The sequence below is a fragment of the Photobacterium lipolyticum genome (genome assembly GCF_003026475.1).
Taxonomy (GTDB): Bacteria; Pseudomonadota; Gammaproteobacteria; order Enterobacterales; family Vibrionaceae; genus Photobacterium; species Photobacterium lipolyticum.
Map to the genome: position 1 here is coordinate 173014 of NZ_PYMC01000008.1, position 57078 is coordinate 230091.

Below are 57078 nucleotides of genomic sequence, written 5' to 3' on the forward strand. Positions count from 1 at the left end.
TCGTTGTACATTAGATGGTATTGTGGATTACACCGAAGCACCGCTGGTTTCCATCGATTTTAATCACGATCCCCATAGCGCGATAGTCGACGGCACGCAAACGCGAGTCAGCAATAAGCACTTAATAAAGTTGCTGGTGTGGTGTGATAACGAATGGGGATTTGCCAACCGTATGTTAGATACCGCGTTGGCTATGCATGCTACTGATGCTGTGCAACATAGTGTTGCCGCGATGCAGTATAGCGAAGCATAACAGCAGTAAAGAATTATTTGGGTCTGGCAGTGACGCCGGGCTGGTAAAGAACTTTAAATTTTATTTTTAACACTGTTGAGAGGACAAACCATGTCTGTAATCAAGATGACTGATCTGGAACTTGCTGGTAAGCGCGTATTTATTCGTGCAGATCTAAACGTACCAGTTAAAGACGGTAAAGTAACATCTGACGCGCGTATTCTAGCGTCTCTTCCAACTATCAAGCTCTGCCTAGAAGCTGGCGCTAAAGTAATGGTTACTTCACACCTTGGTCGTCCAACTGAAGGTGAGTACAACGAAGAGTTCTCTCTAGCTCCAGTAGTTAACTACTTAAATGACGCATTAGATTGTGACGTTAAACTAGCGAAAGATTACCTGGATGGTCTTGAACTAAACGCTGGTGAGCTAGTTGTTCTTGAAAACGTTCGCTTTAACAAAGGCGAGAAGAAGAACGAAGAAGAGCTTTCTAAGAAATATGCAGCACTTTGTGACATCTTCGTAATGGATGCATTCGGTACGGCTCACCGTGCACAAGCATCGACTCACGGTGTTGGCATGTACGCACCGGTAGCATGTGCGGGCCCTCTGCTAGCTGCTGAGCTCGAAGCGCTTGGTAAAGCAATGGACAATCCAGCTCGTCCGCTGGTTGCAATCGTTGGTGGTTCTAAAGTTTCTACTAAACTGACTGTTCTTGAGTCGCTATCTAAAATCGCTGACCAACTGGTTGTTGGTGGTGGTATCGCGAATACTTTCATTGCCGCTGAAGGCCACAATGTTGGTAAATCTCTATACGAAGCAGATTTAGTTGAAACAGCTAAAAAACTAATGAAAGAGTGTGCTATTCCTGTTGCAACTGACGTTGCATGTGCAAAAGCATTCGATGAGAACGCAGAAGCTGAAATTAAGCACGTTTCTGAAGTTCAAGACGACGACATGATTTTTGACCTGGGCCCAGATTCAACAGCTGCTCTTGCTGAAATCATCGGCAATGCAAAAACAATTCTTTGGAATGGCCCTGTTGGCGTATTTGAATTCAAGAACTTTGAAGCGGGTACTGCCGGTATTTCTAAAGCAATCGCAGAATCCGAAGGTTTCTCTGTTGCTGGTGGCGGTGACACATTAGCTGCTATCGACAAGTTCGGCATCAAAGCTGATGTTTCTTACATTTCTACTGGTGGCGGTGCGTTCCTTGAGTTCGTTGAAGGTAAAGTATTACCAGCCGTTGCGATGCTAGAAGAGCGCGCAAAAGCATAATTAAATAAGCTGGGAGCGCGTGCTCCCACCTTTTAATGTTTGTGAATCGGATCAAGTTTTTATAGAATGCTTGACCGGAAGCAAACGTTTGCAAAGTTTCGTTAAATATTTAACTCAGACTACGAAAGTAAATAGGACTATTGTTATGTCTAAGATCTTCGATTTTGTAAAACCTGGCGTAATTTCTGGCGACGACGTTCAGAAAGTTTTTGAAGTAGCAAAAGAAAACAAATTTGCTCTTCCTGCAGTTAACGTTGTTAACACTGACACTATCAACGGTGTTCTAGAAGCAGCAGCTAAAGTTAAAGCGCCTGTAGTTGTTCAGTTCTCTAACGGCGGTGCTGGTTTCTTCGCTGGTAAAGGTCTGAAACTAGAAGGTCAGGGTACACAAATCCTTGGTGCGGTAGCGGGTGCTAAGTACGTTCACGCCGTTGCTGAATCTTACGGTGTTCCAGTGATTCTTCACACTGACCACGCTGCTAAGAAACTTCTTCCTTGGATCGACGGCCTACTAGACGCGGGTGAAGCATTCTTCGCTGAAACTGGTAAGCCTCTATTCTCTTCTCACATGATCGACCTTTCTGAAGAGTCTCTAGAAGAGAACATCGAAATCTCAGGCAAATACCTAGAGCGTATGGCTAAGATGGGTATGACGCTAGAAATCGAACTGGGTTGTACTGGTGGTGAAGAAGACGGCGTTGATAACTCTGATATGGACGCTTCTGAGCTTTACACTTCTCCTGAAGATGTAGCTTACGCATACGAGAAACTAAGCGCGATCAGCCCACGTTTCACTATCGCAGCATCTTTCGGTAACGTACACGGTGTATACCAGGCGGGTAACGTTGTTCTTACTCCAACTATCCTGCGTGACTCTCAAGCATACTGTGCAGAGAAGTTCGGTATCGCACCTAACGCTCTGAACTTCGTATTCCACGGTGGTTCTGGTTCTTCTGAAGCAGAAATCCAAGAGTCAATCGGCTACGGTGTTATCAAAATGAACATCGATACTGATACTCAGTGGGCTTCATGGGATGGTATTCGTCAGTACGAAGCTGCAAACCATGATTACCTACAGGGTCAAATTGGTAACCCAACTGGCGAAGCTGCGCCAAACAAGAAGTACTACGATCCACGCGTATGGTTACGTGCTGGTCAAGAGTCTATGGTTGCTCGTCTTGAGAAAGCATTCTCAGACCTTAACGCAATCGACGTACTGTAATTTAGTACGGACCGATGTAATCCACGCTTAGGCGTTGGACATTGAGATTATTTAAAAGCCCGCATTGCGGGCTTTTTTATTATCCGGATATATAAATTGGTATATATTAACAGGTAGACAAAAAAACCATTCCTATCAATAGCCTTTCAATCTTTAATAAGAATGTCGAGGATGTCGGGGGGGAGTGCTAATTCTTTCGGGATAAATAAAGAGAGAGTAATAATGAGTGAGAGTGTTACAGACAAGGTTGTTGATACCCTTGCCGATAATGAGCTAACGAATGGCGTACTTAATGCCGGTACCTGGGTGGCCGATAATCAGGATCTGTTGATCCAGTATGGTGTTAACCTGATCTCGGCTATTCTGATCCTATTCGTAGGTAATCTTATTGTTAAAGGAATTGCGAATGGCGTGGCGAAAGTGCTGCGCAAAAAGAGCATGGACGAGGCGGTTGTTGAATTTCTGCATTCGCTCGTGCGCTATCTGCTGTTTGTGATTGTCTTAATTGCAGCGCTTGGTCGGTTAGGCGTTCAGACGGCATCTGTCGTTGCGGTTATCGGTGCCGCGGGTTTGGCGATTGGATTAGCACTGCAAGGCTCACTATCTAACTTTGCCGCGGGTGTACTGATTGTCGGGTTCCGTCCGTTCAAATCCGGTGATTACGTTGAAATTGGTGGCGTGGCGGGATCGGTTGAGTCGATTCAAATTTTCTCAACGGTACTGTGCACGCCAGATAACAAAATGGTAGTGGTACCAAATGGTGCGGTCATTAGTAGCCCCATTACGAACTATTCACGCCATGAAACACGCCGAATTGATTTTGTTATCGGGGTCTCTTATGACGCTGATTTGAAGAAAACCAAAGAAGTACTCGCACGTGTTGTTGCCGCTGATTCGCGGGTATTAAAAGATCCCGCACCAACCATTGGTGTTGTGGCTCTGGCGGATTCCTCTGTTAACTTAGTGGTTCGGCCATGGGTTAAAACCGCTGATTACTGGCGTGTATACTTCGATTTGCTACAAGCGATTAAAGAAGAGCTTGATAAAGAAGACATTACAATTCCGTACCCTCAAATGGATGTGCATTTGAATAAGCTGGAAGGCTAATTCCCGCCGGTCAGTCGTCTTTGATGACAATAAAAATGGAGCCCATTGGGCTCCATTTTTATATGGATACATTAGGCAATGTGCGCTTGCAGGTCCGGTGCTGACGGTAGCTGAATCTGCGGGTTTGGCAGTAACGCCAACAGCACATCCAGTTTGTCGCTGGCAAAGGCGAATGTCATGGTTGGCTTGCCGGGGGTGTACATTAATTCGTCAAACGAATAGAGCACAGGGTCAATCAGTAAAGTGATGTGCTCTGGGAGACCGAATGGACAGACCGCACCTGGCTCACAACCGATGGCGGCTACCATTTCATCATTGCTGCAAATCGATACGCGTTTACCTACCAACGATTTCACCAACTTGCTGTCGAGTCGACTGTCGCGATGGGTCAATAACAAGCAATGACCGCCGCCTTTGAGTTTCATGAATAAACTTTTGGTTGGTGCTGCAGTTATACCGAGTTCGGCACTGATGCGTTGATCGGTCTCGAAATCCAGTATGGGTTCATGCTGCCACTGTTGATAGCCGACACCGGCTTTGCTGAACAGGGCAAGATTATTGAGATAAATAGCTTCTAATTGTTCAGGCAACATATTGTGTCCAAGTCCTTTTGCTAAGTGGGCGGCGATGAAGAACATCATAGCGGCAACGGGAAGATCAATACTGCGCTTTACCTTTGGTTTTGACAAGATTGGACCTAATTGGGCTGTTCCGATAGACAAAGGAAGCCATATTGGTACCGATGACAAAAGCGATCCGGTCATTAGCTTCAAACTGGCCGCCAATGGATCCCAGAACGCCAGAGATGCTGGTAAGCCACGCACGGAAGGTGCTACCACAGTAATGCGTGTCATCGGCAGTCTATAATTACTGATAAATAAAACAGTATTCAAAAAATAGTAAGGACGGGATAATTCTGTGAATTCTGTTGTCGAACCCATACACGTTACGCATTATCGAATATTCGCCATCAATAATATTTTCAATAATAAGAGAGTAGGAAAGCCATATGAAGAAACATTTACTAGCGGTGGTATTAGTAGGCGCCAGTTCATTGATCTCTGCGGAAGTAATGGCAGCGGACGTCGCTTTCCCGCATCTGGAAACCACAGGGATGGGGGAAGTCATGGCCCAGCCTGACATGGCAGTGTTCTCGGTTGAAGTCGTCGAAACCCGTCAGACGGCAAAAGAAGCCAAACTTGCTGTGGATAAAGCCGTCACCGCATTTAACGAACGCCTGAAGAGGCAAGGTGTGGAGCGCACAGATATTATGAGCGCGAATATTACGTTACATCCCCAATACCATTATCCAAAAGATAAACAGCCAGAGCTAACGGGCTATCGTGCCAGTCGTCATATAACGGTAACCGTTAAGCTACTAGAGAAGTTGAACGAATATTTAGATGGCGCTTTGGGTGATGGTATCAACCGTATTAATCACATCGAGCTGAAAGTCAGCAATGAGGCGGAATTCATCGAGCAGGCGCGCCAGGCTGCGATTAAAGATGCCCAGGAAAAAGCGGAATCATTAGCGAAGGGGTTTGGTGAGAATATTGAAGGGGTGTGGAAGATCACGTATCACGCCGCTAGCCCACGCCCGGAAATGATGAGGGCAATGGCCATGGACGTCGGCGGAGAAACGGCTGCAACCTATCAAGATGCTCAAATTACGATTCGGGATCGGGTGGAAGTGGTGTTTAAGCTTGAGGAATAGAAGATATTTTGAGTTGCGAGATTCGAGTTTCTAGTTTCGAGTGACGAGGAAAATCAAAAACTTGACTTCAAAAGCTGACTCGAAGAGTCTGCCGGACCATAGGACTAAAACACAAAAAGGAGAGCGAATGCTCTCCTTTCTCTAATCTCTAATCTCTAATCTCTAATCTCGCATCTCGCATCTCAAATCTCGAAACTAGTCTCTCGATTCTGCCGTTTTGATCAATGCAGAATACGGGCACGAATGGTGCCGTCGATTGCTTTTAGCTTACGGAGGGCTTCTTCCGAGCGCTCGGTTTCCACATCGATAACCACATAACCGATCTTGGCACCTGTTTGCAGATACTGGGCGGCAATGTTGATCCCTTCTGCGGCGAAGATCGTGGTGATCTGATTCAGGATCCCTGGGCGATTTTCATGAATGTGCAATAGACGCGAACAGTTGCGGTGCTCGGGCAGTGACACTTCAGGGAAGCCAACCGCTGACAATGTTGAACCATTATCGGAATATTTAACTAACTTACCGGCTACTTCGATCCCGATGTTTTCCTGCGCTTCCTGGGTTGAGCCACCGATATGCGGTGTCAACAACACATTGTCAAATTGCGCCAGTGGTGATTTGAACGGGTCTTGATTGGTTTTAGGCTCTACCGGGAATACGTCAATCGCAGCGCCCGCGAGGTGCTTGCTTTCCAGTGCGCTACATAACGCATCAATTTCAACCACAGTACCACGCGCGGCATTGATGAAAATCGCCCCTGGTTTCATGCGAGCAAATTCATCAGCGCCCATCATATCTTGAGTGTCAGGGGTTTCCGGCACATGCAGGCTGATCACATCACACTTGTTGAGCAGCTCGGTCATTGAGCGAACCTGCGTGGCGTTACCCAGAGAGAGCTTGTTTTCGATATCGTAGAAATAGACTCGCATACCGAGATTTTCAGCCAGAATACCGAGCTGAGTACCGATGTGACCGTAGCCAATGATACCTAAGCGTTTGCCTCGCGCTTCATAAGAATGATCGGCGGACTTCTGCCATTCGCCGCGATGGGCTTTGGCGTTCTTTTCCGGAATACCACGAAGCAGCAGCAGGATTTCTCCCAGTACTAACTCAGCGACACTTCGGGTATTTGAGAAGGGGGCGTTAAAAACCGGAATACCCCGTTTGCTAGCTCCTGCAAGATCAACCTGATTGGTACCGATACAGAAACAACCCACAGCCATCAGCTTATTAGCTGAGTCAAAGACTTCTTCAGTTAGCTGAGTACGCGAGCGAATACCAACAAAATGAGCGTCTTTGATCGCTTCGAGCAGTTCGTCACCGGCAAGCGAACCTTTATGGTATTCAATATTGGTATAACCAGCCTGCTGTAAAACCTCAAGTGTAGAAGGGTGAAGCCCTTCCAATAAGAGAATTTTAATTTTTTCTTTATCCAGTGAAATTTTAGCCATTGGGTTCTCATCCTTTAAAACATGAGTGGCAGGAACTCAGGTTGGGCAACCGGCGATGCTGAACTGAAAAGGAATAATGGTGTAGCGGCTGCGGGTAATATCCTTTTCCTGCGCGCCAGTAGCCTGAGGCTTACACTCAAATGATAGCTACATGCTGTTCATTAAAGTATCAAATAATAACCAGTATGGGTAAGAATATTACAAAAAAGATAATAAAAAACGGCATAAATTATGCCGTTTCGTAATCTAATAACATAAGCAACGGCTATGATTGCTTATTTCTCGAATTTTTTCACACCGTCAGGCGAGCCAACCAGCAGAACATCCGCTCCGCGGTGAGCAAACAGACCGACAGTCACCACACCTGGCAGGGCATTGATTTTATCTTCCATCGCCTTCGCGTCAGTGATTGCCATGTTATGCACGTCAATAATGATATTGCCGTTATCTGTCACAACACCTTCACGGTATACCGGATCGCCACCAAGCTTCACCAGCTCACGGCCGATAAATGAACGTGCCATTGGGATCACTTCAACAGGCAGAGGGAACTGGCCCAGAACGTCTACTTGTTTAGTATTATCAACAATGCAGATGAATTTTTTGGACATTGCAGCAACGATTTTTTCGCGCGTCAGTGCCGCGCCGCCGCCTTTGATCATGTCATATTGACCATTGATTTCGTCGGCACCATCAACATAAATATCGAGGCCGTCAACGTCGTTGGCATCAAAAACCGGAATGCCGATTTGTTCCAGACGTTCAGTAGAAGCGACCGAGCTTGAAACAGCCCCTTTGATCTCTTCTTTACGGGTTTCCAGTGCGTCGATGAAGTGATTAACGGTTGAGCCTGTCCCTACACCGACAATGCTGCCTTTTGTAACGTATTCCAGTGCAGCCCAGCCAGCCGCTTTCTTCATTTCATCTTGTGTCATGCCTTTCTCCTAGTAATGGCTAATACCAAACTGAACAATTTTCTGGTTGGATCAGATAATTGTTCAGTTTGGTATCACGTTGCGCGGAGCGCTGATTATAACTAAGAGTGTGTGGTACGTCAGGGCAAATTTTGACTGAGATCGCTGTTCTCATATTCAGAAATCATAAATCTATTAATAACATATAGTTAGCGGAGATAGTTGTAGCACATTAAAACCAAACGTTTGCGTGGGTGCGTATATGAAGGAAAGACGTCAGTATTCGATCATCACCAGGAAAAATGACAGGAGGGGGTGATGATTTCGGGTAAAGGGACATCCCAGGCTTCGAACGGCAGGTTTTCGACCTGCTGGCAGTCATGAGCCAACCCCAGCGGGCGTGGGCCTTGCTTTTCATGGTGCCAGCGATTGAGCGTACGGTCATAATAACCGCCTCCCATTCCCAGGCGCTGACCGGTACTATCAAAGGCGACCAGCGGGGTGCAGATCAGATCCAGTTCATTCACCGGCTTGACCAAGCGAATATCTAATACCGGCTCTTGGATCTGATATTTGTTCAGCGTCATTCGTGTATCTGGAGTGTAATGCAGAAACAGCAACTGGCCTTTGCTGAAAGGATGCAGGACGGGCAGGTAGACCGATTTACCGTGCCGCCACAGCCAGTCAATGAGTGGCTGAGTATCGATTTCACCGTCATTGGATAAATACAGTGCAATATGATGGGCGTCGATAACACTCGCCACCTGTTGGAATAGTATGAGTAGATCGTGCGCGGCATGCTGTTGTTGCAGAGGGCTAAGGCCGCGGCGACGCAGACGAATGTGTTGGCGAATGTGCTGGCGAGAAGAAGATGGTTGAACAGGTGAACTCATAGGTCATCCAATGACAGAGGTTGTTCGGGTAATTATAGAGCGAGCATCTGGTGGAGGAGTTTCTAGAATCTCAAATTTCGATTCTCGTTACTATAGAGTAGAGGGTATGCCCCAGGGTGCCGTTGCGCATTGTGGCCCTTGAACCAGATGTTCAAGGTGGATCAGCAACATTAACCGCAGGCTTCTCAGTCGGGCTGAGCATGCTCAATAGCTAATAGGCAGCCAATCCTGTTTTTTTGCTTATCGGCTCGGGGACGTTAATACGCTGACGTACACCCCAGGGTCAATTCATTATCAACGCTTTGGTTGATTTTGCAATGCCTTATCCAAAGTTTCTGTTAATTCACTGATTCTATTGGATAAATTTGAAGCACTGCCGTTATGTTCTCTACGCTCTGTGTGCATTTCGTTGCACACGTTTAAGCCGGCAAACATCAGTAGTTGCTCGGTGTTTGTTACCTTTGTGCGCTCAGACAGATCTTTCAAGCGCTGGTCAAAATCTGCCGCTGCTTCTTGCAATGCTTCTTCCTGACCTAATGGACAGTTTACCTTTAAGAACCTGCCTAAAACTTGAATTTCAACTGTCTGAGTACTCATAAATCTTTAATCAGCTCCGTGCCAGAATACTGTCTGCTTAGCATTCTGCTTGCAATGGGAAGATAATATAGAAAAAGCCTTTTCAACATGCAAGCTCACTCATCACGCTTTAGATGGATGAGTCACTGACTAATCAGATATTAACCAGTCTGCTGCAATCTGCTGCAACTGCAAACATAGCCCAAGCTTTCCAGAAAGGGTATTAGCCTGACTTGAGGCTAAGTGGTAGCATAACACAATTAATATTGGCACCAATGAGACGAAGGTGAAACACCCATGAGCGAAGTAAAAATACCCGCATATGACGCTGTTGATGCAGCATTAAAGGATCACGGTTTAGCGGCTTCTCCATCAGAGCTTCACGGCCTGCTGAGCGGCATGATCTGCGGTGGCCTGGCGATAGACGATGAAAGCTGGATCGGTCCGGTAAGCGACTACGCCAACGAGGGTGAACCTTTAACTGATGGTGCGAAAGCGGCAGTACGGGCGGTATTTGATGCAGCCTCAACCGAGCTGGGTGGATTAGCGACAATACTGTTTACCTCAACGGCTGCTGAACTGGCTAATTACGAATTCAACATTTCTTTACTGCTGCCCGCCGAAGAGGCCGAGCTGATGCTGCGTGCCGAAGCATTGAGTGAGTGGGCCACTAATTTTATTTCAGGTTTGGGCTTGATGGGATTGGAAAAAGCCAAGCTGTCTCCGGAAGTGACTGAAGCCGTTTCGGTGCTGGAAGAGATCGCCCAATTAGGCATCGATGAAGATGAAGACATGGCAGAGCAGGAGCAGCTGTTCGATAATGTGGTCGCTTATGTACCTGAGTGCGTGTTGACCTGTCTGGTTGAGTTGAGCCAGCGTCCAGGTGCCGTTGAAGAGCCGAATATCCCTGGTATTGGTCAGGGTGAAAAAACGACGCAGCATTAATTATTAACGCTAAGGGACTGGATGTGAAACAGTATGATGTTGTGATTGCCGGGGGCGCGATGGCCGGCGCGGCATTGGCAATTGCACTGAATAAACTCAGTGGCAATCGTTGCGATAGTGTTAGGGGGTTGCGTATTGCGGTTGTTGAAGCCGTCAAACCTAAACTGGAGCAGCACCCGGGTTACGATGCGCGCAGTATCGCGTTATCTTTAGGCTCTGCCAATCTGCTGGATAAAATTGGGGTCTGGTCGAAACTGGCCAATGTCGCGACCCCGATTTCTCATATCCATGTCTCTGATCGCGGCCATGCGGGTATGGTTCGTATGGATGCGAAAGAGATGGCGGTTGATGCGCTGGGTTATGTGGTTGAACTGGCTGATACCGGCGCGTTGTTTCATCAGCTGCTTAATGAGCAGGATCAGACCGATCTCTATTGCCCGGCAACGATCACTGGTATTTCACGTACTCGGCAGCAAGTCAATCTAACCCTCGAGTCGGGAGAGCAACTGCAAACCCGGCTACTGGTGACGGCTGATGGTGCCTTGTCGGGTTGTTGCAAACTGTTAGGCATACCTCGCACTGAACACGACTTTGAACAAGTGGCCGTGATTGCCAATATAACCACCGCAATAGCGCATCGGGGCCGAGCTTTTGAGCGTTTCACCCCTTATGGCCCGGTTGCTTTGTTACCGATGTCAGAAGGGCGGAGTTCACTGGTGTGGTGCATTAAGCCCGAGCATCAGGCCGTGGTAATGGGCTGGGACGATGCGCGGTTCCTGGCTGAGTTACAGCAGGTTTTTGGCTGGCGTTTAGGCCAGTTAGTTAAAACGGGCCAACGTGCAGCCTATCCGTTATTGCTGCGCCAGTCACAGTCTCTGGTCTCGCACCGTGTCGCCGTGGTGGGTAATGCGGCTCAAACGCTGCATCCGATTGCCGGACAAGGATTTAATTTAGGACTGCGTGATGTCATGTCACTGGCCGAAGAGATCGTGCGTGGTCTCGAGCAGGGCGAAGATGCAGGCAGTGCTGCGATGTTAAGCCGTTACCGCCAGCGTCGCATGCCGGATCGTGAGGCGACAGTCGCAATGACATCAGGGCTGGTGAGCCTCTTTGCCAATGACAGCTTTCCTCTTGTTGCTGGCCGTAATATCGGCCTGATGGCAATGAATATTTTTGATACGTTAAAAGCACCGCTGCTAAGGCGTGCGATGGGACAGGTCGAAAGATAATTAATGGAATTGGTATAATGATGCAGAGTGTTGATGTTGCCATTATTGGTGGGGGAATGGTTGGTTTAACCCTGGCCGCTGCGTTAGCAGACACCGAGTTGCGTGTTGCCGTAATTGAAGGCCAGCTGCCTGCCCCTGAACTTGCTCCATTACCGGATTTACGTGTTTCCGCATTAAGCCGAGCCAGCGAACGTATTCTTCGCCGGACCGGTGCCTGGCCGGGTATTGAAGCCCGTCGTCTGAGCCCTTACAGCAAAATGGAGGTCTGGGAGCAAGATAGCTTTGCCAGCATTCAATTTGATGCCGAACGTTTAGCTCAGCCGAATTTAGGTTACATCGTAGAAAACCGGGTCATTCAGTTGGCGCTGCTGGATCGCGTTAACCAGTTGAGCAATGTGACCCTGCTGGCGCCTGAACGTTGTAAGAACATCGCTTTCGGTGAAAGCGAAGCCTGGCTAAGCATGGAATCGGGCAAAAACCTGACAGCCAAGCTGGTGGTCGGTGCGGACGGCGCTAACTCCTGGGTCCGTCACCAGCTGGATATTCCACTGACTCACTGGGATTACGGTCATAGTGCAATTGTTGCCAATATCCGTTGTGATGAAGCCCATGATCAAACTGCCCGCCAGATCTTCCGTCCGCAAGGGCCGCTGGCCTTCCTGCCCTTAGCTGAAAGCAACTTATGCTCTATTGTCTGGTCTGTGCAACCGGAAGAGGCAGAGCTGTTGTGTGGGTTAAGTGACGAAGAATTTAATAAGTCACTCACTGCTGCTTCTGATCACCGTTTAGGTTTATGTAAAGTCGATGGTGAACGCCAGACGTTCCCACTGAAAATGCGTTATGCCCGCGACTTTGTCCGCGACCGTGTTGCTTTAGTCGGTGATGCCGCGCACACCATTCATCCTTTAGCGGGACAGGGCGTGAACCTCGGTTTGCTCGATGCGGCAAGTCTGGCTCAGGAGCTCAAAGCGTTGTGGCACCATGAACAGGATATCGGCAAGAAAGCCAACTTGCGTCATTATGAGCGCTGGCGAAAAGCGGAAGCCGCTAAAATGATCACCGCAATGCAGGCATTCCGGGATGTATTCGACGGAAGCAACCCGGCTAAAAAGCTGGTGCGGGATCTGGGTATGTTGATTGCGGATAAAGCGCCGGGAGTCAAAGATGAGTTTATGCGCAGGGCTCTGGGTTTATCGGGTGAGTTACCTGAACTAGCTAAGTATTAATACCAATCGGTATTAAACCGTATATTGAAGCCATCTCTATTGAGATGGTTTTTTTTATCTGCCAGATAACAAAGATAAATTGATCACAAAAGGGATTTTTTCACCTACAGTAAATAACAGGAAATCGATGCCGGGTGAGTTACAGCAAAAACTGTAGGCTGTAGTTGTACCAGACTGATTAGTTAGGTGTTCTCTCAGTGCATATCATGGTGAATTGACATGGGGCTGAGGCGTTTGGGTCTTAAATCATCTGCTTGAACCGAACCAGTTATCGAGTGATAAGCAGTCTTTTCATAAGGAAGTTACACAATGAGTTATGTTCCCTCTGAATTGAAATTTACCAATACCCATGAATGGGTTCGCCCTGAAGGGGATGGCGTTTTTACTGTCGGCATTACCGATCATGCTCAGTCAATGTTGGGCGATATGGTGTTTGTTGATGTACCTGATCTGGATACCGGCATTGAGGCGGGTGATGACTGCGCGGTTGCCGAGTCGGTGAAAGCGGCAACTGATGTATATTCGCCGTTAACCGGGGTGGTCATTGCGGTGAATGAAGACTTAGACAGTTCTCCCGAACTGGTAAACAGCGATCCTTACGGTGATGGCTGGTTATTTCAGATAAAAGCTGAAGATGAAGGGGAGTTTGACGATTTACTCGATGCTGAGAGCTATCAGGATCTGGTGGATGATTCGGAGTGATCGCCATCGGGGGGCTTTATCCCGATGAGTATAACCTGTTAATTTTAAAGCCCACAATCTGTGGGCTTAGATAAACAGAGATCCTCAAAAAGAGATTCATGCCGGGCATTAATGCTCTCGGCAGATTTCCTTCAAACGTTTTATCTCTTGGTTAACCTCATTGACGGTTTGATAATGCCGCTGCTGGGCTTGTACTGGCACAAGCAACATTCCTTTGTCGAAATGATAGCCTCCTCGGCCATCAATATAAATTCTTCCACTAAATAAACGACTTACATGCTTAGCGATTAACTTCGGCAAGTAGCGTTTGAACATGCGCATAAAAAGCTCAACCTTGTCTGGTTTTCCTAACGCGAAGTATTATAAAACAATTTGCATGACACTTTTGTGACTTTATCAGCATAATAATAATGTTAAATTCAATTGAGTAGGTTATTTTTAGTGGTAAATATTAGCTTGCAGAATAATACTCTGCGATAGTGGGGCTGGATAAACAGGGCCTTGTCTTGTGGCTTTATTTTAAATACAAATATTTCGCCGGATTTATGGTTGTTTATTATTGTGTTACGCCATTTTATTCATCTATCGCTGCGGTCAGTAGTGTAAAATGACTTCGCTTTTCGGTCTGTTTTTTGTGCAATGTTCGTTTTCTTCTCGCTTATAAATAGCATGATCTTCTGAAATATCATTTCCCAGTTGTTCAATACGTGTCCGGATGAATGTCTGACTTGCTTCCTTGGGGCGGAAAATTGCGAGAATTGATGCCACAGTTTGTGTTGGATCAATAAAAGGTTACTGGCATAGGCCAATAATGCATGGGTTGTTAGCTTATGCCAAAAATGAGGGTGCGATGGCAAGACCTAAAATTCAACGCCGGATTGGTTGTCGTCCGGCATACAGCTGTTTTAAACCTAATGGTGTGCCAATGTCACAGCTGGCGTCGATTGAGCTGGCAGCGGATGAACTGGAGGCAATACGTCTGGTTGACATGAATGGCCTCAGCCAAATAGAAGCGGCCAAGCAACTTGGAGTTTCTCGTCAGACGCTGGGAAATATTGTGTCGCGTGCTCGTCAGAAAGTAGCACAGGCATTGGTCACTGGACAGGCTATCGATTTGCAAGCTGCGCACATGCATGAGACAACTCAAAAAGAAGAAACCGCCCTGTTGAAACCAGCAATAACCGCTTCATCTTCATTAACTCTCCAGCCATGCGCTGAGGCTGAAATAAAGGAACACTGATATGTCTATTGCAATTGCAATTACTCCTCGCTCTGAAGTCGCCGGTCATTTCGGTAAAGCTGCGGCATTTATGGTTTTTGATCCGCAAGGGGAGATGATTGCTCGTATTGAAAATGGAGGCAGCAAAGAACTTGGCTGCAAACATAAGAAAATTATTCAGCGTCAATTAGGTGAATTTGGCGTGAAAGAGGTTGTGCTTGGCAATATCGGCCAGCGCTCGTTGGGGCGTTTATTAAATGCTGGATTTGCCGTGAGTAAAGTACCGTCACGTAGTTCTGTGGAAGCCGTGATCGCAGGGAATGTGGCAAAGGTGGCGCTAACGGCAGCAGAGCAAGGCCGTCCCTGTAAGCGTGAAAAAGGGGACTGCGGGTGCGGTTGTGGCAGTAAGAAAAAAGCAGAACCAGCAAAAATTGGTATGATGATGAATAGAAATCTGTCGATCCAAGGTCTGACTAAGATCGGAGGGTTTAAGTAATGGTATTTGTATTAACTCTGGTTGTTTTCTTATTGGTAATTACTGCAATGGCGATAGGTTGGATTGTGAAAAAGAAAACCATTAGTGGTAGTTGCGGTGGTTTGGCCACCGTCGGTGTTGATAAAGAATGCGATTGTGACGAAGTCTGTGATACCCATAAGCTGTATCAAATACAGGAGCCTGGCGCTAACTCTGTATGATATTCCCCTAACGCGCCTTAGATCTTTTCACCGCATCATTTTTCTCCACGCAATGATGCGACTCGTTGAGTAATGGTCTTGCTGACCACTTGGCGCAGCCACTCAATTTTCGGGTGGCTGCTATTTCGACGCTGCCACAACATATTGATATCAAAGTCCGGGATCTCAACCGGAGCCGGGCACTGGACGAGTTCGTCATTAAATAGCTCCAGTCGTGCCATTAATTGTGAAACGACACAGAGTAAGTTCCGTCCTTTTAGCAGATGGCGTATGGTCAGGAAGTTACTCGCCCCCACCGCTATGTGGCGAGTGAATCCCTGATCGTGCAATTGATTATCGATCTGACTGGCTAATTTACCATCCGGCGTAACTAAGGCATGAGGCGTGATGATATAACGTGCCAGACTAACCGGTGCTCTTAGTCCGGTCGCTTCACTGTCAAACAGGCAGACATGATCCTCAGTATAAAGGTATTGGCTCACTAATTCTTTTGGCAGGTTGCTCATAGAGCCGATCACTATATCAACGTCTTGGCCATTAAATTTATCGTTGTAGTTATTTCTATCTACATTGCAGAAGCTAAGCTGGCACTGGGGGGCTAGCCGGGTGATCGCGTCAAAGAGAGCTGGCGCAAACAGTAGCTCTGCGTAGTCGGTTAAACCAATCCGGAAAGTGCCTGAATAATGCTGAGGCTCGAAACTATCTGGCTGCAAAATCTGAGTCGTCACCAGGTTTAAGATATTTTCGATGGTGGGAGCCAGTTCAGCGGCTTTCTGGGTGGCGATCATCTGATGACCCTGACGTTCAAACAGCGGGTCGTTAATTAGCAGACGTAACCGTGACAGGTTATGGCTCATTGCTGACTGACCAATCGAGAGCTTGGCGGCAGCTTTTGTTACGCTCCGGGTTTCCATCAGGGCTGAAAAAGCCACTAGCAAATTGAGGTCAACGCCACGCCAGTTGATATCTTTCATGTTACTTGGTTCCCACTTCTGCCAACAGGCATATACACTGCTGATAAGTCTGGGGAAAGTCAACAAGACGATTTCTAAAGCATAAAATACATAAAGGCGCGTCTGCGCCTTTATGGTCGGGGGCGGCTTGGCGCCAATTTAGTTCAGTTTACCTTCACCACATTTAGGGCAGTGATCTCCATCGTTAATCTGAGCGATTCTCTGGGACCAGCAGTGCGGACAGGCATGCTTATCTTTCGCGGGATCTAACGTAAAGTGGGCGGCACACTCTTGGCAGCTATGGGTATACAGCTTACCACTCAAGTTCAAAATCATTTTTTGTAGTGCTTCGGCAGCGGCATCGTTAATTTGACCGTTGAGGACGGCATTAATGGTGTGCTTACTAACACCATAGATGTTTTCGAAGGTATGACTCAGGGAGTTGGCGGTAACGCGATTGCCATGCTGATCCATGACATAAGGTTGCGGATGAACGTTGTTGATGTGGTAGTCACATTGATCACAGGAGATCGCTTGTTGGTTGATCATTTGCTGGGGCATGGAGGGTCCTTCTCAATAAATATAATTAATTCATTTATTGAGAGGTTATTCTACATTGATGAAAAACTATTCAAAAGCGACCAATGGTCATTTTATTAAATATGCCACACCATGATGTAACAAAATGAATCATTGGCCGTAAATTGTGGTCAAGCTGACAGAAAAACGGCCCCCAAAGCCGTTGTTAGTGAGGCCGCCGTTAGTGAATAAGATCTGTCAGCGACAAATGTCAGCGAACATTGGATCGCATAACATCAGTAAATCTTCTGTTTCCAATTCGACACCCGCCATGCGGTCGCCACTACTGATGTTGACCTTATGGTGCTTTTTAATCGCATGATCAAAAATGAGCGGCAAGGGGTGTTTTAAACCAACCGGAGCCACCGTGCCGATCACTAAGCCCGTGACTTTTTCGACGTCCGTGGCATCGGCACAGGTCATGCGGCGGCAACCAAACATCGCACGTACTTTGGTTGGATCAACCTGAGCGGGGCCAGGTACACAGGCTAAGACATGAAAACCACTCATGTCTCGCAGCAAAATTGATTTCACCATCTGATCCGGAGCGACGCCGCGCTCTTTCGCCGCGTCTTCAATGGTTTTGGCTGGCTTTGTATGGGGAAGGAGTCGATAGTCGACGCCTTCTTTTTCTAAGAATTTAATAACGGACGTGTTCATGACTTACTCGTCTTCCAACGTGTAAGGCAGATCCTGCTTCGTCCAGATGAATTCTGGTTGTGCTGCAAGACGGAATCGGGTGCCTGAATCCAGATCGTTTGGCAGTACCACGAGGGCGACAGCCAGGTTATCGGCATACTGATAACTCGCAATGAGCGTACCGCCTTTACGCCAGTTTTCACCGATGTTTCGCTCTAATGCATCACCCGCTTGCGGGCACTGCGCCGCTTCACCACTGACGATATACATCGCACGTTTATTGATGCCACGGTATTTAGCGCGAGCGACCGTTTCCTGACCGGTGTAGCAGCCTTTTTTAAAGCTGATGCCATCGACGGCTTGCAAGTTCATTGCCTGCGGAATGAATTCAAGTTCTGTTGCTGCATCTATACGGGGAATAGCATATTGGATGTCGTACAGATCCCACAGCGTGCTATCAGATAACCGCACGTCATTGTAGGCCTCAACAATGGCGTTTACGACTGTTTCTGCTTGCTCTGCGGTGACAGCCAATAACCAACGGTCTTCGTCAATTTTAACAGCGGTACCGGCTTTAATAACACGGACATCACCTTCGCCGGTGAAAAGTTGATCAACGACAGCTTGTGCACTTTCGCCGGTTAAGCCAAGTAATACGTCATCGCTTGCTTCGATATCAACCTTAGAGAAAACAGCGTATTTCTTAAGTTCAGGCAGTTGGCTGGCCATTACGCTTTTGCGTTGTAGGAAACCATAACCGTTATTGTGGTTGAACAAGCGGAAGATTGTGCGCATTTTTCCCTTGGCATCACAATGGGCTCCTAAGGTTGAAGCATCTGCCGGTAATGAAACCACATCACAGGTTACCTGACCTTGCAGATAGGATTTTTTATCATCACCGATCAGGGTGACCAGGCCCCAATCATCCAGATTAACCAAAGCCAGGTCAGGCAGGTTATCTTGTGCTGTCAATGGGATTTTTTTGAAATTCAGTGCGTTAGACCAGGTGCTCATAGGACATTCCATGATTAACTTTGTAACGGCAGCTCAAATCACGGTTTCTTGCTTGCGAGGCAATGAAACGGCAGGGCGTGAGACTGGCCATCACAAATATATGGTGAATAACTTTATGACCACTATGTTAAATCGCTGGCTACCATTTGTCAGCCTGCTGATGTGATTATCGAAAATAATACCTGACTGAAGTAGCGTACTATTTTTGATCATATGTCTCATCTTGGCTGTTTGCTTGTTTTTGCTCATGGTCGAGGGGGGAAGCGGCTGTTAATATTGGTGGCAAATCCTAGAGCGGTATAGGGCAAACATGCTTATCGCCAGGAACGGTCAGACAGATAATTGAGGTTGTATATGTTGAGTGCAGATGAAAAAGCACGCCTTAAATGGGCATGCCGCCGTGGTATGCTTGAGCTAGATGTGCTTATCATGCCTTTTTTTGAAGAGTGTTTTGACGATTTGTCAGAGCAGGAACAACACGATTTAGTCTCATTACTGACATGTGACGATCCTGATTTGTTCACCTGGATGATGGGTCACGGTCGTAGTGAAAACCCAGCGCATGCGGCAATGGTGGACAAAATTGTTGCCCACAACAACAGCAAACTTCGCTGATCTTTTATTACGTCCTTCCAAACTTGCCATTGCCGCACTGAGCCTGTTATATCTTTGTGCGGCAATGTTTCTTCTGCTTGCCGTATTTCGTTCCGCTATTCCTTTCATTGCCGCGGTTATTATTATTGAATGTTTATGGCTGGAATGGCTTCAGCTATGGCAGTACAGTTTTCGGCATCAAGGCCGTATAAGTATCACTGTGTCGGGGCAGGTCACCTGGCAGCGACAATCCTGGCAAATCATCCAAATCAAAGTGATCACGCGTTATTTTATCTTGCTTAAAGTGAAACAGGCAGCGCAGCAGCGTTGGTTGCTGATCTGTCATGATGCCTGTGATGACAAAGACTTCCGTACCCTGAGTTTATTGTGTCGCAATGCTGACTTTCATTAACCTTAAAAATCGTTCAAACAAAACACCCAACAGGTACAATCAGTTGTAATTCTATGATTATTAGTGTTTTATTTTATAGATGGCTCTTTTCTCATTATTATTTAACGCTACCAATTAAAGATAAGTCCTTTCTGGTCGATTAACTATAGTACCTTTACCGTTAGTCAGCGGTAGATGAAATCAGGCGGAATGTATTTGCAATGAAAATAAAACATAAGCTACTGGGATTAACCGTTATATCTGTTACGGCATTACTGTTGATTTTAGGCATGAGCTGGATCGCCAACGAACGCACGATGGCGATCAATCATTCAGCTATTTCTGCCAGCGAGCTGGAAGTGACGTTACTGAATCTGCGTCGGAACGAGAAGGACTTTCTGATGCGGATGGATAGTAAATACCAGCAGGCATTTCAGGCGAATTATGCCCGTTTTCAGGCGCAGCTGACTGATCTCTCCGGTGATTTGGCGGAATTATCCATAACCATACCGAGTTTGCAGACGCTTCCGAGTGCGATAGCGCGTTATCACGATGGCATGATGGCATTGATTGAGGGCTACCAGAAAATAGGGCTTAGCCACAGTGATGGTTTCTACCGTCCATTTTTTGACCGTTCAGAGCAACTGCTAAAGACTGCTGATGAGCATAACTTAGATTCACTGGAAATCTATAGCTTAACGCTGACCGCGAAGTTGTTTACCCTGACTAACGACGTGGATTATCTGAATGAGTACCATGCGGCTTACGATAAAAATGGCCGTCTACTTGAGCGGGATTTTGGTGATGCATTTATTGAATTTCACCGCACCTTTGAACAGATCGTTAAGCTGCAACAACAGATTGGACTGACCCACAAGGATGGGTTGCGTGGTGAAATCCGGACGCAATCCCATCAGGTCGAAAAAGTGTTCGCTGATGTCCAGCTACAGCTGGCTGAGGAAGTTGCGGCGGATCGCAAGCTGACCGGGCAGTTGATTACCGTAGCGGTGGTGATCGTTATCATTGCACTATTGATTTTGTCTTGGTTGATCAGTAGTTCAGTTCAGCGCCGGGTTCAGGGGCTGAGTGATTTGATGGCAACCATTGCCCGCAGCCATGATCTGACGTCGATTGCCGATGAGAGCGGCGACGATGAACTGGCGGAGATGGCACGTAACTTTAACCATCTGTTATCGAGCTTGCGTCAGCTGGTGGGTAATGTTCAGGGGGCGATCACCGAGCTTGGTGTGGCGTCAGAGCAGTTGCAGCGCCGCAGTAAGGAATCCGAGATGGCAATGAGCCAGCAGCAGGCAGAAACCGATTCGGTTGCCACCGCGATCACTGAAATGGGGATGACTATTCGTGAGATTGCATCGAATACTGAAACTGCTGCCGCGAACGCAGATCGCAGCCACCATGGTGCAATGGAAGGCCTCTCTGAGGTAAGTGCCACCAAAGAACGCATTCGCTCGCTGTCTGACGATTTATCACAGACCAGTGATGAGGTTGCCAGCCTGTCGAGTTTGTCTGAAAACATCGGTTCGGTGCTGGATGTTATTAAAGCCATTGCTGAACAGACCAATTTGCTGGCTCTGAATGCCGCTATTGAGGCCGCCCGGGCGGGTGAGCAAGGCCGGGGATTTGCTGTGGTTGCCGATGAGGTACGTTCTCTGGCACTGCGTACGCGCCAGTCAACCGAAGAAATCACGACGATCATTGCCTCTTTGCAGGAGCAAACTGATCAGGTGGTGGTACATATCGGGCGTTGCCGTGAGCAAGGGGAGCTGAGTGTTACTCAGGCAGACAGTGCGGAAGTAAGAATTAACCAGATTATGACTGATATGCAGTTGATCATGGACACCAGTACCCAGATCGCCGCGGCTGTTGAGCAGCAGAGCCTGGTTTCGGATGAAATCGGCCAGAATGTGACGTCGATCCGTGATATTACCAACACCAATTCAGATGTTGCCCATGAAAATGCCCAGGCTGCCAATGCGGTGGCCGATCAGGCGAAATCACTAGATGAGGCCATTGCGGAATATCAGGTTTAATCTGGCGCAGGATCAGTTGGCCTGACAATAAAAAAATCCCAGCGTTAGCTGGGATTTTTTTATTCTAGTTTCGGTATTGCTTAACACGGCTGATCAGGCGTCAGGATGGTCGGGCCTGAATCGGCTTTGGATTCTTGGTAATCCAAGGTGTAATGCAGGCCGCGGCTTTCTTTGCGTGCCATGGCGCAGCGAACGATCAGCTCAGCGACCTGTACCAGGTTTCTCAGCTCCAGCAGGTTATTGGATACTCGGAAGTGGCTGTAGTACTCATCAATTTCCTGTTTGAGCAACTGAATACGGCGCATTGCGCGTTCTAACCGTTTGGTTGAGCGGACAATGCCGACATAGTCCCACATGAACAGGCGCAGTTCATGCCAGTTGTGCTGAATGACGACTTCTTCATCGGAACAGCAAACCTGGCTTTCATCCCAGCCAGGCAGTGAACCGGGCATGCTGATGTGTTCCAGTTTCTTGGTGATGCTTTCTGCGGCAGCCCAGGCATATACCACACATTCGAGCAGAGAGTTAGACGCCATGCGGTTAGCACCGTGTAAGCCGGTATAACTCACTTCGCCTATTGCATACAGGCCATCCAGATCCGTACGCCCTTCAGTATCAACCATGACACCACCACAGGTGTAGTGGGCGGCAGGAACGATAGGGATTGGCTCTTTGGTAATATCAATACTGTAACCTAACAACTTTTCATAAATCGTCGGGAAATGTTTTTTCACAAAATCTTCTGGCTTATGGCTGATATCCAAATACATGCAGTCGGCACCCAGGCGCTTCATTTCATAGTCAATCGCCCGTGCAACGACATCACGCGGAGCCAGTTCGCCACGCTCATCGAAATCAGGCATAAAACGGCTGCCATCAGGGCGGCGTAAATAGGCGCCTTCACCACGAAGTGCTTCAGTCAGCAGGAAGTTACGGGCTTCCGGGTGGAACAAGCAGGTTGGATGAAACTGGTTAAATTCGAGGTTGGCAACGCGGCAGCCTGCACGCCAGGCCATGGCAATGCCATCACCGGATGAGACATCCGGGTTGGAGGTATATTGATAAACTTTTGAAGCGCCACCAGTGGCCAAGACCACAAATTTAGCACGAACGGTTTCAACCACTTCGCGATTTCGGTTCCAGATATATGCGCCCAGCACACGGTTAGGTTGATCGTGGTTACCCATTTTCTGTTGGGTAATTAAATCGAGTGCGTTATGGCGTTCTAATACTTCAATATTAGGGTGATTAAGAACGTTTTCTTGCAGCGAGTTCTGAACGGCCATGCCCGTTGCATCCGCGGCATGTAAAATTCGACGGTGGCTATGGCCGCCTTCACGGGTGAGATGATAACGAGGGCTGGTATCGTCATTGTCGTTTTCTTCACGATCGAAAGGCACGCCGCCATCAATCAGCCACTGTACACAGTGTTTGGCATTTTCGGCAATAAAGCGAACGATAGCTTCATCGCACAAATGGGCACCGGCAATCTGGGTGTCCTGAACGTGAGAATCAATGCTGTCTGATTCGTCAAATACTGCAGCGATACCACCTTGAGCGTAATAGGTAGCGCCTTCACTACGTGGACCTTTGCTTAAGACGATAACTTTACCCAGTGGTGCTAAGCGCAGTGCAAGTGATAAACCGGCAGCACCACTGCCAATAACTAATACATCGCAAAGATGTTCACGGTTTTCGTTCATATCGATTCATATCCCTGTGGCAATCCGCCACATCTTACCAAATTCCATCTGGATTGGTCATTGTGACCATCAAATACCAATTACCATCAATTACGAGAAAACAATCTCAATATAGAGCAAAGAGTCTCATTGTAAAAAAGTCTGAGCTTGATTGAGCACGGATGACAGGCTCTTAATTACCCTGATAATTAATGGAATTGGTATAACGTTCTGCACTTATCGCTGTATAATGCGCCATCGTGATAAAAAAATCGCGCACTATTGTTGAGATTTTATTTCATTTGGTCCGGAACTTTGCCGTTATCCCTGGGTCTTAGATAGTGCTCATGCTCATAAATGTTTCATATTATTGTGATTTGACCGAATATTGTAGATTGTTTTTACAAACTCAGTCTGCATAGAACACTGGTTCGGTGGCGGGGAAGTGGTGTCGAAAGTGACAGCCAACCGAATGCCAGGCCAAAGCAGGTATGAAACAACGAGTGCAAGACAGATATAGGAGTACACGCTCGAATGAGCGAGCAGCAAACAGATCAGGTATTAATAGAACGAGTACAGCGAGGCGATAAGCAAGCGTTTAACCTTCTGGTGATAAAGTACCAGAATAAAGTTTGTAACCTTGTTGCACGTTATGTCAGCAACTCGGGCGATGTGCCTGATGTTGCCCAAGAAGCTTTCATTAAGGCGTATCGAGCCTTGCCGACGTTTCGTGGCGAAAGTGCTTTTTATACATGGCTATACCGTATTGCTGTTAATACTGCGAAGAATTATTTAGTCGCTCAGGGGCGCCGTCCGCCAGCATCCGATGTTGATGCTGAAGATGCGGAATACTATGAAAATGGCAATGCGTTGAAAGAAATTTCGAACCCTGAGAACCAAATGTTGTCTGATGAATTAAAGCGGGTTGTCTTTAGTACCATTGATGCATTACCTGACGATCTTAAAACCGCGATCTCCTTGCGTGAACTGGATGGTTTAAGCTATGAAGATATTGCCGAGGTGATGGGTTGTCCGGTGGGTACAGTAAGATCACGAATATTCCGTGCACGAGAGGCGGTCGAAAAACGTATCCGTCCTCTTATGCAGCGATAATGTTGGGCCAAACGGTGAAAAAAATGGCTGATAAAGAAAAAATTTCGGCGCTGCTAGACGGCGAAGAACTGGATCAGAGCATTATCAATGCGCTGGCCGTTGACAAAGAGAGTGAGCAAGCCTGGCAGAACTTCAACCTGATTGGTGATGTGATGCGTGGTGATGCTCCGCAAGGCAAAGAATGGAATATTGCTGCAAATGTCGCGCTGGCGTTAGAAAATGAACCTGCTTATACAGGGGTCACCGACTTCAGTGCCAAGCCTGAAGTGGTTGCTCCTGTTGTTGATATAAGAACCGTACAGCAAGCCCCTGAGTCTCAGCCTACACCGCGTCAGGCAAAACGCTCGCTACCTGCTTGGTTTACCCAGTTTGGTCAGGTAGCCATTGCGGCATCCGTATCATTAGCGGTTATTGTCGGCGTACAACAATACAATGGCGGTGATGACGGTCTGGTTGCTGAAGCAACCAATACCCAATTACCCGTTCTGCAGACCATCCCGTTTGCAGGCAAAGCTGAGCCTGTCAGCTTAACCCGTGATTCTGTCCGCAGTGGTGCACATAATAATGCATCTAATGAAGCACAACTTATGGAGCAGCGCCGTCGTATTAATGCGATGTTGCAAGACTATGAGCTTCAGCTGCGTTTCAACGCCGAAGATGGCAGTATTGACAGAACCTTGTTAGAAACAAATTCACCTGTGGCGGATTAATGAGAAAAATTCTGGTCGGTGCCGTGACACTGGTCAGCCTGATGATGCCTTTGCAAGCCTTTGCCGAAGAGCCTATAGCTTCAGCAGAGGCTTTGTTGCATCAGATGGATGAGGCTAGTCGAGAGCTCAGTTACGAGTTGTCCTACATTTTAATTAAGAAAAACAGCATTGAACCGTTACGATATCGCCATGCGCTTGAAGATGGTCAGACGTACGCACATTTGATCTACCTCAGCGGACCGCCGCGTGAGGTGATTCAGCGTGGCAATGAGATCAGTTATTTCGAGCCAGGGCTGGATCCTTTTACGATCGATAGCAACAAGATGGTGGCTCCCCTGCCGCCGATTATGCAGTCTGATATTAACGAGTTGTCGGCCAATTATGACTTCATCTCGATGGGGCGCTCTCGCGAGGCGGGCGTTGCCTGTGATGTAGTACGTATCGCCCCTAAAGACGGCGCACGTTATTCTTATCTGTTGTGGATTGATCATCGCAGCCGTTTAGTGATGCGTGCCGATTTGCTCGATCGTGACGGTGAACCGTTAGAGCAGTATCGTGCGGTATCGTATGTCGTGAACCCTAAAGTGGGTGATGTGCTGAAAAGCCTGCGCAGTGTTGATTTACCCGCTGTTGTTCAGTTGCCGCCCCAGCCTCAGGCCGAACTGAGCTGGCAGGTAAACTGGTTACCTCAGGGGTTTGAGTCAGTCTCTCGTAACCGCCATCGCTTAGTCCTGACTCAACGGCCGGTTGAAAGCAAAATGTACAGTGACGGATTATTTAGCTTTTCTATCTATGTTTCAGAAGCAGACAGCTATACTGTACGAGAGCAATTAGTAAGACAAGGGCGACGAACGTTGCATAGCCATTTACAGGGTGAGAAAGAAGTGACCGTTGTCGGCGATATTCCTCCGGCGACGGCGCGTCGGGTCGCAGAGTCGGTTGTTTTTGTCGGTTCAAAAAATGGGGCTAATTCTACGGCTGAAAAGGCTGCACCATGATGAACACGCTGGCAACCGTCGTTGCCGTTGAGCCGGGTCGTATCACCGTCAGTTGCCAGCAACAAACCAGCTGTGGCCATTGTGGGTCCCGGGATAGTTGTGGAACGGGCATCGTGAGTGAAGCGGTGCCGGAACGTGCCCATCAGGTGAAAATCACCACGAAAAAGTCGCTGACGGTTGGACAGGTGGTTGAAATTGGCTTGTCTGAACAGAGTATACTGAATTCTGCCCTGCTGGTTTATGTCGTGCCTTTGCTGTTTTTACTGCTGGGAGCCGCGTTAGGGCAGTGGTGGTTTGTCGAATTAGCAGGTACCAGCGAAGTTGGCGTGGTGCTGACAGCGGGTGTCAGTGCTGGCATTGGCTTGCTGATAGCCCGGTATTATGCCACGCGCTTAGAGGGAAATTCAGCTTACGAACCGAGCTTGATTCGAGTGCTGGGGCAGCCTCTGTCAGTGGATAAGATGATAAATGCCGCATCGAAAGATAGCGAGTAGCCCTGAAATTCGGTAGAATCCGTCAACTTGATCAAAAGATCCCATTCATTTCAATCACGAGCTAGTCACGCCATTCATGAAGCACATTCGTAACTTTTCGATTATTGCACATATCGACCATGGTAAGTCGACCTTATCCGACCGTCTAATTCAAGTCTGTGGTGGCCTTTCCAACCGTGAAATGTCTGCGCAGGTTTTAGATTCCATGGATCTCGAACGCGAACGCGGTATCACTATCAAAGCCCAGAGTGTCACACTCGACTATACGGCGAAAGATGGTGAAACTTATCAGCTTAATTTCATCGATACACCAGGACACGTTGACTTCTCATACGAAGTATCGCGCTCCCTAGCTGCCTGTGAAGGTGCTTTGCTGGTGGTTGATGCAGGTCAGGGCGTTGAAGCTCAGACATTAGCTAACTGTTACACGGCTATGGAGATGGACTTAGAAGTGGTGCCGATTTTGAATAAAATCGACTTGCCAGCTGCTGATCCAGAGCGTGTAGCGGAAGAAATAGAAGACATTGTCGGTATCGATGCGTTAGAAGCAACGCGTTGTTCTGCGAAAACAGGTTTAGGCGTTGAAGATGTTCTGGAAAACATCGTAGCCGCTATTCCCCCCCCACAAGGCGACCCTGACGGTCCGTTACAAGCCTTGATCATTGACTCATGGTTCGATAATTATTTAGGCATTGTCTCTTTGGTTCGAGTTAAAAATGGCTCACTAAAGAAAAATGCAAAAATTAAAATGATGAGTACCGGTCAGGTTTGGAATATTGACCGTCTGGGTATCTTTACACCTAAGCAAGTCGATACGACTGAACTGAATACCGGTGAAGTTGGCTGGGTTGTTTGTGGTATTAAAGACATCCTGGGTGCACCTGTTGGTGATACGATCACCACGGCCAAAGATGGCTGTGAAGAACCATTACCTGGTTTCCAGAAAGTGAAACCTCAGGTTTATGCCGGTCTGTTCCCGGTTTCTTCTGATGACTACGAGAACTTCCGTGATGCACTGGGCAAGTTAAGCCTAAATGATGCGTCTCTGTTCTATGAACCAGAAAGTTCTTCTGCACTTGGTTTTGGTTTCCGTTGTGGTTTCCTTGGCATGTTGCACATGGAAATCATTCAAGAACGCTTAGAGCGTGAATACGATCTTGCGCTTATTACCACTGCACCGACTGTAGTTTATGAAGTTGAAACGACACGCGGCGACATTATTTATGTCGATAGCCCGTCAAAGCTACCGGCAGTAAATGATATTGCCGTCATTGGTGAGCCAATTGCACGTTGTAATATCTTAGTGCCGTCTGAGTACCTGGGTAACGTGATCACGCTGTGTATCGAAAAACGTGGTATGCAGGTGGATATGGTATATCACGGTAACCAAGTTGCTTTGACATACGATATTCCTATGTCAGAAGTGGTACTGGATTTCTTCGACCGTCTGAAATCGACATCGCGTGGTTACGCATCACTGGATTACAACTTCCAGCGTTACGAGCCATCAAACATGGTACGTGTTGATGTAATGATCAATGGCGAACGTGTTGATGCACTGGCGATCATTACGCATAAAGACAATGCAAATGGTCGCGGTCGTGAGTTAGTCGACAAGATGAAGGAATTCATTCCTCGTCAGATGTTTGATATCGCGATTCAAGCGGCGATTGGCGGCATGATTATAGCTCGTGCAACCGTTAAGCAGTTACGTAAAAACGTTATTGCTAAATGTTACGGTGGCGATATCAGCCGTAAGAAGAAACTGCTACAGAAGCAGAAAGAAGGTAAAAAGCGTATGAAGCAGATCGGCAATGTCGAACTGCCTCAGGAAGCGTTCCTTGCTATTTTGCACGTAGGTAAAAAATAAGTAGTAACTTTTATCTCATCACAAGCGAGTTTGATGTCATACGAAGTGCTGATTTAAATTCATTAAATCGGCATTTCTGTTTCACGGACCAACCCGTTTGTGATGAGTTGAGACATTCATAGGGAATAAAATGGCAAATACTTTTTCGTTAATTCTGGTTCTGGCCACGCTACTGACCGGGATCATTTGGGCGTTGGATAAATTTATCTGGGCACCGAAACGTCAATTAAAGATTGATGCGGCAGCAGCTAACGCTGGCGATCAAGTAGATGCTAAAACCCTTGAAGCCATTGCACCGCAACCGAGCTGGGTGGAATCAGCCAGCTCGATGTTTCCGGTGATTGCGCTCATTATGGTATTTCGCTCATTTATTTATGAGCCGTTCCAGATCCCATCCGGCTCTATGATGCCGACGTTACTCGTGGGAGATTTCATCCTGGTTGAAAAATTCGCTTACGGCCTTCGCGATCCGGTATTCCGTCACAAGTTGATTGAAACCGGTGAGCCAGAGCGTGGTGATAGCGTGGTCTTTAAGTACCCGCCTCAACCCAATGTTGACTACATTAAACGTGTTGTTGGTATGCCTGGCGATACGATTCGTTACAGTTCCAGCAAGCAGCTTTGTATTGCCCCGAAAGGTTCTGCAACCTGTACCCCGGTGCCACTGACGAATATGACCGACAGTGAGTTCAGTCAGGGCATGACACGTTTTGTCCAACTAGATGAAAAGCTGGGTGATGTAAATCACCAGATTTTAGTACACCCACTGAAGCGAGACCACACGCTGAAGTACTATCCGCGTCCGGGGATCAGCGAGTGGGTTGTACCTGAAGGCCAGTATTTCATGATGGGTGATAACCGCGATAACAGTTCAGACAGTCGTTTCTGGGGCTTTGTTCCAGAAGAAAATCTGGTCGGAAAGGCGGTCGTGATCTGGATCAGCTTTGAGCTTGAAAGAAGTGCCGAGAGTGTCTTACCATCCTGGATTCCTACTGGTGTGCGTTTTAACCGCATCGGTAGCATAAACTGATCGAGATAAAATGACATCTCCTGCTAATAGACTTCAGCGCATGCTGGGGTATCAATTTAATAATAGTGATTTGATGACGTTAGCACTGACACATCGCAGTGCTAACGGTACTCATAATGAACGTCTGGAGTTTCTGGGCGATTCCATTTTAAGCTTTGTAATTGCAGATGACTTATACCACCGCTTTCCTGAAGTGGATGAGGGGGACATGAGTCGTATGCGTGCCACATTAGTTCGCGGTAAGACCTTGGCTGAGCTGGGGCGTGAATTTGAGCTTGGTGAGTATTTACTGCTTGGCCCGGGTGAGTTAAAAAGCGGTGGCTTTCGTCGTGACTCTATTCTGGCTGATTGCGTTGAAGCGATCATTGGTGCGATCTATTTGGATAGTGACACTGAGCAGGTACGTAAGATTATTCTTGACTGGTATCAGTCTCGTCTTGAAACCATTCAGCCTGGTATTAACCAGAAAGATCCTAAAACACGGCTGCAAGAGTGTTTGCAAGGGCGTCGTTTGCCGCTACCTGCTTATACTGTAGTTAAGGTGCACGGTGAAGCTCATAATCAAGAGTTCACGGTACAATGTGATATTACAGGGTTGGATAAGCCTGTGATTGGTAAAGGCAGCAGCCGGCGCAAGGCAGAGCAGGCAGCAGCAGAACTTGCTCTTAAGCAGTTGGAATCATGACAGATAAGCAACATTGCGGCTTTATAGCCATCGTAGGCCGACCGAACGTTGGTAAATCGACCCTGATCAACCGTCTGGTTGGGCAGAAGTTATCGATTACTTCACGTAAACCACAGACAACCCGTCACCGGATTATGGGTGTTGATACCCGTGATGGTTACCAGGCGGTTTATATTGATACCCCTGGCCTGCACATTGAAGAAAAGCGCACCATTAACCGTTTAATGAACCGTGCGGCCAGCAGCTCGCTGACCGATGTTGAGCTAGTGCTTTTCCTGGTTGATGGCACCATGTGGACTGACGATGATGAGATGGTACTGAACAAGCTTATTAAGAGTGAGCTGCCAACAGTACTGCTGATCAACAAGGTCGACAACGTGAAAGAAAAAGGCGAACTGTTCCCGCATATTGAAGCGCTGTCGAAGAAGATGGACTTTGTTGATGTGGTGCCAATTTCAGCGAAAAGCGGTACCAACGTTGATGCGGTAGAAAAAATTGTTCGCGAGCACCTGCCGGAAGGTGAATACTACTTCCCGGAAGATCATGTGACCGACCGTTCGCAGCGTTTTATGGCATCTGAAATCATCCGTGAAAAGCTGATGCGCTTCCTGGGTGATGAATTACCCTATGCTGTGACCGTTGAGATCGAACGTTTCGATTTTAATCCGCGCACGAATGGTTTTGATATCAACGGCTTGATTCTGGTTGAACGCAAGGGCCAGAAGAAAATGGTGATCGGCAAAAATGGCGAAAAAATGAAAGTCATTGGTCGAGAAGCCCGCATTGATATGGAAGAGCTGTTCGAGCGTAAGGTGTACCTGGAGCTATGGGTTAAAGTGAAATCGGGTTGGGCAGATGACGAACGTGCACTGCGTAGCCTGGGTTACATTGACGATCTGTAAGGAACACCATGGAGGGGCTGCAGCGCTGTTTTGTCCTTCATACTCGCCCGTATAGTGAGACGAGCCTGATCCTTGATGTGTTCAGCGAGGACAATGGCCGTCTGACTATCTTGTCGAAAGGAGCGCGCCGTAAGCGCTCCAACCTCAAAGGCACATTGCAGCCTTTTACCCCCCTGTTTATGAAATGGTCCGGCCGTGGTTCAATGCGAACATTGAATCATGCCGAACCTATCAGTATCGGCCTGCCCATGCGCGGCTATATCCTCTATTCCGCCCTGTATATTAACGAACTCGTGGCTCGGGTTCTCGAGAATGACACGCCTTATCCTGTGCTGTTTCTGGATTATCTGAATGTGCTGCGCGAGCTGGCGCAAGCCGATAATCCAGAACCGGCATTGCGGCGCTTTGAACTGGCACTGCTTCATCATCTGGGGTATGGCATCGATTTTCTTCACTGTGCCGGTAGTGGTCTGCCTGTGGAAGACACCATGACCTATAACTACCGCGAGCAAAAAGGTTTTATTGCATCAATGATCACAGGCCAGCTGACCTTTACCGGTAGCCAGCTTAAAGCGATAGCAGCCCGACATTTTGAAACCCCGGATCAACTCAAGGCAGCAAAACGCTTTACACGGATGGCCCTGAAACCTTATCTTGGCGGGAAACCATTAAAAAGCAGGGAATTATTTATCCCTAGAGGAAGGAGTACCCAAAAATGAAGAACATACTACTCGGCGTGAATATCGATCATATTGCCACTCTACGCAACGCCCGAGGTACTCGATACCCTGATCCTGTTCACGCTGCAGAAGTTGCTGAACGAGCCGGTGCCGATGGTATTACTATTCACCTGCGCGAGGACCGCCGCCATATTACTGACCGTGATGTCCGTATTTTGCGTGAAACGATCCAGACCCGTATGAACCTTGAAATGGCCGTGACTGATGAAATGGTCAGCATTGCATTGGAAACTCAGCCGGAGTTCGTCTGTCTGGTACCTGAAAAACGGGAAGAGCTGACGACGGAAGGTGGTCTGGATGTGGCGGGTCAGCTGGACAAAATTAAAGCAGCAACAGAAAAACTGACGGCGGCAGGCATTAAAGTCTCTTTGTTTATTGATGCTGACCGTGAGCAGATAGATGCGGCAGTTGCTGCTGGTGCGCCTTATATCGAATTGCACACCGGCCATTATGCCGATGCAGAAAGCGAAGAAGAGCAGCAAGCGGAGCTGAAGAAGATTGCAGCGGCCGCAAGCTACGCTGATGATCAGGGGATCAAAGTGAATGCAGGTCACGGCCTGACCTATCACAACGTGAAGCCTGTGGCAGCTCTGCCTGAGATTTATGAGCTGAACATTGGCCACTCCATCATGGGCCGTGCCGTGTTTGATGGTCTGAACAAAGCGGTTGCCGATATGCAAGCTATCATGCTTGAAGCGCGTCGCTAAGCATGGCAATTGTCGGCCTGGGCACAGATATCGCAGACATCGGGCGCGTTGAGAAAGTCTATGCGCGCTCTGGTGATGCCTTTGCTGAGCGAGTCTTGTCGGCACCTGAGCTGGAAATCTTAGCGGGTTTAAAGCTTAAGGGGCGTTATCTGGCAAAACGGTTTGCCGTCAAAGAAGCGGCATCCAAAGCTTTAGGTACCGGCATTGCCTGCGGCGTCTCTTTTCAGGACTTCACGATCAGTAATGATGAGCTGGGTAAGCCCGTATTGAGTCTGTCAGGTAAAGCTGCGGAATTGGCTGAGGCGATGGGCGTTAACCACGTGCATCTGACCATTGCGGACGAGAAGCGTTATGCCGTGGCAACGGTGATATTGGAAAGCTGATCAAAGGCTCTGGGAAAGAGCGGTTCTAGGCCCTGAGGTTCTGTGGATAAGCAGTTTCGAGTTACTAGGTTCGAGTTGCGAGGAAAAGCAAAAGCTTGACTCTCAGTTAGGGCTCATAGAAGCAGCCTTGCAGGACCACAGGACCCTAGACTTTCATCTGACAAACCAATAAAAAGGAGAGCCTCATCGCTCTCCTTTTTTGTACTCAAAATATTCCTAGCCCCTAGTGCCTATACGCCTTTGACGCTTTCACCACGTTGTTCATCTCATCGACCAGCTCGTACAGCTCGGGCTCAATGTCCCCGACGGTTGAGTTGGCTTTAAGCTGCGTCTCTATGGTATGGCAGAGGTTTTTCAGCCGCGGTACGCCACTGTATGCACAGCTGCCATGTAACTTGTGAATAGTCGACCATAAATCGATATCTTTACCGTCCAAGGCTTCATTCACCAGCATTTCCACTTCGGGCATGAAATCGAGCAGCATTTGCAACATGTCTTTTGCCAGATCTTCTTTTCCCGCGGCTTGTGCTAGTGCCAGTTCCCAGTCCCAGCTGATATTTTGGTTTACTGCTACAGTCTGGCCCGGGGAGGAGGCTTCAGTGACGCCAGCGGCAATGCCGCCTTCCGCTTCTGCCGGAATCGCATCATGAGAACTCGTGGTCCACTTAGCCAGTATTTGTTGCAGGATGCGCTCTTCAATCGGCTTGGTGAGGTAATCATCCATCCCTGCATTGATCAACCGTTCACGTTCGCCTGCCATCGCATGGGCGGTAACGGCAATCACCGGCGTCGTGTGGTTCAGCTCCGTTTTGTGGATCTCCTGACAGGCCGTTACACCATCCATTTCCGGCATTTGAATATCCATAAAGATTAAATCAAAGGCTTTCTGATGAGCGTACTCTACGGCCTTTCTTCCCCCCGTTGCGGTAATAACCGTTTCTACCCGTTCACTCAGCAGTGCCGCGATGAGCTTCAGGTTCGCTGGGTTATCATCAACCGCCATCACGGTCAGAGGCTCGATGGTTTGTGCTGGTTCTGGTAGCAGCGGTACATCCTGCTCAACTTGATCATCAGGCGCATTGCTTAGCACTTCAAACAGCTTGCGGTGTGCCAGCGGCTTACCTAAACAAGCCGATACGCCGGCATTGATGAGGCGTTCAGATAATGCCAGCTCTGTGGCTGGCAGACTGACAATCACCTTGTCCGTAATTTGTTCAGCCTTGAATACCCGGTCGAGTAAAGTGGCAATGGGTGGCTGCTGGCCCGGCGTTAGGCACAATAGCGCAAAGTGGTGATGTTCGGCATCTTCCGGCATGCTCGAACGGTAAGTCACTTGCATACCGGCGTTAATTAAGCGTTGCTGAACGACGGAGGCGGCCTGCATGTTCGGTTCAATTAACAGCAGTTTCTTACCAATCAGCGAAGAGGTATTAATCGGCTGAGAAACCGGCAGATCAGTTTTTTGCATTTTTAATGAGAACCAGAAGGTCGAGCCTTGGTGCAATCGACTGGTCAGGCGAATTTCCCCGCCCATCTGGGTCACCAATTTTTGGGTGATCACCAGGCCGAGTCCGGTACCGCCGTAACGGCGCGAAATGCTGGCATCGGCCTGGCTGAATGCCTGGAATAGCTGTGCCTGCTGGCGCTCAGAAATCCCGATCCCCGTATCGCGCACCATAAATTGCAGTTCGACATTTTCATCTTTATCGGTTTTCAGTTCGACCGAGACGTCGATATTGCCGCGTTCGGTAAATTTAACGGCGTTACCTATGAGGTTGGTGATCACTTGCTGAATACGCAGCGGATCACCAATTAGGCCTGCCGGGATCCGGTTATCAATTTTCAGTGTGAGTTCAAGCCCTTTTTCGTGCGCGCTCGGTGCCAGCAGACACATCACCTCATCCAGTGACTCGGTAAAATCAAACGGGATATTTTCCAGCAGCAATTTGCCAGCTTCCAGTTTCGAGAAGTCGAGGATGTCGTTAATGATGGTCAGCAGGTTATTTGCCGATTTTTCGATGGTTAGCAGGTAATCTTGCTGGCTCGAACTGAGGCGGGTTTTCAGCATCTGACGGGTAAAGCCGATAACTCCATTGAGTGGTGTTCGCAGTTCGTGTGACATATTCGCCAGGAATTCGGACTTCACACGCGCGGCTTCCTGGGCACGCTTCTTGGCGATATCCAGCTCAACGTTTTGGATTTCTAGCTGCTCTAGGGTTTCGCGCAGATCGGACGTTGCCTGATCGATGCTCTGCTGCATTTCAATGTGGTATTCAGATAGCGAGATCGCCATGGCATTGATACCATTCTTCAAGGTATCCAGTTCACCAAGCAGTTCACCTTCGATTCGAATATCCAAGTGACCGCGCCGGATCCGATCGACCACACTGACCATGTGTGAGATCGGCCGGGTAACATCCTGCATTAAACGGTAAGCAAACAGTGAGGACAGTGTTAATCCCAGTAGTAGCACCATCAGGGCGGTGAAAACTTCCTGGTACTGCTGGAGGCGCAGGGCACTTAAGTCTAATTCGAGGGCGATATACCCTAATGCCTGGCCTTGGTAATTCGATTGCGAACTACTACCAAATTGACCTTCGGTTACAATAGGGGCGCGCAGGATCAACGCATTATCATTGAGCCGGGTATCGAGCAGCAACGGGATCGGTTGATCATCCGGATACATCAGGATTTCAAAGTTACGATGAAAATTCGAGGTGACAAATAACTGATTGCTGGCATCAAAGACGGCAATGCTGCGGATGATCTGGGAATGCTTACGGTGGGCATAACTGATCAGGCGACGAACCGCTTCCCGATTTTTATCGGTCATGCCATATTCAGTCGAAATTGCCAGCGGTTCAATGATACTGGCACCAGTCGAAATCAGCTGGTGTTCCAGATCCCGGTAGCGGCTCATCGTGAAAAAGGCGCTTAATAATAGGCCTATAATCAATGTCGGTGCTAATGTCAGGGTAAAGACCCTGGCACGAAGTCCATATTTGGTCATGGTTCTCTTAATTACAAGAATGCGATTCTGTGGGAGAATTGTCGTCCACCTGTGGCCTTTAGCTTAATGAAACTAGGGCTACTCGACAATCAACCAATGTCTTTTCAGTGAGTCAAAACACTATGGCACGCTTTTTTAAGCCTCAAAAACGTAAAATAACCGATACCAAGCATAAAGAAATTACAATCAGCCGTTTAGATCACCTTGGCTCTGGTATTGGTCATATTAATGGTAAATCTGTCTTTGTTGACGGTTTATTACCGGGTGAAAAAGCACTGGTTCAGCTTACTGAAGACAAAAAGCAGTACGCTCGTGCCAAGGTCATCAAGCGTCTTACCGATAGTCAGGCGCGTATTAAACCGCATTGCCCGATCTATGACCAGTGTGGTGGGTGCAACTTACAACATTTGTCCCACTCAGGGCAGGTCGAGGCTAAGCAGCTGGCACTAACCGAGCTAATGAGCAAGTTTGCAGCCACTGAGCAGCAGCAAATATTTTCCCAGGTCGCTCCGATTGTTGGCAGTGATCTGCATTACCGCCGCTGCTCCCGATTCAGCATTATGCCGGGGGCGGGAAAATTACAGTTTGGCTTTCGCAAGAAACAAAGCAAAGAGATTGTCGATGTTGAGCAATGTCCGGTGCTGGCGCAATCACTGAATGAACTTGTACCGCCATTACGCTGCCTGTTAAGTCAGTTGAAAGGTCAAAAACACCTCGGCCATGTCGAACTGGTGGAAGCGGATAACGGGCGGGTGGTCTTAATTCGTCATTTAAAACCGTTTTCTGACAAAGACATGACATTAATTCGCCATTTTGCTCAAGAGCATAATGTTATTCTATTCTTAGCGCCGACATCGGATGACATTGAGCTTGTTCACGGTGATGCGCCGTACTATGAACTGGAAGAACTAAAGCTGCATTTTTCACCAAAAGACTTTATTCAGGTTAACCGTGAGGTGAATAAAAAAATGGTCCGGCAAGCCGCCGATTGGCTGGATGTTCAGCCAGGTGATCGTGTACTGGATCTGTTTTGTGGGTTAGGAAACTTTAGTTTACCGCTGGCAAAACGAGCAAAAACACTGGTTGGTGTTGAAGGTATCGAAGAAATGGTTCATCGTGCTACTGAGAATGCGATGTGCAACAAGCAGACTAATGCTGCCTTTTATCAGGCAAACCTGGATGATGATGTCACTAAGCTGCCATGGGCGCGTGAACCCTTCAATAAAATACTATTGGATCCGGCGCGTGCAGGTGCTGCGGGTGTGATGCAGCATGTAGTGAACCTTAAGCCTGAAAGGGTAGTATATGTATCATGTAATCCGGCTACGCTCGCGCGCGATAGCCAGGTATTACTGCAAAAAGGTTATCAGTTGGAACGCTTGGGAATGCTGGATATGTTTCCGCATACCGGACACCTGGAGTCAATGGCCTTGTTTACCAAAAAATAGTGTTTCCTTAACAGAGAAAAACAGGATTGAAAAATGGTCGCAGTTCGCGGTGCGCATTTAAAGGAAAATGATACATTTGAGCTTTCATCTTGGGTCGAGAGTTTGCATCAAGACGCCAAGGTGTCAGGCCGCATTCAAAAAACCTATCAGCGATGTATCGATCTAACGACAGAGGAAGAGTCTGCGCCATTGCTGTTATGGCGTGGCCGCGAAATGGTAGAAATCCTTGTTACCCTGAGTATGGACAGGGATACGCTGATTGCAGCGCTACTGTTCCCGCTGGTGAAAGCGGGTGTTTATGGCCATGAGCAGGTCAAGGAAGATTACAACAGCACGATTTTGCAGATGGTGACGGGGGTCGAGCAAATGGCGGCAATCGGGCAGCTTAATGCGACCACTGACGGTGCGGCGCAATCAGCGCAGGTTGATAACATTCGCCGCATGCTGTTATCGATGGTGGATGATTTCCGCTGCGTGGTTATCAAACTTGCCGAGCGTATCTGTAACCTGCGTGAAGTAAAAGATGAGCCGGATAAAGTGCGTCGTGCGGCTGCACGTGAGTGTGCCAATATCTACGCGCCATTGGCTAACCGTCTGGGTATTGGTCAGCTTAAGTGGGAAATCGAAGATTATGCTTTTCGCTATCAGCATCCTGAAACCTACAAGCAGATTGCCAAACAGCTCTCTGAGCGCCGTATCGATCGCGAGCAATATATCGACTCTTTTGTCTCAGATCTTGCCGAATCAATGCAAGCTTACAACATTAAGGCTGAAGTGCATGGCCGCCCGAAGCACATCTACAGCATCTGGCGAAAAATGCAGAAGAAGAACCTGGCCTTCGATGAGCTGTTTGACGTACGTGCCGTGCGTATTATTGCCGATCAGCTCCAAGACTGTTATGCCGCATTAGGCGTGGTGCACACCAAGTATCGTCATCTGCCGAAAGAATTCGACGACTATGTCGCCAACCCGAAACCCAATGGCTATCAGTCGATTCATACCGTGGTACTGGGGCCTGAAGGAAAAACGATTGAAATTCAGATCCGTACCAAGCAAATGCATGAAGAATCTGAACTCGGGGTCGCTGCGCACTGGAAATATAAAGAAGGTTCGTCTGGCGGAGCAAAATCATCCTACGACGAGAAGATAAACTGGCTACGTAAGTTGCTGGTGTGGCAGGAAGAAATGTCAGATTCCGGCGAAATGCTGGAAGAGTTGCGGAGCCAGGTCTTTGATGACCGCGTTTATGCGTTTACGCCGAAAGGGGACGTGGTTGATTTGCCGCTTGATGCGACGCCGCTCGATTTCGCCTACCACATTCACTCGGAAGTCGGCCACCGCTGCATAGGTGCCAAGGTCGAAGGCCGGATTGTACCTTTCACCTATCACTTGCAAATGGGTGAACAGGTCGAAATTATCACTCAGAAAGAGCCCAACCCGTCTCGTGATTGGTTGAATCCCAACCTTGGTTTTGTTACCTCAAGCCGCGCTCGCGCCAAAGTTCATGCCTGGTTCCGCAAGCAAGATCGTGACAAGAACATGATTGCCGGGCGTGAAATGCTTGAAGTCGAACTGAACAAGGTCGGGGCAACACTCAAAGACGCTGAGGCATACGCCTTAAAACGCTTCAATGCCAAGTCACTCGATGAGTTGTTTGTGGGTGTCGGCAGTGGCGATTTGCGTATTAATCAGGTCATAAACCATATCAATACCATGGTTAATAAGCCAACCGCAGAAGAAGAAGATCAGCAGCTGTTAGACAAACTGACAGAGGCGGGGGCGAAAACCAGCACCAGTGCGAAAAAACCGCAACGTGATGCTGTTGTGGTTGAGGGCGTGGATAACCTGATGACCCACCTGGCTCGCTGTTGCCAGCCGATCCCGGGCGATAAAATCGTTGGTTTTGTTACCCAAGGCCGAGGTATTTCGGTGCACCGTAATGACTGCGAACAGCTGGAAGAACTTCGTCACCATATACCGGAGCGTATTATCCATACCGTATGGGGCGGGGGATTTGTCGGTAACTATAATATCACCGTGCGGGTAACCGCTTCTGAGCGCAATGGTTTGATCAAAGATCTGACCAATACCTTTGCCAATGAAAAAGCCAAAGTGGCCGGAGTGAAGAGCCGGATCGACTATAAGAAACAGATGTCGGTGATGGACTTTGATTTAGAGCTGACCGATCTTGAAGTCTTGAGCAAGGTTCTGAAGCGGATCGAGCAGGTGAAGGATGTCGCCGAGGCCAAACGGTTGTATTAATGAGAATCGAGAACGTAGTATCTAGAGGCGAGTATCTAGAAGCGAGAATCGAGTATCTAGAAATGAGAGTCTAGAACCTAGAACCTAGAACCTCGAGACTAGAAACTCGAATCTTGAATCTTGAACCGGGAAGCCATTGTGCTTCCCGTTTTTTTAACGTTAGAGCAAAAAAGAATAGTAGCTATGAGCAATAAACAGCAAGCACCGATTGAGCAGCTTATTGAGATTATGGCGACATTGCGGGATCCAAACCAAGGGTGCCCGTGGGATCGTAAACAGACCTTTGCCTCGATTGTGCCCCACACCATTGAAGAAGCTTATGAAGTCGCTGATGCGATTGAACAGCAAGACTGGAACGACGTGCGGGAAGAGCTGGGGGATTTACTGTTTCAGATTATTTTTTACAGCCAGATGGGCAAAGAGCAAGGGTTGTTTGATTTTAATGATGTGGTGAATGGCTTGAATGAAAAGCTGACCCGCCGTCATCCGCATGTGTTTGGTGAGACTGATTTTGCTGACGATGCGGCGATCAACGCCAACTGGGAAGCGGAAAAAGCCAAAGAGCGTGATGCAAAAGGCCTGGATAGCAGTCTGCTGGCCAATATTCCGCTGGCACTGCCGGCGCTGAGTCGTGCTGATAAAATTCAGAAGCGTTGCGCAAAGCACGGTTTTGACTGGGATTCTGTGGGACCGGTCGTTGATAAAGTGAAGGAAGAGCTTGATGAAGTGATGGATGAAGTCATTCAGGTGTCAGTTGATCACAGTAAGGTTGAAGAAGAAATGGGGGATTTACTGTTTTCGGTGGTGAACTTGAGCCGTCATTTGCAGGTCAAACCCGAACAGGCGCTGCAGCGAGCCAATAAAAAATTCGAGCGACGTTTTCGCGAAGTTGAAAAAAATGTGCTAGAACAAGGGAGGCACATTGATGAATGTTCTCTGGAAATGCTCGATGCCGAGTGGGATAAAGTCAAAGAAAGAGAGCGATAATGCCGCGAAATGGGTTCAACAGGCAGAAACTTGACGTGTTATCATGGTTTTGATGATGTAATTCAATCGGTTCGCTTTTAAGCGATAAGCTTGTGCAATCGGTATAATTGATTTGAAACAAAAAAAAACGATCAATGCTGTGATAGTTTTCACGTTGTGGCGATAAAACGTGTCTGGTATACTAATTTCCCGTCCAGATAGTTTTTTAAATCCTCTATAACCAATCTTCCAGGTTAAACATGACAACGAATTACATTTTTGTTACGGGCGGGGTCGTATCCTCACTAGGTAAAGGTATTGCTGCAGCATCTCTGGCAGCTATTCTAGAAGCGCGTGGTCTCAAAGTGACCATGATGAAGCTAGACCCTTACATCAACGTTGATCCAGGCACAATGAGCCCGATCCAACACGGCGAAGTATTCGTTACGGAAGACGGTGCAGAGACCGACCTCGATTTAGGTCACTATGAGCGTTTCATCCGCACAAAAATGACCAAGCGTAATAACTTTACGGCTGGTCGTGTGTACGAAGAAGTTCTGCGTAAAGAACGTCGCGGTGACTACCTTGGTGCAACTATTCAGGTAATCCCACACATCACGAACGAGATTAAAGATCGCGTGATTGCTGGCGCTGAAGGCCATGATATCGCTATCGTTGAAGTCGGCGGTACTGTCGGTGATATCGAATCACTGCCATTTATGGAAGCGATCCGTCAGCTAGCCGTGCAGCAAGGTCGTGAACGTACCATGTTTATGCACCTGACACTGGTTCCTTACTTGGCTGCGGCTGGTGAAGTGAAAACTAAGCCGACTCAGCATTCAGTAAAAGAACTGCTTTCTATCGGTATTCAGCCTGATATCTTAATTTGTCGTTCAGACCGTGTCATTCCGGCCAATGAGCGCGCTAAGATCGCACTGTTCTGTAATGTGCCGGAAAAAGCTGTTATCTCGATGAAAGACGTAGATTCAATCTACAAAATCCCTCAGCTAATCAAAGCACAAGGTCTTGATGATCTGGTATGCAAACGCTTCGGTATTACTGCGCCGGAAGCTGATTTGTCTGAATGGGAACAGGTGATTTACGAAGAAGCGAATCCAACTGATGAAGTAACAATCGGTATGGTAGGTAAGTACATCGAACTGCCTGACGCTTACAAATCGGTTAACGAAGCATTGAAACACGCTGGCCTTAAAAACCGTCTGTCTGTGAAAATCAAGTATGTTGATTCACAAGACGTTGAATCTAAAGGCACGGAAGTGCTTGAAGGCCTGGACGCTATTCTGGTTCCTGGCGGCTTCGGCGGTCGTGGTGTTGAAGGTAAGATCCTAACTGCACAATATGCTCGTGAAAACAAAATTCCTTATCTGGGCATTTGCCTGGGTATGCAGGTTGCTCTTATTGAATTCGCACGTAACGTTGCGGGTCTTAAAGATGCACACTCTACTGAATTTAATCCTGAAACTAAGAACCCGGTTGTTGGTCTAATCACCGAGTGGGTTGATGGTGAAGGTCAGGTAGAGAAGCGTACAGAGACATCCGATTTAGGCGGTACCATGCGCCTTGGTTCTCAGCTATGCCACCTGAAAAACGGCTCTAAAGCGCGTGAGCTTTACGGTAATGCTACAATTCATGAGCGTCACCGTCACCGTTATGAAGTCAATAACAACCTGCTTCCTCAATTAGAGAAAGCGGGGCTTAAAATTTCTGGTCTGTCAGCAGATAAGAAATTAGTAGAAATTATCGAGATCCCGAACCATCCGTGGTTCGTGGCTGCTCAGTTCCACCCTGAGTTCACCTCAACACCTCGCGATGGTCATCCTTTATTTGAAGGTTTCGTGAAGGCAGCAGGCCAAAACCTGCGTGGTGAGCTTAAATAAGTAAGGATTACGGATAGCTGTAGTGATGATAGCTACAGCTATTTTTTAGCTTTTAAATTGAAGATAAAGCAAGAGGAAACACAATGTCTAAGATCGTTAAAGTTCTAGGTCGCGAAATCATCGATTCACGTGGTAACCCAACTGTTGAAGCTGAAGTTCACCTGGAAGGCGGTTTCGTAGGTATGGCTGCTGCTCCATCTGGCGCATCAACTGGTTCTCGTGAAGCTCTTGAACTACGTGACGGTGACAAGTCTCGCTTCCTAGGTAAAGGCGTTCTTAAAGCTATCGAAGCTGTGAACGGTCCAATCGCTGAAGCTTTACTTGGTAAAGATGCAAAAGACCAAGCTGCTATTGATCAGATCATGATCGACCTAGACGGTACTGAAAACAAGTCTAAGTTTGGTGCTAACGCAATCCTAGCTGTTTCTCTGGCGAATGCTAAAGCAGCGGCTGCAGCTAAAGGCATGCCTTTATATGAGCACATTGCTGAGCTAAACGGCACAGCTGGCGTATTCTCTATGCCTCTACCAATGATGAACATCATCAACGGTGGCGAGCACGCTGATAACAACGTTGATATCCAAGAGTTCATGATCCAGCCAGTTGGCGCGAAAACTCTTAAAGAAGCACTACGTATCGGTGCTGAAGTATTCCACAACCTTGCTAAAGTACTTAAGGCTAAAGGCCTAAGCACTGCTGTTGGTGATGAAGGTGGTTTCGCTCCTAACCTAGAGTCTAACGCTGCTGCACTAGCTGCAATCAAAGAAGCTGTTGAAGCTGCAGGTTACGAGCTGGGTAAAGACGTTACTCTGGCAATGGACTGTGCAGCATCTGAGTTCTACGACAAAGAAGCTGGCAACTACAACATGAAAGGCGAAGGCAAAATCTTCACTTCTGAAGAATTTAACTTCTACCTACAAGACCTTGCTAACCAATACCCAATCGTATCTATCGAAGACGGTCTTGACGAATCAGATTGGACTGGCTTCAAGCACCAGACTGAACTTCTAGGCGACAAACTTCAAATCGTTGGTGACGATCTATTCGTTACAAACACGAAGATCCTTGCTGAAGGTATCGAGAAAGGCGTAGCTAACTCTATCCTTATCAAGTTCAACCAGATCGGTTCTCTAACTGAAACTCTAGCTGCAATCAAGATGGCTAAAGACGCGGGTTACACGGCTGTTATCTCTCACCGTTCAGGCGAGACTGAAGATGCAACTATCGCTGATCTAGCGGTAGGTACTGCTGCAGGCCAAATCAAAACTGGTTCTATGAGCCGTTCTGACCGTGTTGCTAAGTACAACCAGCTAATTCGTATCGAAGAAGCTCTAGGCGCGAAAGCACCTTTCAACGGTCTTAAAGAAGTTAAAGGTCAAGCTTAATTATTAAGCAATGACTTTGGGTGAATAACCCTTATTCTTCTGAAGCCGCCTCTTTTGAGGCGGTTTTTTTATGTCTGAAGAACTTTTTATATCTCAATAACGCAGACTAAAAGCCTAGTGCTAGTCACCAACTATGGTTTGTGGGATTATTACGAGTTAGATATTTTTAAAGAATATCCATTCCCCTGATTAGTTGCCCTTATGAGGGTGAGAGTAACGAGAGGAATGAATATTTACCCTAATACCAGTCGGTATAATACGGTGGGTATAATGTATTTAACGCGAAAGTGGGGATCTGCATGCGTTTGTTAACCGTGCTGCTGCTGGCTGTTTTATGTTGGCTACAATATGATTTCTGGCTCGGTAAAAATGGCCTGATGGATTATTTAGCAGTAGAAGGCAATGTAAAAATACAACAGAAAGCGAATGCTGAACTCGTACAGCGTAACCAGCAGATGTATGCTGAAATCCATGATCTTCACCGTGGTCAGGAAGCGGTAGAAGAGCGTGCCAGAAATGGACTTGGTATGATTAAGCCGAGTGAAACTTTTTTTCGTATTGTGGGTGAAAGCAGCCCAAATTTTTAACTTTTAACGAAACCTTGCCATGACCCAACAATTCACTGCCGTCGTACCTGCTGCCGGGGTCGGTAGCCGTATGGCAGCCGACCGGCCTAAGCAATATTTAGCCATTGCAGGTAAAACGATTCTAGAACATACCGTTGATCGCCTGTTCAGCCATCCGGCGATTGAACGAATAATTATTGCGATCAGTAAAGGTGATCCCTACTTTGCTTCGTTGCCGCTCGCCAGCGATCCTCGGATTCAGGTTGTTGAGGGAGGCACAGAGCGGGCTGACTCGGTGTGTGCCGGTCTTGCTGCCATTAGCGATGAGAACAGCTGGGTGCTGGTGCATGATGCTGCAAGGCCATGTGTACGGTTAGCGGATCTGGAGCGGCTGGTGACGGCTGCGCTGCAAAGTGAAGATGGTGCGATTCTGGCTGCGCCTGTACGCGATACCATGAAGCGCGGCTGCCGGTTGCACGCTAATAAACAGCAAAGTAATTATCGGCATAACAGCGGCCTGCAAGGTATTACTGAAACTGTCGATCGTGACAACCTCTGGCATGCACTCACCCCGCAGATGTTTAGAGTGAAGCAATTACGGGAGTCATTGCAACAAGCACTCAAAGAAGGTGCTGTTATTACCGACGAAGCGTCGGCTCTGGAATATTGTGGGTATACCCCACTGCTGGTAAAAGGGCGGGCCGATAACCTGAAAGTAACCCAGCCTGAAGATTTAGCCCTTGCCGGCTTTTATTTGGAACAACTGATTAAGGAACAGCCCTGATGCGAATTGGACACGGCTTTGATGTGCATAAGTTTGGCGGCGAAGGCCCGGTGATCATGGGTGGTGTCGCCATCCCTTATGAGCAGGGCCTAATTGCCCATTCTGATGGTGACGTTGCTCTTCATGCTGTGTGTGATGCTCTGCTGGGTGCCATTGGTGCCGGGGATATTGGTCGCCATTTTCCTGATACCGATGCCGAGTGGAAAGGGGCTGATAGCCGTTTCTTACTGCGTGACGTTTACAGTAAAGTAAAAGAAAAAGGCTATCGGCTGGGTAATCTGGATGTCACCATCATTGCCCAGGCACCGAAAATGGCACCTTACATTGTTGCGATGTGCCAGGCAATTGCCGACGATCTGGAAACAGAAATTGAGAATATTAATGTTAAGGCGACAACCTCTGAACGTCTCGGTTTTACGGGACGTAAAGAAGGAATTGCTTGTGAAGCTGTGGTCTTAATTCAAAAGGTATAACGATGTCTAATGTCATGGACAATTTTTGTTGGTTATATGAAAAACCAACTTGTCAGGGGCGGATCAAAGCTCAGCCTGAACACTTTGTAGTCAAAGAAAATTTAGGCTTTGATTTTGCCGGGCAAGGCGAACACTTTATGGTGAAGATCCGTAAGACGGGTGAAAACACTAAGTATGTGGTCAATGAACTGGCGAAAGCGTGTGGTGTCAAATCTCGTGATGTGAGCTGGGCTGGCCTCAAAGATCGTCATGCGGTGACGGAGCAGTGGCTAAGTGTTCATCTGCCCGGTAAGCCAGATCCTGATTTAACTCAGTTTGTGGCAGAGCATCCGGGGATTGAAGTATTGGAAACCACCCGCCACGATAAAAAATTGCGTCCGGGCGACTTAATCGGTAACTGGTTCCAGTTACGTTTGCTTGAGCTGGATAAGCCGGATGAACTAACCGCTAAATTAGAGCAGGTTAAGTGCCATGGCGTGCCAAACTATTATGGTGAGCAGCGATTTGGTCATAATGGTAATAATGTGGTGAAGGCGCGTAGCTGGGGTAATAACGAATTCCGAGTTCGTGACAAGAGCAAGCGCAGCTTTTACTTATCAGCGGCACGTTCTTGGTTATTCAACATGGTACTGTCCGCGCGTATTGAGCAGGGCAACGTTCACTCGCTGATGCTGGGTGACAGTTTGCAAAATACAGGTGAAGACAATGGTTTCCTGGCTGAAACGCTTAGCCCTGAACTACAAACGAGCATTGATGAAGGACGCGTAAATATTACGGCACCATTAGTGGGTGATAATGCCTTACCTACCCAGGCCGATGCAGAAGCATTTGAACTGGCGGTGATTGAACAAGAGCCATTGCTGCTTAAACTGATCCGTGATAACCGTATGCGTCATGAGCGTCGTCCGTTGTTGTTAAAACCACAAGAGATGGAATGGCAGTTTGATGGTGATGATCTCGTGCTGGATTTCTCCCTGCCTGCAGGTTGTTTTGCAACCTCTGTGGTACGAGAGCTAATAATTGAGCGAGAGGATGACGACCATGCGAATTTTAATCAGTAATGATGACGGTATTTTTGCTGAAGGCATTAATACGCTTGCCTGTGTATTGAGTGAGCTGGGTGACGTTACCGTGGTCGCACCGGATCGAAATCGTTCCGGTGCTTCAAACTCTTTAACACTCGATAACCCACTACGTATCCGCAAAGAAGGACCTGGCCGGGTCTCTGTCGAAGGTACACCGACCGATTGTGTCCACTTTGCTCTGAATGAGTGGCTGGAGCACCGCCCGGATATCGTGGTTGCCGGCATTAACCACGGTGCTAATCTGGGTGATGATGTATTGTATTCGGGTACAGTCGCAGCGGCGACCGAGGGGCATTTCCTCGGTGTACCGGCAATCGCCGTATCGCTGGTGGGTACCGTATACTTTGACACCGCAGCGCAGGTGGTCAAAGAGGTGGTCCGCAATTTGGTTGATAAACCATTGCTAAAAAATCAGATCCTTAATATTAATGTTCCGGATGTTCCTTTAGCTGAGATAACCGGTTGGCAAGTCACGCGATTGGGGGCTCGTCATCGTGCGGAGCAGATGGTCAGAGATGAGGATCCACGCGGCAAACCCCTTTACTGGCTTGGTCCTCCGGGAGCAGGGCAGGATGCAGGTCCCGGTACGGATTTTCATGCCATCGAGCAAAAATCGGTGTCTATCACCCCGCTGCAAGTTGATTTAACTGCTCATGATGCCATTGAAGGTGTTGAGCAATGGATGAAAGAAGTGGAGATAAAATAAGGATGCGCTATGTGGAAGAACGTCACCGCTTGGTGGCTTTGTTGCGACGGCAGGGGATCCAAAATGAGCAAGTGCTGAATGCAATTGCAGCGGTTCCGAGAGAGCTGTTCGTTGATGAGGCATTTTCCCATAAAGCTTACGAAAATAATGCCTTACCCATTGGTTGCGGGCAGACGATCTCACAGCCTTATATCGTGGCTATAATGACGGAGTTATTGGATCTCGGCCCAAACTCCAGTGTACTGGAAATTGGCACCGGCTCGGGATACCAGACGGCTGTCCTGGCGCACCTGGTTAATCATGTTTACTCCGTGGAGCGAATAAAAGCGCTGCAATGGCAGGCAAAGCGTCGCTTTAAACTGCTGGATCTTCACAATATTTCGACTAAGCATGGGGATGGGTGGCTGGGATGGCATAACAAAGGGCCTTTTGATGCCATTATTGTTACCGCAGCCGCAGAAACCATTCCTGCTAAATTACTTGAGCAGCTGACTGATGGTGGCCGGTTAGTTATTCCGGTTGGTGATGATTTTCAGGTACTGAAACAGATCACCCGTACCGGTGATACGTTCTCTTGTCTGGATATTGAAGCCGTTCGATTTGTCCCTCTGGTGGCTGGGGACTTAGCGTAAAGTAATGGAAGCGCGTGTGAGCAAAAACAGATGGCCCCCATTGTCAATAGCAGCCGCTTGTCTGTTGCTATTGTCTGCCTGCAGCAGTCACACGCCTGCACCGGTTTCGAGTATCGAAAAAGATTATTCACAACTCGATCGCGGTAGTTTTCGCGGCAGTTACTATGAAGTTAAAAAAGGCGATACCCTCTATTTTATTTCCTATGTAACGGGCCGGGAAGTGAAGGAGATCATTGCCCAGAATAAGATGTCATTCCCTTATACCATCTTTCCCGGGCAAAAACTTCAGCTATGGAAACCTAAGTATGTGGCACCGGAGTATGGTCATGCCGGCATGGTTGCTGTTGTTAAACCCCCAGTAAAAACAACTAATAGCGCTTCCAAGGTAAAACCAAAACCAAAGCCGAAGAGCAAGGCTCCTGTGAAGATGGCAAATTCTGAGCAAAAAACAACCAATAAAAATGTTGATCAGGATCGCACAAAGGAGTACTCTCAAAGCACAAAAGCTAACAAAGCTGTTACAAATAACGCGAACAATACCAACAAGGTGGCCCAGTGGGCGTGGCCAAGCCAAGGTCCGATTATCGCAACCTTTTCCAGCTCTGATAATGGTAATAAAGGTATCGATATTTCAGGCCGGCGTGGACAGTCTGTGAATGCGTCAGCCGGAGGCAAAGTCGTATATGCCGGCAATGCACTCCGGGGGTATGGCAACCTTGTGATCATTAAGCATAGTGATGATTACCTTAGTGCTTATGCGCACAATGATAAGGTATTAGTTAAAGAGCAACAGACAGTAAAAGCCGGGCAGAAGATTGCTTCGATGGGAAGCTCGGGAGCTAGCAGTGTCCGTCTGCACTTTGAAATTCGTTATAAAGGCAAATCCGTGGATCCTCTGAGGTATTTGCCGAAAAAGTAAAAATGACATAATGAAGTTGTATGTCTTGCTTAGTATTGCTAACTCGCCATCTGGGAGGCGCTATGAGTAAAAGCAACACAGCCACTAATATCGAAACTTTTAATTTTGATGAAGATATAGATTCAGACACCCCTGCTGTGGTTATAAAATCTGAGTCGGAAGAAGATGTTAGTAACGAAGATGTCGATGTTTCAAGATATGGGACTACACAAAAAGCACTTGATGCGACGCAGCTATATCTCGGAGAGATTGGCTTTTCTCCCCTATTGACGGCTGAAGAAGAAGTGCTGTATGCCCGCAGGGCATTACGAGGTGATGAAGTTGCACGTAAACGCATGATTGAAAGCAATTTGCGTCTGGTGGTCAAAATTTCCCGTCGTTACAGTAATCGTGGTCTGGCTTTGCTGGATTTAGTTGAAGAAGGAAATCTGGGGCTGATCCGAGCCGTAGAAAAATTCGATCCAGAACGAGGTTTCCGATTCTCAACCTATGCAACCTGGTGGATCCGCCAAACCATTGAACGCGCGATCATGAACCAGACTCGCACCATCCGTTTACCTATTCATGTTGTCAAAGAACTCAATGTGTACCTCCGAACTGCCCGTGAACTGGCGCAAAAACTGGATCATGAGCCGACAGCCGAAGATATTGCTTTTCAGCTGGAGAAACCGGTTGATGATGTGAACCGAATGCTGCGTTTGAATGAGCGTGTCAGTTCGGTGGATAACCCGATTGGCGGCGATTCAGAAAAAGCGTTATTGGATATCATTCCTGATGAGAAAGGCGGCAGTCCTGAAACATCCACTCAGGATGATGATATCAAAGCGTCGATTGTCAGCTGGTTACAAGAGCTGAACCCTAAGCAGCGAGAAGTATTAGCTCGTCGTTTTGGTTTGCTCGGTTATGAAGCTTCGACGTTGGAAGATGTTGGCCGTGAGATAGGCTTAACCCGCGAACGTGTTCGCCAGATCCAGGTCGAAGGTCTACGTCGTTTGCGTGATATGCTGACCCATCAGGGCTTGAATATTGAATCGCTCTTTAACCAGGAGTTGTAATTTAACCACGATAGCTGCGGATTAAAAAAGGACGCCGAGGCGTCCTTTTTATATGGGGGAATAGAGTAGAGTGGAGAGTGCCTAGTGCCGAGGGGCTAGGATCTCTTTACTCGCTACTCGCCACTCTCGCCTTATAACAATGCTTTCAGGCGATACAGTTCATCTAACGCCTGACGTGGTGTCATTTCATCAGGGTTCAAATTGGCTAATGCTTCTTCCGCTTCACTTGGTTCAGGGATCAGCGTTAGCTGGTTCTCCTCTTTCGGTACTGCCGATGGCGAGCTTACCGCTTGCTGATGACCGCTGGCTTCCAGTTGCTGCAACTTCACTTTTGCCCGTTTGATCACCGATTTGGGTACACCGGCTAAACTGGCGACGGCTAATCCGTAGGATTTGCTGGCAGCACCTTCCTGAACGGCATGCATAAAGGCAATTTCATCGCCATGCTCAACGGCATCTAAATGGACGTTGGCCAGCCCTGAAAGTAGCGAGGGCAACTCGGTAAGCTCGAAGTAATGGGTGGCAAACAGCGTCATGGCGGCAATTTTTTCTGCCAGCCATTCAGCACTGGCCCACGCCAGAGATAAGCCGTCATAAGTACTGGTGCCGCGGCCTATTTCATCCATTAATACCAGACTGTTTGGGGTTGCATTATGCAGGATGTTGGCGGTCTCGGTCATTTCGACCATAAAGGTCGAACGGCCAGAGGCCAGATCGTCCGACGCACCAATACGCGTAAATATGCGATCTAACGGACCAATCCTCACCGCTTCAGCAGGAACAAACGAACCCACGTGGGCCATCAATGCGATGAGTGCCGTCTGGCGCATGTAAGTTGATTTACCCCCCATGTTCGGGCCGGTAATGATCAACATCCGGCGATCCTGATGCAGTGAGATAGGATTCGCGATAAACGGTTCATTAAGCACCTGCTCAACCACCGGGTGGCGGCCTGCGGTAATTTCAATGCCCGTTTCTGCCATTAATTGCGGGCGGCAGTAATTGAGAGTATCGGCACGTTCAGCCAGGTTGGTCAGTACATCCAGTTCAGACAGGGAATTGGCTGCATTTTGCAGCTGTTCCAGGTGTGGCAGCAACAGATCAAACAGTTCCTCCCACAGTTTTTTCTCGTGTGCTAAGGCTTTCGATTTCGAGTTGAGCACCTTATCTTCGTGCTCTTTAAGCTCCGGAATAATATAACGCTCGGCATTTTTCAGCGTCTGGCGGCGAACATAATGACTTGGTACCCGGTGGCTCTGGCCTCGGCTCACCTGAATGAAAAAGCCATGAACCTGATTAAAGCCGACTTTCAGGCTGTCAATATCGTGATGCTCACGCTCGCGCGCCTCCAGATCATCGAGATACTTGGTTGCACCATCGGCCAGCTCGCGCCATTCATCCAGCTCGGCATTATAGCCCGGGGCCAACACGCCGCCGTCTCGGATGATAACGGGAGGATTTTCGATGATGGCACGTTCCAGCAGCGCGCACAGCTCATCCATTGGTGCGGCAAACTGGGCCAATTCACCGATCCGTGGCTGGTTAATTTCAGCCAATAAATCGGCAAGTTCCGGCAGATGCTGAAGCGCGGTACGCATACGTGCCAAATCGCGAGGGCGTGCAGAACGCAATGCCAGGCGAGCCAGAATACGTTCCAAATCGCCCATATGACGTAGCACGCCCGCGATATCGACAAACATCCCGGTATCCTTAAAGGCGGCAATGGCATCCAGACGGTTGTTGAGCTGCTGAGGATCGCGGATCGGCTGATGCAGCCAGCGTTTTAGCAGGCGGCTGCCCATCGGGGTGGCGGTATGATCGAGTACCGAAGCCAATGTATTGTCAAATCCCCCCGCCAGATTCTGGGTCAGCTCCAGATTGCGGCGGGTTGCCGCATCCAGGATCACCGCGTGATCTTTTCGATCTAAAGTGATCGCGCGGATGTGGGGAAGCGCGGTGCGCTGCGTGTCTTTGACATACTGCAGCAGGCAGCCTGCAGCACAGAGGCCACGTTCGGCCTGTTCGACACCAAAGCCGACTAAGTCACGGGTACCAAATTGCATGGTTAGTTGTTGGCGCGCGGTATCGAGGTCAAATTCCCACACCGGGCGACGGCGCGTGCCTTTTATTGGCTCAATTATTTGCGGTCGGGCAAAGTCTTCGGGGTAGAGTAGCTCGGCAGGGCTGGTGCGTTGTAGCTCTGCCTGCATGGCCTCTTCCGTATCCGGCTCTGAAAGCATGAAGCGGCCAGAGGTGATATCGAGGGTGGCGTAGCCAAAGCCCTGACTGCCGTGGTAAATAGCGGCAATCAGGTTATCCCGGCGTTCATTCAGTAGTGCTTCATCACTGACCGTACCTGGCGTAACAATACGGACTACCTGACGTTCAACCGGCCCTTTGCTGGTTGCCGGATCGCCGATTTGCTCACAAATCGCGACAGAAACGCCTTGCTGAACCAGTTTTGCCAGATATCCTTCAACAGCATGGTAAGGCACACCGGCCATCGGAATTGGCTGGCCGTTGGAGGAGCCGCGCTTTGTCAGAGAAATATCGAGTAATTGAGAGGCTTGCTTAGCATCATCAAAAAATAGTTCGTAGAAATCGCCCATACGATAGAACAACAGAATATCAGGGTTTTCAGCCTTAATTCGTAAAAATTGCTGCATCATTGGAGTGTGTGTCTCTAAACCTTTCACTGTCACGATATTGCCTGCTGTTGGTGCCGGATTAACCTGCTGTTGATGCTGGGTCAAAAATTGCCGGGTTAAATTCTGATAGCTAAGGATACGTGAATCGGGCAGGGTGGCAAAGTAGCAATCGAGATATGAATCGCGAGTGGCGAGGTTCAAGTTTCTCGATTCTGGCTTCTGGTCTCTCTATACTCGATTCTATTGTTAGAAAAAGGGAAGCGATATATGGAAAAAATACAGCAGCTTGCTGAGCGTTTGGGCGAAGCGTTAGAACGCAGAGGTTGGGTTGCGACAACGGCTGAATCATGTACCGGTGGTGGCGTGTCGACCGCCATCACCGATATTGCCGGCAGCTCAGGCTGGTTTGATCGCGCTTTTGTCACCTATAGCAATGAAGCCAAACAGCAAATGCTAGGAGTTCAGGGTGAAACACTGGCTGAACATGGGGCCGTCAGCGAGGCCGTGGTTAGGGAAATGGCCACTGGGGCACTGAACAATTCTAATGCCACGATCAGTGTGGCGATCAGCGGTATTGCCGGTCCTGGCGGCGGCAGCGAAACCAAACCGGTAGGGACGGTCTGTTTCGCCTGGGCGGACAGTACCGGTTGGTTGCAGCTTGAGACCTGTTTGTTTGACGGCGATCGCAATGCCGTTAGGCAGCAAGCGATTGAAAAATCCTTATCTGGCATGCTGCAGCGTTTACAGGCCCTGGGCTAAGCAAATCTCCGGGGGAACGGGGTACAGACCGCCAGAGAAAAAATTTTCACACAGTGCTAGACACTGTATGAATAGACAGTATACTAACCGACATAAGTTTACTTCAGTATTTAATTTAAGCATCCGTTGGAGAGTCGAATGAACGACAACAAACAGAAGGCTCTTGCCGCAGCGTTAGGCCAGATTGAAAAGCAGTTCGGTAAAGGCTCCATCATGAAGTTGGGCGATAACCGTACGATGGATATCGAAACGATTTCAACTGGCTCCCTGTCGCTGGATATCGCGCTGGGTGCTGGCGGTTTGCCAATGGGTCGCGTAGTTGAAATTTACGGCCCAGAATCATCGGGTAAAACGACATTAACGCTGGAAACCATTGCGTCTGCGCAACGAGCAGGCAAGACCTGTGCATTCATCGATGCTGAACACGCTCTAGACCCAATCTATGCTCAAAAGCTGGGGGTTGATATCGACCAGCTCTTGGTTTCTCAGCCTGATACTGGTGAGCAAGCTTTAGAAATCGTTGATGCCCTAGCTCGCTCAGGTGCTGTCGATGTGATTGTGGTCGATTCCGTTGCTGCTCTAACGCCAAAAGCAGAGATTGAAGGTGAGATGGGCGATTCGCACATGGGCTTGCAAGCGAGAATGCTATCCCAAGCCATGCGTAAGCTCACGGGTAGCCTAAAGACCTCAAATTGCATGTGTATTTTCATCAACCAAATCCGAATGAAGATCGGTGTGATGTTTGGTAACCCTGAAACCACCACAGGCGGTAATGCCCTGAAATTCTATGCTTCTGTACGTCTGGATATTCGCCGTACCGGCGCGATTAAAGATGGCGATGAAGTGGTCGGTAATGAAACTCGCATCAAAGTGGTTAAGAATAAAATTGCGGCGCCGTTTAAGCAGGCTGAGACACAAATTCTTTACGGCCAAGGCTTCAACCGCAATGGCGAGCTGATTGATTTAGGTGTGAAGCACAAGCTGGTAGAAAAAGCCGGTGCCTGGTACAGCTATAAAGGCAATAAGATTGGCCAGGGTAAAGCAAACTCATGCAAACACCTGGTTGAAAACCCGGCAATTGCAGAAGAAGTTGAAAAGCTATTGCGTGAGATGTTATTAACACCGGCAACATTGGAATCTGCTGACAGCAAAAAAGAAGAGGCAGCAGCAGAAGAAAAAGAAGCATTTTAATTACCTTGAGTAGCCGCTGCGCCAGCACGCGATGAATGCGATAAGAATTTTAAAACGGGCTTTGTACTAGGTACAAGGCCCGTTTTTTCAGTTGGAGAATAGTCTGCATGAGAAATAAAACGATTAAGCAATCAGCCAAAGAAGCGGCGGTTGGTTACCTGTCACGACGGGATCATGCCGAAACTGAATTACGCCGAAAGCTGAAAACCCGCGGCTTTGATGCTCAGGAAATAGATCAGGCGATCAGCCATTGTCAGGAATATGGCTGGCTCAACGATACCCGGTATGCCGCCATGATGGTGCGTAACGGTGTTGCCAAAGGCTGGGGCGCATTGCGGATCAAACAAGAAATGAAAATGAAAGGTGTCGGGGAAGATATCGTCAATCATGCAATTGAAGAGTCCGATATTGACTGGTACGAACACGGTAAAGAGGTCGCGCAGCGTAAATTTGGTGAAACGGCAATCGATTCTCCGAAAGAAAAAGCACGTCGATTCCGCTTTCTACAGTATCGCGGCTTCGATTTTGACCAAATCACCTATGCTTTGGCTGTCACAGACGAGTAATTTTCCTTAATTCTTAACATAACATTTCCCGTATCCGCCGTGGTTGTTTTACAATAGCCGCCAAAAAATTTATCTTAGTCCGATACTATCGCGTAAAGGCGATTTTTCTGGTTTCTATAAAAGCATCTATTCAGGATTTCCCAATGTACATGAGCACTGATGAGATTCGCCGTGCGTTTCTAGCGTTTTTTGAGAGCAAAGGCCACCAAATAGTGGAAAGCTCTTCTCTTGTACCTGCGAACGACCCAACACTGTTGTTCACCAATGCAGGTATGAACCAATTTAAAGATACTTTTCTGGGTCTTGAAAAGCGCAGCTACACTCGAGCGACAACAGCTCAGCGCTGTGTACGTGCCGGTGGTAAGCACAATGACCTTGAGAACGTAGGTTTTACTGCCCGTCACCATACTTTTTTTGAAATGCTGGGTAACTTCAGTTTTGGTGATTACTTCAAGCAAGATGCGATTAAGTATGCTTGGGAGTTCTTAACAGAAGAGCTAAAACTGCCTCAGGATCGTCTATTGGTAACCATTTACGAAACTGATGACGAAGCGTTTGAGATCTGGAATAAACAAATGGGTATTCCAGCCGATCGTATCGTCCGTATCGGTGACAACAAAGGGGCACCGTACGCGTCAGATAACTTCTGGCAAATGGGCGATACGGGTCCGTGTGGTCCTTGTACTGAAATTTTCTATGATCATGGTGAACATATCTGGGGCGGCCGTCCTGGCACACCTGAAGAAGATGGTGACCGTTTCATCGAGATCTGGAACAATGTATTCATGCAGTTCAACCGTCAGGCTGACGGTACGATGGAGCCGCTGCCAAAGCCATCTGTTGATACGGGTATGGGTATCGAGCGTATTGCTGCAATTATGCAGGGCGTCCACTCAAACTATGAGATCGACATCTTCCAGACCCTAATTAAAAAATCGGCAGAAGTTATTGGTTATGACGATCTGTCTAACCAATCACTCCGTGTGGTTGCTGACCACATCCGTTCCTGTGCATACCTGATTGTTGATGGTGTTATGCCGTCAAATGAAGGACGTGGTTACGTTCTGCGTCGTATCATTCGCCGTGCAGTACGCCACGGTAATAAGCTGGGCGCTAACGGCGCATTCTTCTACAAGCTGGTGGGTCCATTAGCTGAAATCATGGGCACCGCCGGTGAAGAACTGAAGAAGCAGCAAGCGATTGTTGAAAAAGTACTGAAAATCGAAGAAGAAAACTTTGGCCGCACACTTGACCGTGGTTTGACAATCTTGAATGACGCTTTAGATAGTTTAAGCGGCAAAGAGCTTGATGGTGAAACTGTGTTTAAACTGTATGACACCTACGGTTTTCCGGCAGATTTAACCAATGATGTTGCTCGTGAGCGTGGCTTTACGATTGATGAAAATGGCTTTAACAATGCCATGGAAGCTCAGCGCCAGCGTGCGCGTGAAGCGGGACAGTTTGGTGTCGACTACAACTCTGCAATCAAAGTTGATGCCGACACTGAGTTCTGTGGTTATACCGCCACCGAAGGTCAAGGTAGTGTTATCGCGATTTACCGCGACGGTGAAGCTGTTGACAGTATCAATGCTGGTGATGATGCACTGATTGTACTCGATAACACACCATTCTACGCCGAATCTGGTGGTCAGTGTGGTGATGCCGGTGTTATGACTGCTGAAGGCACACAGTTTAACGTTGCTGACACCCAGAAGTTTGGTGCTGCGATTGGACATAAAGGTGCAATGGTTGAAGGTGCCCTGAAGGTTGGTGATAAGCTAACGGCGAA

Annotated in this window: 56 protein-coding genes, 1 other RNA gene and 2 pseudogenes (2 of these 59 cut by a window edge); 44 read left to right on the forward strand and 15 right to left on the reverse strand. The window is 48.0% G+C overall.

Annotated elements, in window-relative coordinates; translation table 11 throughout:
- From epd to mscS, 4 genes are all read left to right on the forward strand, one after another.
- Positions 1 to 253, forward strand: the end of a protein-coding gene (epd, locus tag C9I89_RS12935) for an erythrose-4-phosphate dehydrogenase (RefSeq protein WP_107283755.1). It extends 818 nt beyond the left edge of the window; the window shows 253 of its 1071 coding nt (coding positions 819-1071); its start codon lies beyond the left edge, outside the window; the stop codon is at positions 251 to 253.
- 90 nt (positions 254 to 343) lie between these two features.
- Entirely contained in the window at positions 344 to 1507 is a 1164-nt protein-coding gene (locus C9I89_RS12940) for a phosphoglycerate kinase (protein ID WP_107283756.1), read from the forward strand.
- A gap of 145 nt (positions 1508 to 1652) precedes the next feature.
- On the forward strand, positions 1653 to 2729 hold the full coding sequence (gene fbaA / locus C9I89_RS12945; protein ID WP_107283757.1) for a class II fructose-bisphosphate aldolase: 1077 nt from the start codon (positions 1653 to 1655) through the stop codon (positions 2727 to 2729).
- A 222-nt stretch (positions 2730 to 2951) separates the two neighbouring features.
- Positions 2952 to 3836 carry a small-conductance mechanosensitive channel MscS gene (mscS, locus tag C9I89_RS12950; protein WP_107283758.1) on the forward strand — a complete coding sequence of 295 codons (885 nt, stop codon included), beginning with the start codon at positions 2952 to 2954 and terminating at the stop codon, positions 3834 to 3836.
- A 71-nt stretch (positions 3837 to 3907) separates the two neighbouring features.
- Here the strand turns inward: mscS and C9I89_RS12955 are convergent, their stop codons facing one another.
- Complete coding sequence (locus C9I89_RS12955) at positions 3908 to 4429, reverse strand: YbaK/EbsC family protein (RefSeq protein ID WP_107283816.1); 522 nt, start codon at positions 4427 to 4429, stop codon at positions 3908 to 3910.
- Positions 4430 to 4438: 9 nt separating this feature from the next.
- A pseudogene (locus C9I89_RS12960) lies at positions 4439 to 4634 on the reverse strand (amino acid transporter); the annotation flags it as partial.
- A 211-nt stretch (positions 4635 to 4845) separates the two neighbouring features.
- On the opposite strand from C9I89_RS12960, the gene C9I89_RS12965 reads away from it, so the two are divergent.
- Positions 4846 to 5550, forward strand: a complete 705-nt coding sequence (locus C9I89_RS12965) for an oxidative stress defense protein (RefSeq protein ID WP_107283759.1) — start codon at positions 4846 to 4848, stop codon at positions 5548 to 5550.
- A 221-nt stretch (positions 5551 to 5771) separates the two neighbouring features.
- Here C9I89_RS12965 and serA read toward each other — a convergent pair whose 3' ends face one another.
- The 5 genes from serA to zapA form a co-directional block, all read right to left on the reverse strand.
- Positions 5772 to 7001 carry a phosphoglycerate dehydrogenase gene (gene serA, locus C9I89_RS12970; RefSeq protein WP_107283760.1) on the reverse strand — a complete coding sequence of 410 codons (1230 nt, stop codon included), beginning with the start codon at positions 6999 to 7001 and terminating at the stop codon, positions 5772 to 5774.
- Positions 7002 to 7276: 275 nt separating this feature from the next.
- Complete coding sequence (rpiA, locus tag C9I89_RS12975) at positions 7277 to 7936, reverse strand: ribose-5-phosphate isomerase RpiA (protein ID WP_107283761.1); 660 nt, start codon at positions 7934 to 7936, stop codon at positions 7277 to 7279.
- 269 nt (positions 7937 to 8205) lie between these two features.
- A complete protein-coding gene (locus tag C9I89_RS12980) occupies positions 8206 to 8808 on the reverse strand; it encodes a 5-formyltetrahydrofolate cyclo-ligase (RefSeq protein ID WP_107283762.1) in 603 nt (200 codons plus the stop codon).
- A gap of 104 nt (positions 8809 to 8912) precedes the next feature.
- Positions 8913 to 9095, reverse strand: a non-coding RNA gene (gene ssrS / locus C9I89_RS12985) — 6S RNA.
- A gap of 7 nt (positions 9096 to 9102) precedes the next feature.
- A complete protein-coding gene (zapA, locus tag C9I89_RS12990; RefSeq protein WP_107283763.1) occupies positions 9103 to 9405 on the reverse strand; it encodes a cell division protein ZapA in 303 nt (100 codons plus the stop codon).
- A 276-nt stretch (positions 9406 to 9681) separates the two neighbouring features.
- Between zapA and C9I89_RS12995 the strand changes: the two genes are divergently transcribed.
- The 4 genes from C9I89_RS12995 to gcvH all read left to right on the forward strand — a co-directional run bounded on the left by C9I89_RS12995 (position 9682) and on the right by gcvH (position 13486).
- Complete coding sequence (locus tag C9I89_RS12995; RefSeq protein ID WP_107283764.1) at positions 9682 to 10329, forward strand: UPF0149 family protein; 648 nt, start codon at positions 9682 to 9684, stop codon at positions 10327 to 10329.
- A 23-nt stretch (positions 10330 to 10352) separates the two neighbouring features.
- Positions 10353 to 11558 (forward strand): 2-octaprenyl-6-methoxyphenyl hydroxylase, encoded by a 1206-nt coding sequence (gene ubiH / locus C9I89_RS13000; RefSeq protein ID WP_107283765.1) that lies wholly within the window; start codon positions 10353 to 10355, stop codon positions 11556 to 11558.
- 17 nt (positions 11559 to 11575) lie between these two features.
- Positions 11576 to 12784 (forward strand): FAD-dependent 2-octaprenylphenol hydroxylase, encoded by a 1209-nt coding sequence (locus C9I89_RS13005; protein ID WP_170107694.1) that lies wholly within the window; start codon positions 11576 to 11578, stop codon positions 12782 to 12784.
- 309 nt (positions 12785 to 13093) lie between these two features.
- Positions 13094 to 13486, forward strand: coding sequence for a glycine cleavage system protein GcvH (gcvH, locus tag C9I89_RS13010; RefSeq protein ID WP_107283766.1), 393 nt, complete (start codon positions 13094 to 13096; stop codon positions 13484 to 13486).
- A 108-nt stretch (positions 13487 to 13594) separates the two neighbouring features.
- On the opposite strand, the gene C9I89_RS13015 is transcribed toward gcvH, so the two are convergent.
- Complete coding sequence (locus C9I89_RS13015) at positions 13595 to 13807, reverse strand: DUF1107 domain-containing protein (RefSeq protein ID WP_107283767.1); 213 nt, start codon at positions 13805 to 13807, stop codon at positions 13595 to 13597.
- A gap of 529 nt (positions 13808 to 14336) precedes the next feature.
- Between C9I89_RS13015 and C9I89_RS13020 the strand changes: the two are divergent.
- From C9I89_RS13020 to nqrM, 3 genes and pseudogenes are all read left to right on the forward strand, one after another.
- A pseudogene (locus C9I89_RS13020) lies at positions 14337 to 14612 on the forward strand (DUF134 domain-containing protein); the annotation flags it as partial.
- 115 nt (positions 14613 to 14727) lie between these two features.
- The gene (locus C9I89_RS13025; protein ID WP_107283768.1) at positions 14728 to 15201 is read left to right on the forward strand and encodes a NifB/NifX family molybdenum-iron cluster-binding protein; all 474 of its coding nucleotides are present in this window, start codon (positions 14728 to 14730) and stop codon (positions 15199 to 15201) included.
- Positions 15201 to 15401, forward strand: a complete 201-nt coding sequence (nqrM, locus tag C9I89_RS13030; RefSeq protein WP_107283769.1) for a (Na+)-NQR maturation NqrM — start codon at positions 15201 to 15203, stop codon at positions 15399 to 15401. The genes C9I89_RS13025 and nqrM overlap by 1 nt, the downstream gene beginning before the upstream one ends.
- Before the next feature lie 35 nt (positions 15402 to 15436).
- Here the strand turns inward: nqrM and C9I89_RS13035 are convergent, their stop codons facing one another.
- The 4 genes from C9I89_RS13035 to ygfZ all read right to left on the reverse strand — a co-directional run bounded on the left by C9I89_RS13035 (position 15437) and on the right by ygfZ (position 18586).
- Positions 15437 to 16375, reverse strand: coding sequence for a LysR substrate-binding domain-containing protein (locus C9I89_RS13035; protein WP_107283770.1), 939 nt, complete (start codon positions 16373 to 16375; stop codon positions 15437 to 15439).
- 138 nt (positions 16376 to 16513) lie between these two features.
- Positions 16514 to 16915, reverse strand: coding sequence for a hypothetical protein (locus C9I89_RS13040; protein ID WP_107283771.1), 402 nt, complete (start codon positions 16913 to 16915; stop codon positions 16514 to 16516).
- A gap of 216 nt (positions 16916 to 17131) precedes the next feature.
- Complete coding sequence (locus C9I89_RS13045) at positions 17132 to 17593, reverse strand: aminoacyl-tRNA deacylase (RefSeq protein WP_107283772.1); 462 nt, start codon at positions 17591 to 17593, stop codon at positions 17132 to 17134.
- Positions 17594 to 17596: 3 nt separating this feature from the next.
- Positions 17597 to 18586 (reverse strand): tRNA-modifying protein YgfZ, encoded by a 990-nt coding sequence (gene ygfZ, locus C9I89_RS13050; RefSeq protein WP_107283773.1) that lies wholly within the window; start codon positions 18584 to 18586, stop codon positions 17597 to 17599.
- 10 nt (positions 18587 to 18596) lie between these two features.
- On the opposite strand from ygfZ, the gene C9I89_RS22530 reads away from it, so the two are divergent.
- The 4 genes from C9I89_RS22530 (at position 18597) to C9I89_RS13065 (ending at position 21622) form a co-directional block, all read left to right on the forward strand.
- Positions 18597 to 18752 carry a hypothetical protein gene (locus C9I89_RS22530; RefSeq protein ID WP_170107695.1) on the forward strand — a complete coding sequence of 52 codons (156 nt, stop codon included), beginning with the start codon at positions 18597 to 18599 and terminating at the stop codon, positions 18750 to 18752.
- 188 nt (positions 18753 to 18940) lie between these two features.
- On the forward strand, positions 18941 to 19201 hold the full coding sequence (locus C9I89_RS13055; RefSeq protein WP_107283774.1) for an FAD assembly factor SdhE: 261 nt from the start codon (positions 18941 to 18943) through the stop codon (positions 19199 to 19201).
- The gene (locus tag C9I89_RS13060; RefSeq protein ID WP_170107696.1) at positions 19173 to 19592 is read left to right on the forward strand and encodes a protein YgfX; all 420 of its coding nucleotides are present in this window, start codon (positions 19173 to 19175) and stop codon (positions 19590 to 19592) included. The genes C9I89_RS13055 and C9I89_RS13060 overlap by 29 nt, the downstream gene beginning before the upstream one ends.
- 200 nt (positions 19593 to 19792) lie before the next feature.
- Positions 19793 to 21622 (forward strand): methyl-accepting chemotaxis protein, encoded by a 1830-nt coding sequence (locus C9I89_RS13065; RefSeq protein WP_107283776.1) that lies wholly within the window; start codon positions 19793 to 19795, stop codon positions 21620 to 21622.
- A gap of 80 nt (positions 21623 to 21702) precedes the next feature.
- On the opposite strand, the gene nadB is transcribed toward C9I89_RS13065, so the two are convergent.
- Complete coding sequence (gene nadB / locus C9I89_RS13070; RefSeq protein WP_107283777.1) at positions 21703 to 23325, reverse strand: L-aspartate oxidase; 1623 nt, start codon at positions 23323 to 23325, stop codon at positions 21703 to 21705.
- A 513-nt stretch (positions 23326 to 23838) separates the two neighbouring features.
- Between nadB and rpoE the strand changes: the two genes are divergently transcribed.
- The 11 genes from rpoE (at position 23839) to acpS (ending at position 32936) form a co-directional block, all read left to right on the forward strand.
- Complete coding sequence (rpoE, locus tag C9I89_RS13075; RefSeq protein ID WP_107283778.1) at positions 23839 to 24417, forward strand: RNA polymerase sigma factor RpoE; 579 nt, start codon at positions 23839 to 23841, stop codon at positions 24415 to 24417.
- A 23-nt stretch (positions 24418 to 24440) separates the two neighbouring features.
- Positions 24441 to 25127, forward strand: coding sequence for an RseA family anti-sigma factor (locus C9I89_RS13080; RefSeq protein ID WP_107283819.1), 687 nt, complete (start codon positions 24441 to 24443; stop codon positions 25125 to 25127).
- Entirely contained in the window at positions 25127 to 26125 is a 999-nt protein-coding gene (rseB, locus tag C9I89_RS13085) for a sigma-E factor regulatory protein RseB (RefSeq protein ID WP_107283779.1), read from the forward strand. The genes C9I89_RS13080 and rseB overlap by 1 nt, the downstream gene beginning before the upstream one ends.
- Positions 26122 to 26619, forward strand: coding sequence for a SoxR reducing system RseC family protein (locus C9I89_RS13090; protein WP_107283780.1), 498 nt, complete (start codon positions 26122 to 26124; stop codon positions 26617 to 26619). Before rseB ends, C9I89_RS13090 begins: the two co-directional genes overlap by 4 nt.
- A 76-nt stretch (positions 26620 to 26695) precedes the next feature.
- On the forward strand, positions 26696 to 28489 hold the full coding sequence (lepA, locus tag C9I89_RS13095) for a translation elongation factor 4 (RefSeq protein ID WP_107283781.1): 1794 nt from the start codon (positions 26696 to 26698) through the stop codon (positions 28487 to 28489).
- 130 nt (positions 28490 to 28619) lie between these two features.
- Positions 28620 to 29519, forward strand: coding sequence for a signal peptidase I (gene lepB, locus C9I89_RS13100; RefSeq protein WP_107283782.1), 900 nt, complete (start codon positions 28620 to 28622; stop codon positions 29517 to 29519).
- Between the two features lie 10 nt (positions 29520 to 29529).
- On the forward strand, positions 29530 to 30204 hold the full coding sequence (rnc, locus tag C9I89_RS13105) for a ribonuclease III (RefSeq protein WP_107283783.1): 675 nt from the start codon (positions 29530 to 29532) through the stop codon (positions 30202 to 30204).
- Positions 30201 to 31106: a GTPase Era gene (gene era / locus C9I89_RS13110; protein WP_107283784.1), complete on the forward strand. Its 906-nt coding sequence runs from the start codon at positions 30201 to 30203 to the stop codon at positions 31104 to 31106. The genes rnc and era overlap by 4 nt, the downstream gene beginning before the upstream one ends.
- Before the next feature lie 8 nt (positions 31107 to 31114).
- Complete coding sequence (gene recO / locus C9I89_RS13115) at positions 31115 to 31825, forward strand: DNA repair protein RecO (protein ID WP_107283785.1); 711 nt, start codon at positions 31115 to 31117, stop codon at positions 31823 to 31825.
- Entirely contained in the window at positions 31822 to 32553 is a 732-nt protein-coding gene (gene pdxJ, locus C9I89_RS13120) for a pyridoxine 5'-phosphate synthase (RefSeq protein ID WP_107283786.1), read from the forward strand. The genes recO and pdxJ overlap by 4 nt, the downstream gene beginning before the upstream one ends.
- 2 nt (positions 32554 to 32555) lie before the next feature.
- Positions 32556 to 32936, forward strand: coding sequence for a holo-ACP synthase (gene acpS, locus C9I89_RS13125; RefSeq protein WP_107283787.1), 381 nt, complete (start codon positions 32556 to 32558; stop codon positions 32934 to 32936).
- Between the two features lie 223 nt (positions 32937 to 33159).
- Here acpS and barA read toward each other — a convergent pair whose 3' ends face one another.
- On the reverse strand, positions 33160 to 35946 hold the full coding sequence (gene barA, locus C9I89_RS13130; protein WP_107283788.1) for a two-component sensor histidine kinase BarA: 2787 nt from the start codon (positions 35944 to 35946) through the stop codon (positions 33160 to 33162).
- A 122-nt stretch (positions 35947 to 36068) separates the two neighbouring features.
- Here barA and rlmD point away from each other — a divergent pair, with 122 nt between their 5' ends.
- The 13 genes from rlmD (at position 36069) to rpoS (ending at position 50125) form a co-directional block, all read left to right on the forward strand.
- Positions 36069 to 37394 (forward strand): 23S rRNA (uracil(1939)-C(5))-methyltransferase RlmD, encoded by a 1326-nt coding sequence (gene rlmD, locus C9I89_RS13135; RefSeq protein WP_107283789.1) that lies wholly within the window; start codon positions 36069 to 36071, stop codon positions 37392 to 37394.
- Positions 37395 to 37427: 33 nt separating this feature from the next.
- On the forward strand, positions 37428 to 39656 hold the full coding sequence (gene relA / locus C9I89_RS13140) for a GTP diphosphokinase (RefSeq protein WP_107283790.1): 2229 nt from the start codon (positions 37428 to 37430) through the stop codon (positions 39654 to 39656).
- Positions 39657 to 39839: 183 nt separating this feature from the next.
- Positions 39840 to 40643: a nucleoside triphosphate pyrophosphohydrolase gene (gene mazG / locus C9I89_RS13145; RefSeq protein WP_107283791.1), complete on the forward strand. Its 804-nt coding sequence runs from the start codon at positions 39840 to 39842 to the stop codon at positions 40641 to 40643.
- Between the two features lie 239 nt (positions 40644 to 40882).
- Entirely contained in the window at positions 40883 to 42520 is a 1638-nt protein-coding gene (locus C9I89_RS13150; protein WP_107283792.1) for a CTP synthase, read from the forward strand.
- Positions 42521 to 42603: 83 nt separating this feature from the next.
- The gene (eno, locus tag C9I89_RS13155; protein WP_107283793.1) at positions 42604 to 43905 is read left to right on the forward strand and encodes a phosphopyruvate hydratase; all 1302 of its coding nucleotides are present in this window, start codon (positions 42604 to 42606) and stop codon (positions 43903 to 43905) included.
- Between the two features lie 299 nt (positions 43906 to 44204).
- Positions 44205 to 44492, forward strand: coding sequence for a cell division protein FtsB (gene ftsB, locus C9I89_RS13160; protein WP_107283794.1), 288 nt, complete (start codon positions 44205 to 44207; stop codon positions 44490 to 44492).
- Between the two features lie 19 nt (positions 44493 to 44511).
- The gene (gene ispD / locus C9I89_RS13165; RefSeq protein WP_107283795.1) at positions 44512 to 45255 is read left to right on the forward strand and encodes a 2-C-methyl-D-erythritol 4-phosphate cytidylyltransferase; all 744 of its coding nucleotides are present in this window, start codon (positions 44512 to 44514) and stop codon (positions 45253 to 45255) included.
- A complete protein-coding gene (gene ispF, locus C9I89_RS13170; protein ID WP_107283796.1) occupies positions 45255 to 45728 on the forward strand; it encodes a 2-C-methyl-D-erythritol 2,4-cyclodiphosphate synthase in 474 nt (157 codons plus the stop codon). The genes ispD and ispF overlap by 1 nt, the downstream gene beginning before the upstream one ends.
- Positions 45729 to 45730: 2 nt before the next feature.
- Positions 45731 to 46789, forward strand: a complete 1059-nt coding sequence (gene truD / locus C9I89_RS13175) for a tRNA pseudouridine(13) synthase TruD (RefSeq protein ID WP_211315249.1) — start codon at positions 45731 to 45733, stop codon at positions 46787 to 46789.
- A complete protein-coding gene (gene surE, locus C9I89_RS13180) occupies positions 46770 to 47519 on the forward strand; it encodes a 5'/3'-nucleotidase SurE (RefSeq protein ID WP_107283797.1) in 750 nt (249 codons plus the stop codon). The genes truD and surE overlap by 20 nt, the downstream gene beginning before the upstream one ends.
- Before the next feature lie 2 nt (positions 47520 to 47521).
- Positions 47522 to 48151 (forward strand): protein-L-isoaspartate(D-aspartate) O-methyltransferase, encoded by a 630-nt coding sequence (locus C9I89_RS13185; RefSeq protein WP_107283798.1) that lies wholly within the window; start codon positions 47522 to 47524, stop codon positions 48149 to 48151.
- Between the two features lie 4 nt (positions 48152 to 48155).
- Positions 48156 to 49070, forward strand: a complete 915-nt coding sequence (locus C9I89_RS13190) for a peptidoglycan DD-metalloendopeptidase family protein (RefSeq protein WP_107283799.1) — start codon at positions 48156 to 48158, stop codon at positions 49068 to 49070.
- A 62-nt stretch (positions 49071 to 49132) separates the two neighbouring features.
- On the forward strand, positions 49133 to 50125 hold the full coding sequence (gene rpoS, locus C9I89_RS13195) for an RNA polymerase sigma factor RpoS (RefSeq protein ID WP_107283800.1): 993 nt from the start codon (positions 49133 to 49135) through the stop codon (positions 50123 to 50125).
- A gap of 131 nt (positions 50126 to 50256) precedes the next feature.
- Here the strand turns inward: rpoS and mutS are convergent, their stop codons facing one another.
- Entirely contained in the window at positions 50257 to 52794 is a 2538-nt protein-coding gene (mutS, locus tag C9I89_RS13200; protein WP_425440415.1) for a DNA mismatch repair protein MutS, read from the reverse strand.
- A gap of 246 nt (positions 52795 to 53040) precedes the next feature.
- On the opposite strand from mutS, the gene pncC reads away from it, so the two are divergent.
- The 4 genes from pncC to alaS all read left to right on the forward strand — a co-directional run.
- Complete coding sequence (gene pncC, locus C9I89_RS13205) at positions 53041 to 53532, forward strand: nicotinamide-nucleotide amidase (RefSeq protein ID WP_107283801.1); 492 nt, start codon at positions 53041 to 53043, stop codon at positions 53530 to 53532.
- A 138-nt stretch (positions 53533 to 53670) separates the two neighbouring features.
- Positions 53671 to 54723 carry a recombinase RecA gene (gene recA, locus C9I89_RS13210; protein WP_107283802.1) on the forward strand — a complete coding sequence of 351 codons (1053 nt, stop codon included), beginning with the start codon at positions 53671 to 53673 and terminating at the stop codon, positions 54721 to 54723.
- 107 nt (positions 54724 to 54830) lie between these two features.
- Positions 54831 to 55289, forward strand: a complete 459-nt coding sequence (gene recX, locus C9I89_RS13215; protein WP_107283803.1) for a recombination regulator RecX — start codon at positions 54831 to 54833, stop codon at positions 55287 to 55289.
- A 143-nt stretch (positions 55290 to 55432) separates the two neighbouring features.
- Positions 55433 to 57078, forward strand: partial view of an alanine--tRNA ligase gene (alaS, locus tag C9I89_RS13220; RefSeq protein WP_107283804.1) — the 5' portion only. Its footprint extends 976 nt past the window's final position; only the first 1646 of its 2622 coding nucleotides appear in the window; its start codon is at positions 55433 to 55435; its stop codon lies beyond the right edge, outside the window.

Excerpts from the sequence above, each read along its gene's own strand:
- C9I89_RS12940 (WP_107283756.1), top strand. The coding sequence starts at position 344 with ATGTCTGTAATCAAGATGACTGATCTGGAACTTGCTGGTAAGCGCGTA.
- fbaA (WP_107283757.1), top strand. The coding sequence starts at position 1,653 with ATGTCTAAGATCTTCGATTTTGTAAAACCTGGCGTAATTTCTGGCGAC.
- mscS (WP_107283758.1), top strand. The coding sequence starts at position 2,952 with ATGAGTGAGAGTGTTACAGACAAGGTTGTTGATACCCTTGCCGATAAT.
- C9I89_RS12955 (WP_107283816.1), bottom strand. The coding sequence starts at position 4,429 with ATGTTGCCTGAACAATTAGAAGCTATTTATCTCAATAATCTTGCCCTG.
- C9I89_RS12965 (WP_107283759.1), top strand. The coding sequence starts at position 4,846 with ATGAAGAAACATTTACTAGCGGTGGTATTAGTAGGCGCCAGTTCATTG.
- serA (WP_107283760.1), bottom strand. The coding sequence starts at position 7,001 with ATGGCTAAAATTTCACTGGATAAAGAAAAAATTAAAATTCTCTTATTG.
- rpiA (WP_107283761.1), bottom strand. The coding sequence starts at position 7,936 with ATGACACAAGATGAAATGAAGAAAGCGGCTGGCTGGGCTGCACTGGAA.
- C9I89_RS12980 (WP_107283762.1), bottom strand. The coding sequence starts at position 8,808 with ATGAGTTCACCTGTTCAACCATCTTCTTCTCGCCAGCACATTCGCCAA.
- zapA (WP_107283763.1), bottom strand. The coding sequence starts at position 9,405 with ATGAGTACTCAGACAGTTGAAATTCAAGTTTTAGGCAGGTTCTTAAAG.
- C9I89_RS12995 (WP_107283764.1), top strand. The coding sequence starts at position 9,682 with ATGAGCGAAGTAAAAATACCCGCATATGACGCTGTTGATGCAGCATTA.
- C9I89_RS13005 (WP_170107694.1), top strand. The coding sequence starts at position 11,576 with ATGATGCAGAGTGTTGATGTTGCCATTATTGGTGGGGGAATGGTTGGT.
- gcvH (WP_107283766.1), top strand. The coding sequence starts at position 13,094 with ATGAGTTATGTTCCCTCTGAATTGAAATTTACCAATACCCATGAATGG.
- C9I89_RS13015 (WP_107283767.1), bottom strand. The coding sequence starts at position 13,807 with ATGCGCATGTTCAAACGCTACTTGCCGAAGTTAATCGCTAAGCATGTA.
- C9I89_RS13025 (WP_107283768.1), top strand. The coding sequence starts at position 14,728 with ATGTCTATTGCAATTGCAATTACTCCTCGCTCTGAAGTCGCCGGTCAT.
- nqrM (WP_107283769.1), top strand. The coding sequence starts at position 15,201 with ATGGTATTTGTATTAACTCTGGTTGTTTTCTTATTGGTAATTACTGCA.
- C9I89_RS13035 (WP_107283770.1), bottom strand. The coding sequence starts at position 16,375 with ATGAAAGATATCAACTGGCGTGGCGTTGACCTCAATTTGCTAGTGGCT.
- C9I89_RS13040 (WP_107283771.1), bottom strand. The coding sequence starts at position 16,915 with ATGCCCCAGCAAATGATCAACCAACAAGCGATCTCCTGTGATCAATGT.
- C9I89_RS13045 (WP_107283772.1), bottom strand. The coding sequence starts at position 17,593 with ATGAACACGTCCGTTATTAAATTCTTAGAAAAAGAAGGCGTCGACTAT.
- ygfZ (WP_107283773.1), bottom strand. The coding sequence starts at position 18,586 with ATGAGCACCTGGTCTAACGCACTGAATTTCAAAAAAATCCCATTGACA.
- C9I89_RS22530 (WP_170107695.1), top strand. The coding sequence starts at position 18,597 with ATGATTAACTTTGTAACGGCAGCTCAAATCACGGTTTCTTGCTTGCGA.
- C9I89_RS13055 (WP_107283774.1), top strand. The coding sequence starts at position 18,941 with ATGTTGAGTGCAGATGAAAAAGCACGCCTTAAATGGGCATGCCGCCGT.
- C9I89_RS13065 (WP_107283776.1), top strand. The coding sequence starts at position 19,793 with ATGAAAATAAAACATAAGCTACTGGGATTAACCGTTATATCTGTTACG.
- nadB (WP_107283777.1), bottom strand. The coding sequence starts at position 23,325 with ATGAACGAAAACCGTGAACATCTTTGCGATGTATTAGTTATTGGCAGT.
- rpoE (WP_107283778.1), top strand. The coding sequence starts at position 23,839 with ATGAGCGAGCAGCAAACAGATCAGGTATTAATAGAACGAGTACAGCGA.
- C9I89_RS13080 (WP_107283819.1), top strand. The coding sequence starts at position 24,441 with ATGGCTGATAAAGAAAAAATTTCGGCGCTGCTAGACGGCGAAGAACTG.
- rseB (WP_107283779.1), top strand. The coding sequence starts at position 25,127 with ATGAGAAAAATTCTGGTCGGTGCCGTGACACTGGTCAGCCTGATGATG.
- C9I89_RS13090 (WP_107283780.1), top strand. The coding sequence starts at position 26,122 with ATGATGAACACGCTGGCAACCGTCGTTGCCGTTGAGCCGGGTCGTATC.
- lepA (WP_107283781.1), top strand. The coding sequence starts at position 26,696 with ATGAAGCACATTCGTAACTTTTCGATTATTGCACATATCGACCATGGT.
- lepB (WP_107283782.1), top strand. The coding sequence starts at position 28,620 with ATGGCAAATACTTTTTCGTTAATTCTGGTTCTGGCCACGCTACTGACC.
- rnc (WP_107283783.1), top strand. The coding sequence starts at position 29,530 with ATGACATCTCCTGCTAATAGACTTCAGCGCATGCTGGGGTATCAATTT.
- era (WP_107283784.1), top strand. The coding sequence starts at position 30,201 with ATGACAGATAAGCAACATTGCGGCTTTATAGCCATCGTAGGCCGACCG.
- recO (WP_107283785.1), top strand. The coding sequence starts at position 31,115 with ATGGAGGGGCTGCAGCGCTGTTTTGTCCTTCATACTCGCCCGTATAGT.
- pdxJ (WP_107283786.1), top strand. The coding sequence starts at position 31,822 with ATGAAGAACATACTACTCGGCGTGAATATCGATCATATTGCCACTCTA.
- acpS (WP_107283787.1), top strand. The coding sequence starts at position 32,556 with ATGGCAATTGTCGGCCTGGGCACAGATATCGCAGACATCGGGCGCGTT.
- barA (WP_107283788.1), bottom strand. The coding sequence starts at position 35,946 with ATGACCAAATATGGACTTCGTGCCAGGGTCTTTACCCTGACATTAGCA.
- rlmD (WP_107283789.1), top strand. The coding sequence starts at position 36,069 with ATGGCACGCTTTTTTAAGCCTCAAAAACGTAAAATAACCGATACCAAG.
- relA (WP_107283790.1), top strand. The coding sequence starts at position 37,428 with ATGGTCGCAGTTCGCGGTGCGCATTTAAAGGAAAATGATACATTTGAG.
- mazG (WP_107283791.1), top strand. The coding sequence starts at position 39,840 with ATGAGCAATAAACAGCAAGCACCGATTGAGCAGCTTATTGAGATTATG.
- C9I89_RS13150 (WP_107283792.1), top strand. The coding sequence starts at position 40,883 with ATGACAACGAATTACATTTTTGTTACGGGCGGGGTCGTATCCTCACTA.
- eno (WP_107283793.1), top strand. The coding sequence starts at position 42,604 with ATGTCTAAGATCGTTAAAGTTCTAGGTCGCGAAATCATCGATTCACGT.
- ftsB (WP_107283794.1), top strand. The coding sequence starts at position 44,205 with ATGCGTTTGTTAACCGTGCTGCTGCTGGCTGTTTTATGTTGGCTACAA.
- ispD (WP_107283795.1), top strand. The coding sequence starts at position 44,512 with ATGACCCAACAATTCACTGCCGTCGTACCTGCTGCCGGGGTCGGTAGC.
- ispF (WP_107283796.1), top strand. The coding sequence starts at position 45,255 with ATGCGAATTGGACACGGCTTTGATGTGCATAAGTTTGGCGGCGAAGGC.
- truD (WP_211315249.1), top strand. The coding sequence starts at position 45,731 with ATGTCTAATGTCATGGACAATTTTTGTTGGTTATATGAAAAACCAACT.
- surE (WP_107283797.1), top strand. The coding sequence starts at position 46,770 with ATGCGAATTTTAATCAGTAATGATGACGGTATTTTTGCTGAAGGCATT.
- C9I89_RS13185 (WP_107283798.1), top strand. The coding sequence starts at position 47,522 with ATGCGCTATGTGGAAGAACGTCACCGCTTGGTGGCTTTGTTGCGACGG.
- C9I89_RS13190 (WP_107283799.1), top strand. The coding sequence starts at position 48,156 with ATGGAAGCGCGTGTGAGCAAAAACAGATGGCCCCCATTGTCAATAGCA.
- rpoS (WP_107283800.1), top strand. The coding sequence starts at position 49,133 with ATGAGTAAAAGCAACACAGCCACTAATATCGAAACTTTTAATTTTGAT.
- mutS (WP_425440415.1), bottom strand. The coding sequence starts at position 52,794 with ATGATGCAGCAATTTTTACGAATTAAGGCTGAAAACCCTGATATTCTG.
- pncC (WP_107283801.1), top strand. The coding sequence starts at position 53,041 with ATGGAAAAAATACAGCAGCTTGCTGAGCGTTTGGGCGAAGCGTTAGAA.
- recA (WP_107283802.1), top strand. The coding sequence starts at position 53,671 with ATGAACGACAACAAACAGAAGGCTCTTGCCGCAGCGTTAGGCCAGATT.
- recX (WP_107283803.1), top strand. The coding sequence starts at position 54,831 with ATGAGAAATAAAACGATTAAGCAATCAGCCAAAGAAGCGGCGGTTGGT.